We start from the raw sequence: 57,472 nt of genomic DNA, 5'->3' as shown, positions 1-57,472 counted from the left end.
CCGCCAGGCCAATCACCAGCACTTTGCTGGTGGCGGTCATCGCTTCGATGTCGCGCTCAACGACGCGAAACTGATCCAGCGACGACAGCTTCCACAACAGCAGCCCCATGAACAGGCCGTTCGCGCGGAACAGCCACTCGGGCGTGAACGGATTGGCGAAGCTGAACCAGAGCACGATGCCGATCACCGCCGGCCAGAACGCCCTGCCCAGTAGGAGCAGCAGCGGAAACAGCACGTAGAACTGCACTTCCAGGGCGATCGACCAGAAATAGCCGAAATCCGTCTCGTGCAGCCCGTTGAAGACATTGGCGAGAAAGAACGCGGCGCTCGCTGTCACGCCGAGCAGCGTATCCAGCGAGTAAGCCGGCGCCCCACGCGGCGGCTCGATGACGCTGAACAGCAATACCACTGCCGCCCAGAACCAGGTCGGCAGCAGCACACGGCGGATGCGCTTCTTGTAGAAGGCGTACACCGCAAGCGCATCGAAACGCTGCTGCTTGCGCAGAAAGGTCGCACCCATCAGGTAGCCGGAAATAAGAAAGAACAGATCGACCCCGACGCCTGGCAGGAAGCGCTGCAGCAAGCCGTCCCACCAGTCGGCCTCCGCGCCGACCAGCATCACCGAGGCATGGGCCAGCAGCACCATCACGATTGCCAGGCCACGAAGAAATTGAATATTGCGATTCTTGCCGTGCATCGCTCCGGCATCACTCATAAGCAGTCCGATATTCGCAAGCCACCGCGACTACCAGCCATTGCCTGGGTCATTCAGGATCGATTCCATTACCTCGGGGCTTTGTTCAACACCTGGCCAGCCTCCCGCTGCGCCCTCGCCTCAACCATGACCAGCCGATACCGGCGTCGTTCAATCCTGGCGCGCCTCACAACATGCAGCCATCGGCGGAGACGTCCGCTATGATCGCGCCCCTCGTCTGCAAGCCCGGTTGCACACCATGTCGTCTCTCGAACTGATCGCCTCGCTGCTTGGCGTAATCGCCGTATGGCTGACGGTGCGCCAGAACCCATGGTGCTGGCCGATCGGGCTGGGCATGGTGTCGCTGTACGCCTGGTTTTTCCTCGACGCCAGGCTGTATTCACAGGTGTTGCTGCATAGTGTTTTCGCCGCAATGCAGCTCTACGGCTGGTGGGCCTGGACGCGAGGTGCCGCAGGCGAACACGGTAGGCCCGTGACCGGCGCCAGCCCGCGTGAGGTGGCTATAGGCATTGCCTGTACAGCGCTCGGCAGCCTGCTGCTCGGCAGCGCCATGGCGAGTTTCACCGAGGCTGCGTTTCCCTGGATCGACGCCGCACTCACTGCATTCAGCCTGCTCGCACAGCTGTGGATGGCCCTCAAGCGCCTGCAGTGCTGGGTTCTGTGGATCGTCGTGGATGTGCTGTTCGTTGCCTTCTTCAGCTATCAGGGCTACTGGCTGACGGCCGGCCTCTACGCGCTGTTCACCGGACTTGCGGTCATGGGGCTGCGAGAGTGGCGCACTGCACTGGTGGCGACGCGATGAAGGTGCTGGTGCTCACCGGTCCGGAGTCCAGCGGCAAAAGCTGGCTTGCACAGCGGCTGCTGCGCACATTCGGCGGAGTGATGGTGGGCGAGTACGTACGCCATTACATCGAGCAGACGCAACGCGACACGACGCTTGTCGACATTCCTGCGATTGCCCGTGGCCAGCTGGACTGGGAAGACGCCGCGAGAATTCAGGCACCGCATCTGCTGATTCTCGACACCCATCTGCTAAGCAACATGCTCTGGAGCCGCACGCTCTTTGGCGACTGCCCGACCTGGCTCGAGGATGAACTGCTGGGGCGGGATTACCACCAACATCTGTTGCTCTCGCCCGAGGGAATCGAGTGGCATGGCGACGGTCAGCGCTGTCAGCCTGATCTCAGCGAACGGATGGACTTCTTCCAGGCATGTCGCAGCTGGTTGGTGCAGCGGGACCAGCCCTTCGTCGAGGTCAGCGGCTGCTGGACCGAGCGCGAGCGGCAGGCGATCGCCCACACCCGTGCTCTGCTAGGCGAATGACTGGCCGCAAGCCCTATGGCTGGCGGTCACGACGTAACAACAGGCCGATGGCAAGCACGACCAACAGGCTACCCGGCAACCAGTGCACACCCATGCGCGCCGGCTGATCGAAGAACAGCAGCAGCATCGAAACGAAGGGCACCAGGTAGCTGTAGGCCGTGACCGCACCGGGCGTGAGAACGGATGTCGCTCGCTGCTGCAGGAAGAAGGTCATGGCGCTGGAAAAAACGCCGAGGTAGGTCACCAGCAGCAGATCCAGCAGGTTCATGCGCAGCAGCGACGCCGGTTGCTCCCAGATAAAGCCCATCAGGCCGATCAGCAGCGCGCCGGCGATCAGGCTCCAGAAGGTGCGTAAACCCGCCTGCCGCGGCAACGTGCCGTTCGCCAGCCCCCATTTGCTGAGCACCGGGTACAACGCCGAAGCGACGCAGCCAAAGAAGAAGCCCAGCTCGCCCAGGCCGAGCTGCATGCCGGAGAAATCGCCGCCGTTCTCGGCCCATGCCAACCCAAGCGCCCCGCTCGCACCAAGCGCCAGGATAGCCAACAGACGGCCGGCTGGCTGCTCGACACCAAGCCCGCGGCCCAGGCAATACGCCAGTAGCGGCACGCTGACGAACAACGTCGCCATCGACAGCGCGCTGACCCGATGGGCCGCCCAGAACATGGTGCCGAAAAAGCCCGCCAGGCATAGCCCCATGGCGGCGTATAGCAACAGCGTGCGCCAACTCGGTCGCCCTTCGCTCTGGCTCCAGGCCAGCGGCGCCAGGACCAATGCCGCAATGCTGAAACGCATGGCTGTCAGCAGCAGAGGCGGCAAGCCGTCAGTGAGCAAACCCACCGCGGGGAACGACAACCCGACAAATAGCGCCCAGAGCAGCATGCCCAGATGCGCGCGGGTGGTTCCGCCACGGCTATCGCTCATGCGCGTCTCCGGCGTGTGGTTGTCAAGGCTGGTGTTGATGGCATGCGGATGGTGGCTGCGGTTCAAAAGCTCGCTCCCTGTGAATTGTCTCGCAGCCCATGGGACGATTACAGACGCGAGGGGGACCGTCGAATGACCCTGATCGAGTGACTGAGGTTCGGTTTGCGCGTCACGCTGATGGGGCGCCGGGTGACCGTATCGATGGTGATGTTCCAGAAGCCGGTACTCGGCACGACGATTTTCGCCGGGAATTTATCGAACGCCCCACCATGGTAGGTGTGCCGACCGCCGTTCTTGAAACTGCGGAAATTGGCATCGTTCATCAGGCGGATGTTGCAGGTCTGCGAGCATTCGATGACGACGATGTCGTCCTCGTTGAGATGCTCGCGCTGGTGTATGAACTTCATCGACTGCTCCGACAGCGCACGTGGCGGCAAAGCGGCCAACGATAGCATGCGCACCCGTCGAATCGGACCGGTTGTGAACCACGCGGGAGGCGCACCATCGTGCCAGGCCTGCGCGCGGGTTGTTCAGTAGCGCGGGTTGTGTATCCTCTGTGTACCTATCCAACAGCTACCCTCCTTCCATGTCCAGCACGTCACTCCCCTGCTCTTCATTCAAGCCTGCCCGCGGGAAGCCGACTGCTGTTTCTCTTCGATACCGGATTGCTGGCCCTGTGGTGAAACGCGGCTCGCCGCGCACTCAACCCATCGCCAACCCAGTTCATCGAGGAATGCCGCCCATGCTTGCGGTCCGTAACACCGTTCAGATCGACGCCCCTATCGTGCGCAACGCAACCCGCTGCGGTTTTTTCATGGCCGGCTTCGGCCTGTCCGTCTGGGCGCCGCTGGTGCCCTATGTACGCGAACGCATCGAGATGACCGATGCAGTGTTCGGCCTTTTGCTGCTCTGCATCGGCGTCGGCTCGCTGACCTGGATGCCACTGTCCGGCGTGCTGGTAAGCCGCTGGGGCATCCGCCCGGTGCAGCTGTGCAGCGTCGTGCTATTGGCGTTGGCGCTGTCCGGCATGGCCCTGACCGACTCGATGCTGTTGCTGGCCCTGTCACTGTTCTGCTTCGGCGGCAGCCTGGGCGTCATCGACGTGATCATGAACATTCAGGCGGTGCTGGTGGAGACCGCGGTCGGCCGCCGGCTGATGTCGAACTTCCACGGCATGTACAGCCTCGGCGCCATCAGCGGCGCACTGATGCTCACGGGCTTGCTGACCCTCGGTCTGGCACCGGAGATCGGCAGCTTTCTGATGATCGGGCTGATCGTTGCGGCGAATCTCGGCCTGGCTCGCGGCTTTCTGCCCAATCGTGCGCCGGGCGGCGGCTTCGCATTCGTGCGGCCCACAGGCGTGGTGCTGCTCGTAGGCCTGATGTGCTTTGTCGTCTATCTGGCCGAAGGCGCCGTGCTGGACTGGAGCGCGCTTTACCTGACCGGTGAGAAAGGCCTCGAAGTGGCCAAAGGCGGCCTGGGTTACGCAGCCTTCGCCCTCATGGTGACCATCGCGCGCTTCGCTGGCGGCCCGCTGGTAAATGCACTCGGCACGGCCCGCGTCATCGCCTTTGGCGGGTTGCTCGCTGCGTTCGGCATCGGCCTGAGCCTGGCCGCCGAGCACTGGGCCGTGGCGCTGATCGGCTACGGATTGTGCGGGCTGGGCTGCGCCAACGTCTCGCCGGTGCTGATTTCATCCCTGAGCCGGCAGGACGGCATGCCGGTGCAGCTGGCCGTTACCGTGGCGACCACCATCGGTTTCGCCGGAGTCCTCGCCGGCCCGGCCATGATGGGCGTGGTCGCGCATTTCAGCTCGCTGGGCATGGCCTTCGCGCTGCTCGCCGTCCTGCTGGTCGGCATCGTGCCGTTCTGCCGTCGCTTCACCGCGTGACCCCGGATAGAATGCGCGCCCTATGCGAATCCCAGACCTGCAGCAACGCCTCGCCGACATCGGCGCCAAGCCCCATCATATCGGGCGAATGACCCGTGCCTGGCTCAAGGGCCTGCCGCTCGATGTCGGCCGGCGCCAGCAACAGGCCGAGGACTTCCTGCCGCTGAGCGTGCGCGCAGGGCTGCCGGCGCTGAGCGCCGAGATCGACGGACTGGCGCGGCTGCGTTCCGAACACCCGGCGGCCGACGGTTCGGCGCGCCTGCTGGTGGAGCTGGCCGATGGGCAGATGGTGGAAAGCGTCCTGCTGCCGCGCGACGGGCTGTGCGTGTCCAGCCAGGTCGGCTGCGCGGTGGGCTGCGTGTTCTGCATGACCGGCAAGAGCGGACTGCTGCGTCAGCTGGGCAGTGCCGAAATCGTCGCCCAGGTTGCCCTCGCCCGACGCTTCCGCCCGGTGAAGAAGGTGGTGTTCATGGGCATGGGCGAGCCCGCGCACAATCTCGACAACGTCCTCGAGGCCATCGACCTGCTTGGCACGGACGGCGGCATCGGCCACAAGAATCTGGTGTTCTCCACCGTCGGCGACATGCGCGTGTTCGAGCGCCTGCCGCAGCAGCGGGTCAAGCCGGCGCTGGCCCTGTCCCTGCACAGCACCGATGCGGCGCTGCGTCAGGCCCTGCTGCCGCGGGCGCCACAGATCGCACCAGACGAACTGGTCGACCTCGGCGAAACCTACGCCCGCGCGACCGGATTCCCGATCCAGTACCAGTGGACACTGCTCAAGGGCATCAACGACAACCAGGATGAGATGGATGGCATCCTGCGCTTGCTCAAGGGCAAGTACGCGGTGATGAATCTGATCCCCTACAACAGTCTGGAAGATGACGAATATCAGCGTCCCGATGGCGAGCGCATCGTGCAGATCGTGCGTTATCTGCACAGCCGCGGCGTGTTGACCAAGGTACGCAACTCGGCCGGCCAGGACATCGATGGCGGTTGCGGCCAGCTCCGCGCCCGGGCCGAGCAGGTGCTCGATCGCAAGCGACGCGTTGATCGCGGGGCCTGAACCCGCAAGCAGCAGTCACTGTCCCAGCGCAATACGATTGATGGCCCGCCCGGCCTCATACAGCAAGGAAAGCGCAAGCCGCATGCATACATTGGAACAACTGGAACGTGGTGAACTGACAGGAATCCGCCGTCTCGATCTCTCGGTCGACCTGCAGCATTTTCCGGAGGCGATCTTCGCTCTCGCCGATACGCTGGAAGTACTGAATCTCTCCGGCAACCGACTCAACAGCCTGCCGTCCGACCTGTCCCGCCTGCGCAAGCTGCGCATTCTATTCTGCTCGGACAACCTCTTCACCGAGGTGCCGGGCTGCCTCGGCGACTGCGAGCAGCTGGAGATGATCGGCTTCAAGGCCAACCAGATCCGCCATCTGCCTGGCGCCGCGTTGCCGCCGGCGTTGCGCTGGCTGATCCTCACCGACAACCAGCTGCAGGCATTGCCTGACGAGATTGGCAATTGCCGCCACTTGCAGAAACTGATGCTCGCTGGCAACCAGCTGTCTTCGTTGCCGGATACGCTGGCCAATTGCGTCAACCTGGAATTGCTGCGCATCGCCGCCAACCGCCTGCCAGCGCTGCCCGACTGGCTGCTGACACTGCCGCGACTCAGCTGGCTGGCCGCTGCCGGCAACCCCTTCAGCGACACCAGCGAAGCGATGAGCCTCGCTCGTCATTCGCTACCGGCGATCCCGCGCGAACAGGTCGTCCTGCACGAGCAACTGGGCCAGGGTGCGTCGGGCATCATCTACCGTGCCGCATGGCAGCCGAGCGGACAGTCGCCCAAGCAAATGGCCGCCAAGCTGTTCAAGGGCCATGTCACCAGCGACGGCCTGCCCCACAGCGAGATGGCAGCCTGCGTATCCGCTGGCGCCCATCGGAACCTTATAGACGTTGCCGGGCCGCTGGCCGATCAGCCGGGCCAAACGCCGGGCCTGCTGATGGATCTGGTCGAGCCGGCCTTCCAGCCACTGGCTGGTCCGCCGTCGCTGGTCAGTTGCACACGCGATTGCTACGCCGAGGATCGAACCTTCACCGTGGAGCAGGCGCTGCGCATCGCCCGCGGCACCGCCTCGGCGGTCGCTCACCTGCATCAGCGCGGCATCCTGCATGGCGATCTGTACGCCCATAATCTGCTGGTCGACCCAACGGGCGAATGCCTGCTCAGCGATTTCGGAGCTGCCTCGTTCTTCGAGCCAGACAGTGCCACTGGCCAAGCGCTGCAACGCATCGAATCGCGCGCTTTCGGTTGTCTGCTGGAAGAGTTGCTGCAACGCTGCCCAGACCTCGAAAACGATTCGCATCGGCACACTCTGTTCGAGCTACAGAAGCAGTGCATGTCAGCGCAGCCAGAAGGCCGTCCAAACTTCAGTCAGTTGCACACCACTCTCGCCGCGCTCTGACGCGCTTTCCGGAGCGACCCCGCAATGAACTCACCCAAAGCAGACGAAGAACATACGCCCTACCCTAAACCCTACTCGGATGCGGCGGTCGATCAGGACCCGTTCATCCGTGGTTTGAAACAGCGCCTGCCCGAGCACTTGCGTGAATCCTTCAGCGAAGAGCAGCTCGATGCCCTGCGTGGGGTGTTCGGCGCACGGTCATGGGTCAAGCACCGCGTCGATCTGCGCGGTACGGTGAAGGTGTGGCGCGACCGCTATTACTTCGCGATCGTCGCCGGTCGCAACAAGCGAAACCTGACGCGTCCCCAGCAAAATCTCTCGCTGATGGCCAAGGCTGCATTGGCGACCTTGTTCCTGCTGTTTTCTGCATTGGTAGGGCTGGTGATCCTGTACGTGCTCAAGTCAGCGCTGGGGATCAATCTTTTCCCGGGCTTCTCGCTAGGGCTTTGGGATTGGCTGAAGGAGAGCATCTGAGTGTCTCCAAACGCTCCATCTGACCGTGCGCAGACCAGAGCCCTGCACTACTCTAAATGACGCACAGATAACGGGGTATTGGTTGATCCGCTTCAATCCGCAGTCCTGCAGCTGGCAGAGCAAAGTCCTTCTTTGAACTTCCCTAGCTAATGAGGAGCTTGCGAAATGAACGATACTTCGAAAAAGCCTTCAGTCAGTACGAACGAGAAAAACGTGCCTTCGGCGTCTCAGGAGCCCTGGCGACCCTTCGACACCCTGCGCCGACAGGTGGATCGGCTCTTCGACGACTTTGAACGTCCCTGGCATCTACCCTTCAGCCGCCATGGTCTGGAAACCTCGCCCCTGTGGCAGGGTGGCCCCAATCGGATGCCGGCGATGGACGTTGTAGAGAAGGAAAACTCGTTCGAGATCACAGCCGAACTGCCCGGACTGGATGAGAAGGATGTGGAGGTAAAGCTGGCTGGCAACAGCCTGATCATAAAGGGTGAAAAACGCCAGGATCATAAGGAGGAACGCGACGGCTACCACCTATCCGAAAGATCCTACGGCAGCTTCCAACGCAGTTTCGCGCTGCCCGAAGGCGTAGACCGTGACAAGATCGACGCCACGTTCGGCAAGGGTGTATTGCGTCTGTCATTGCCCAAGCAGCCGGGCACCGCCGACAACACGAAGAAAATCTCCATCAAGGCAGAGTAATGCGACGGACCGGTTTGTAGTACAGCCGGTCCTGTATTTCAAAAATAGCCTGTGCGCTCGCCTCGCTCGGCTCTCTTTACCGCATCAAGTCTTTGCGCTGGCAATGCCTTTGTACGACTAGACTCCGGAGAAGCCGCGATTGGAGGCAGTCATGTCCGAGACACCAATGAAAGACGATCAGGAAAAGACTCTGACGCTTCGCGAAATGCTGAGCAGCGTTCTGGCTGCGGCATTGGGCGTACAGAGCGGCAAGAACAGGGCCCGGGATTTCAGCCATGGAAAACCCAGCCACTTCATCATTCTCGGCGTGGGTTTCACCGTTCTGTTCGTGCTGGTGATCTTGGGGTTGGTGAAACTGGTGCTCTATCTGGTTGGGAGCTGAGCTTTTACTACTGATGGCTGACCCAGAAGATCGCGGTGCCCACCGCTAGCATGATCAGACTGAAGATAGCCGCGGCGTCCACCACACTGTCGCGCTGTTCGTTTCTCACGGAAGTTCTCCTCTAGCGGTTCGATGATATCGACAGCTTCTTTGAGGCAGTTAAGACCACTGTTGTGCGTTGCTCAAGGGCAGCGGGTTATAAGCCCATTTCGCTTGGTTTGGTTCTAAACATATTCCCAAACATCACTTTTGCGTATAACCACGAGCTGGTATCGTGCCGCCCTCCCTTAATGGGTGCGCGGCCGTGCGCGCGAATGCTGTAGACAGCCTGAAAACAGGACATTTATGTACGTTTACGATCAGTACGACCAACACATCATCGAGGATCGGGTCCGGCAGTTCCGCGACCAGACTCGCCGCTTCCTGGCTGGCGAACTCGCTGATGAAGAATTCCGCCCGCTGCGTCTGCAGAATGGCCTGTACATCCAGCGCTACGCGCCGATGCTGCGCGTAGCCGTGCCTTACGGGCTGCTGTCCTCCACCCAGGTACGCAAGCTGGCCGAGATCGCACGTCATTACGACAAGGGATACGCGCACATCAGTACCCGGACCAACGTGCAGTTCAATTGGCCCGAGCTGGAAGACGTGCCGGAAATTCTTGCCGAGCTGGCCACCGTGCAGATGCACGCCATCCAGACCAGCGGCAATTGCATCCGCAACACCACCACCGACCAGTTCGCCGGTGTCGCCAAGGACGAGCTGATCGATCCCCGCCCGTGGTGCGAGATCATTCGCCAGTGGTCGACCTTCCACCCCGAATTCGCCTTCCTGCCGCGCAAGTTCAAGATCGCCGTCAACGGCGCGGTCAGCGACCGGGCCGCCATCGAGGTGCACGATATCGGCCTGGAAGCGGTGAAGAACGAGGCCGGCGACCTGGGCTTCCGTGTTTCGGTCGGCGGCGGCCTCGGGCGGACCCCAATCGTCGGCAGCTTCATCAACGAATTTCTGCCTTGGCAGCACCTGTTGAGCTATCTCGACGCCATCCTGCGGGTCTATAACCGCTATGGCCGTCGTGACAACAAGTTCAAGGCACGCATCAAGATTCTGGTCAAGGCGCTCACGCCAGAAGTGTTTGCCGAGCGCGTCGATGCCGAATGGGCGCATCTCAAGGACGGCCCGACGACGCTGACCGAAGCTGAAGTTCAGCGTGTCAGCAAGTTTTTCGTCGATCCGGAGTACAAAGCCCTGGAAGACCAGAGCGCTGCGCTCGCCCAGCTGGACGCAGAGCATCCAGGCTTTGCCCGCTGGCGCCAGCGCAACGTGGTCGCACACAAGAAGCCCGGCTACGCGGCAGTCACCCTCTCGCTGAAGAGTACTGGCGTGGCGCCCGGCGACGTCACCGACAAGCAGCTCGATGCCATCGCCGATCTGGCCGATCGCTACAGCTTCGGCGAGGTGCGCAACTCCCACGAGCAGAACATGATTCTGGCCGATGTCGAGCAGGCCAAGCTGTTCGAGCTGTGGCATGAACTGCGCGAATTGGGTCTGGCCACGCCGAACATCGGCCTGCTGACCGACATCATCTGCTGCCCTGGCGGCGACTTCTGCTCGCTGGCCAACGCCAAGTCGATCCCAATCGCCGAATCCATCCAGCGTCGCTTCGATAACCTCGATTACCTGTTCGACCTGGGCAACATCGACCTGAACATCTCAGGCTGCATGAACGCCTGCGGTCACCACCATGTCGGCCATATTGGCATTCTGGGCGTGGACAAGAAGGGCGCGGAGTTCTACCAGGTTTCGCTGGGCGGCAGTTCCGGCCGTGACGCGAGCCTCGGCCAGATCCTCGGCCCATCCTTCGCCCAGGACTCGATGCCAGATGTGATCGAAAAGATCATCAACGTTTACGTGGAGCAGCGTACCGAAGATGAACAGTTCATCGACACTTACCGCCGCATCGGCATTGATCCCTTCAAGGAGCGCGTCTATGCAGCGAATCATTAAGAACGATCAACTGGTCGACGAGACCTGGCACCTGCTGCCCAAGGAACAGACGCTCGACGACCTGTGCAACAGCGACGATCTGATCGTGCCGCTGCATCTCTGGCTGGACCATGCCCATGCGCTGAAAGCCCGCGACGGCGGCCTCGGGGTCTGGCTCGATGCCAACGAGCAGGTCGAGGACATCGCAGACGACCTGGCGCACTTCCAGGTCATCGCGCTGAATTTCCCCAGCTTCACCGACGGCCGCCACTACTCCAGTGCCCGCCTTTTGCGCGAGCGCTACGGCTACAAAGGCGAGATCCGCGCCATCGGCGATGTGCTGCGGGACCAGCTGTTCTACATGCGTCGCTGCGGCTTCGATGCGTTCGCCATTCGCGCCGATCGGGACCCGGTCGACGCGCTGGAAGGCTTGAAGGACTTTTCGGTGACCTATCAGGCCGCTGCCGACGATGAGCGCCCGCTGTTCCGCCGTCGCCAGGGTTGATACCAGCCCGGTCGATTGCGACAAATGAAAAGCCCGCCTATTGGCGGGCTTTTCATTGCTTCATTGATACATCCAGAAGTTGGGGTGTTCGACCGGCGTGGTAACTACATCGGCCTTTTTTCCGGCTGCGATCTGTTTGATCTTTTCGGCAAGCTTCTTCATGAACCATTTCCTCGGTTGCGATCAGGAGTGGCGCTATATTCCGCCAATTAACCCTACCGAGGAAATTCATTGCCACTATCGCGGCGATAAGCCGGCACGTGGAATTCAGTCCACGCGGACCAGCACTCGACCCACCTGGCCGCCGGCCAGAATGCGCTCGATCGCCGTCGGTAACTCCTCCAGCCCGACCTCCTGCGAGAGGTCGTCCAGATTGGCCAGCTTCCACTGCAGCGATAGCTTGTCCCACATGGAAGCCTTGACTACCAGCGGGATCTCCACCGAATCAACACCCAGCAGATTCACGCCGCGAAGAATGAACGGCAGCACACTGGCCTGGAAATGCGTCCCGGCGGTAAGCCCGCAACAGGCCACGCTGGCACCTCGCTGTAGCGACTTCACCACGTTGAACAGGATGTCTCCGCCAACGGTGTCCACCGCCCCGCCCCATTGTTCCTTGAGCAACGCCTTCTCCACACCAGCCTGCAGTGCGGCGCGCTCGACGATCTGACTAGCCCCCAGGCGAGTAAGGAAGTCCGCCTGATCAGCCTTGCCCGTGACCGCCGCAACCTTGTAGCCAAGACTGGCCAATAGCGCCACAGCTATGCAGCCAACGCCACCCGTCGCGCCGGTGACCAGTACGGGCACTTCGCCTGGCTCAAGACCCGCCTGTTCCAGCTTGTCGACGCAGAGGGCCGCGGTCAGCCCGGCCGTGCCGAGGATCATTGCCTCGCGCAGCGAAAGCCCCTGCGGGCGTTTGATCACCCAGGCCGCCGGAACGCGGATGTACTGGCCGAAGCCACCGGCGGTGTTCATGCCCAGGTCGTAGCCCGTGACAATCACCTCATCGCCTTCGGCGAACTCACCGACGCTGGACGAAGCCACGACACCCGCGGCGTCGATGCCTGGCGTATGGGGAAATGAGCGGGTCACGCCGCGATTGCCGCTCGCCGATAGCGCATCCTTGAAGTTCAGCGAGGAGTAATGCACCCGAATGAGTACCTCACCGGCTGGCAGCTCGTCGGTAGTACGTTCGACGATACGGGTTTCGAAACGACCCTCGGTCGTCTCGCTGACTTGTAGTGCCTTGAAGCTGCTCATGCGGTTCCCCTTGTCATTGCCAAAAACGTTGTTCGTTCAGCCGGCTCCAGCCTTTCAGCAAGCCGTGCTCCATAACCGTACTGGCCGCCATGCCGAAGCGCTCGGGCAGGCTTTTCTTCTGTATGTAATGCAACTGGAACAGTTCCGCTTCCTGAGCGCGCTCGGCGAGATACTGATCGCTGGTCTTGAGTTCGTCCGCCAGATGCTTGCCCAACGCGGCAATGCCCAGCCACACCTCTCCTGTCGCCACGTCATCTATCGACAGGTTCTGCCGGTAACGCGCGACGAAGTTCTTGAACAGCTCGTGGGTCGTCTCCAGGTCTTCCTGGAACTTCTCGCGGCCCTTCTCGGTGTTCTCGCCGAACACGGTCAACGTGCGCTTGTACTCGCCAGCGGTCAGCACTTCGAAATCGACATCGTGCTTCTTCAGCAGTCGATGCACATTCGGCAGCTGTGCCACCACGCCAATGGAACCGAGGATGGCGAACGGTGCGGTGAGAATGCGATTGCCGATACAGGCCATCATGTAGCCGCCGCTGGCTGCGACCTTGTCGACACAGACGGTCAGAGGCACGCCGGCATCACGAATGCGCACCAGCTGCGAGGCAGCCAGGCCATAGCCATGGACCATGCCGCCACCACTTTCCAGGCGCAACACCACCTCATCCTGCGGCGTCGCCATGGTCAGCAATGCTGTGATCTCGTGGCGCAGGTTGTCTACTGCAGATGCGCGAATATCGCCATCGAAATCGAGAACGAAGACTCGAGCTGGAGACTCGGTCTTCCTGTTCTGCTTGGCCGCCTTCGCTTCGCGCTTGCGCAATGCCTTGAACGCGTCCTTCTCCATTACGGCCTGCTCCAGGCGCTCACGCATGGATTTGTAGAATTCGTTGAGCTTGTGCACCTCGAGGTGCCCACCACTCTGTTTGCTGCGTCCCCGCCGCATCGAAGCCAGCGCGATGAGCACGATCACGATCGCCACGACCAACGTGACGGTCTTTGCCAGGAAGCTGGCATAGTCGACAAGAAATTCCACGTATCCCCCTCGATGAGTTCCGGTCGCCGAAAAACTACCTTCGGCGGCATGCCGCCAGCATACCGGCGGGCCTGTGGCGGAGCCAGCGCGAGCGATTCAAACAAACGTTCGAATTATCGTTGACACTCCTGAACGATGTCCCTACCCTCGCGAAAAACAGTGCCGGCCGGAGCAGCAGCATGGGCAGTATCTACCTGATCAGGCATGGTCAGGCGTCTTTCGGCGCAGAAAACTACGACGTGCTGTCCCCGCTGGGATATCGCCAGTCCGAAGCCTTGGGTGACTACCTGGCGCAGCTCGATGTGTCTTTCGATAGATGCCTGAGCGGCGAGCTGGATCGCCAGCAGAATACCGCCCGCGCCACGCTGGCGAGGCTAGGCGCTCAGCCTGAGCTTGAAGTCGATGCTGCCTTCAATGAGTTTCACGCCGATGCGGTTATCCGCGCGCATCTTCCCGACCTGCTCCAGGTGGAGCCCAATGCGATGCACATCCTGCGCAACGCCGCCGATCATCGTGCCGACTTTCAGCGCCTGTTCACCCATGTAGTGCATCGCTGGATATCCGGTGAGCATGAGAAGGACGAACTGGAGAGCTGGCAGCACTTTCTCGACCGTGTACGTGGTGGCCTGGAGCGCGTTCTCGATCAAGCCGGCAAACGCGACCGTATCGCCATCTTCACCTCCGGTGGAACTATCACCGCGCTGCTGCAACTGATCATAGGCGTGCCGCCGATCAAGGCGTTCGAGATGAACTGGCAGATCGTCAACACCTCGCTCAGCCTGTTGAAATTTCGTGATCGGGATGTCGCACTGGCTTCGTTCAACAGCCATGCGCACCTGCAACTCCTGAAGAATCCGGAGCTCGTCACCCATAGATGAGCCCAGCCCCAAGCGGCCAAAAGCTGCGTGTACCCATAACGACCAAAAAGGAAACCCTCATGAGCAACGTCGCCGAGACTTTCAAAGGCATGCAGTCGAAGTTCAACCCCAGCGCCGCTGCCGGCCTGGATCTGGTCTTCCAGTTCAACATCACTGATGCCGAAAACTACTACCTGGTGGTCAAGGATGGCACCTGCGATCTGCAGCAGGGCGATTCCAGCGACGCCAACGTCACTCTGATCATGGACAGCGAAACCATGCAGGGCATCGTCAGCGGCGAAACCGACGGCATGCAGGCCTTCATGGCCGGCAAGCTGCGCGCCGAAGGCGACATGATGCTGGCCATGAAGCTCAGCGAACTGTTTCCAGCCTGAGGCGAAAGCTGATTGCTGAGATGCAAAGGAACCGAAGTCTCAGACTTCGGTTTTTTTATGGTGCGCCAGGCATGGCGCGTAGCGCCGTGACTGGCGCTGTCGGGTTCACTGTGGTGGTGAGCCTGGCGACTTGGAGGTGAAAGTCCTCTACACACCCGGCAAGGGGAAGTGTTAGCTGAAGGCAAGGGTGTCGCGGGCGACTGCGAATCTGAAGGAAGCCCGAGGCAAAATGCTGGCCTGACGAACAGGAAGCGGATGAGGCGGCGCAGCGGGGTGAGGTGGCCATAATCGCCAAAGCCCGATACTTGCACGGAACGCTGCGACGTAGATCCGACAGGCATAAGCAGGAAGGTCGCGCGAATTACCCTGGGAGATCTGTACGCTTGCCATTGTGCTACCGATTGTCGAGAGGCGACGGGATGGGCGTGCAGAAGTCAGCCGAGGCCGTAGTAAGTGGCGGTCAACCACGCCATCAAGGGCCGAACAGGTCATGCCGCCAGTAGGCGTCAGCGTCTCGTCGATAACCGAAATGCAGAAATTTCTCCAAGAGAAGACTGTCACCCCGAGTCCCGGCCAGAGGCCGAGGATGACGCCTGACAGCGCAGAGGTATCGGCGGCGTCGGTGACGTGGATGAACGCGGAGCCGGACACGCTGATGGAGCGGGTGCTTGCACCGGCGAATCTCAAGCGTGCGTATCAGCGCGTGGTCAGCAACAAGGGGGCGCCGGGTGCCGATGGCATGACGGTCGCCGACTTGGCAGGCTACGTGAAACAGTATTGGCCCATCCTGAAGGTCAGGCTGCTGGCAGGTGAATACCATCCCCAGGCAGTGCGGGCGGTCGAAATTCCCAAACCGCAGGGCGGTATGCGGCAACTGGGCATTCCCAGTGTCGTGGATCGCCTGATCCAGCAAGCCCTGCTGCAACAGCTCACGCCGATCTTCGATCCGCTGTTCTCGGACTATAGCTACGGCTTCCGTCCGGGCAGAAGCGCTCACCAGGCTGTCGAGATGGCCCGCACCCATGTGGCGGCGGGTCATAGGTGTTGCGTGGAACTCGATCTGGAGAAGTTCTTTGATCGGGTCAACCACGACATCCTGATGTTCTGTGTTGAGCGCCATGTCGAAGACAAACAGGTGCTCAGACTCATCCGCCGTTACCTCGAAGCGGGCGTCATGTCGGACGGGGTTGTCAGCCATCGGCAGGAGGGGGCGCCGCAAGGCGGCCCGCTTTCGCCGCTGCTGTCGAACATCCTGCTCGATGAACTCGACCGTGAGTTGGAGCGGCGAGGCCATCGCTTCGTGCGCTATGCCGATGACGCGAACATTTATGTCCGTAGTCCGCGTGCTGGCGAACGAGTGCTGGCCAGTGTCGAGCGGTTCCTGAATCACCGTCTGAAACTGAGACTGAATCGGGACAAGAGTCGCGTGGCTGGGTCGTGGAAATGCGACTACCTGGGGTATGGGATGAGTTGGCACTCGCTGCCTAGACTGCGAGTGGCAACCATGAGCCTGCGCCGTGTGCGCGACCGTCTCAGGGAACTGCTGCGAGGGGTGCGGGGCCACAAGATGGCGAATGTCATCGAGCGGGTAAACCCGGTGCTGCGAGGCTGGGCAGGCTACTTCAAGCTCAGCCAGAGCAAGCGTCCACTGGAAGAGCTGGATGGCTGGGTCAGGCACAAACTTCGCTGTGTCATCTGGCGGCAATGGAAGCAGCCCTCTACGAGGGCGCGCAACCTGATGCGCCTGGGATTGAGCGAGGAGCGTGCCTGCAAGTCGGCCTTCAATGGCCGAGGCCCGTGGTGGAACTCAGGAGCGCCGCATATGAATCAGGCGCTGCCGAAGAAGCTATGGGACAGACTTGGACTGGTCTCGATACTGGATACGATCAATCGGCTTAACCGCATGGCCTGAACCGCCGTGTACGGAACCGTACGCACGGTGGTGTGGGAGGACGGCGGCCGTGAGGCCGCCTCCTACCCGATCCAGCGATTCATACGCGGACGAATCAGGGAGCTTGATTAACCAGCAACACTCCGGCCAATAACAGCGCGCATCGCTTGGTCTACGCGACCTCGAGCATTAGATTACTGAATCATCTTGGGCACCGAACATAAGTAGAAGGGATAACAATGGCGCTTACAGATCAAACCACCCGCGTCCGTGCAGGCGAGGAATTGCCGGTCGATATCATCGACCAATACTTGAAGGCGCATATCCCTGGCCTGAACGGTACACCGCAGATTTCCCAGTTTCCCGGCGGCGCATCGAATCTGACCTACCTGCTGCAGTACCCCGATCGCGATCTGGTCTTGCGCCGCCCTCCCTTCGGACACAAAGCCAAATCAGCCCACGACATGGGCCGCGAATTTCGCATTCTCAATCAGCTCAACGAAGGCTTTCCCTACTGCCCGAAGGCGTACATGTACTGCACCGATGATTCAGTGATAGGCGCGGAGTTCTACGTGATGGAGCGCGTCAACGGCATCATCCTGCGCTCGGAGCTGCCGCCGGAACTGAGCCTCGATGAAGGCCAGACCCGTGCCCTTTGCGAGAGCTTCATCGACAAGTTCGTCGACTTGCACAATGTCGACTATCAGGCCTGCGGCCTCGGCGACCTGGGCAAGCCGGAAGGCTACGTGAAGCGCCAGATCGAGGGTTGGAGCGAGCGCTACGAACGCGCCATCACTCCCGATGCGCCCGCCTGGGAGGCGGTGAAGGCCTGGCTGAAGGACAAGATGCCGGCGGATCACCCTAAGCCGGGAATCATTCACAACGACTACCGTTTCGACAACGTCATCCTCAACCCGGATAACCCGATGGAGATCATCGGCGTACTGGACTGGGAAATGACCACCATCGGCGATCCGCTGATGGATCTGGGCAATACGCTGGCCTACTGGATCGAAGCCGCTGATCCCCAGCCAATGCAGGCAATGCGTCGCCAACCGAGTCATCTGCCCGGCATGCATACCCGGCAGGGCTTCGTCGATTACTACGCGCAACGAGCCGGGATCGAGATTCCCTGCATCGATTTCTACTACACCTATGGCCTATTTCGCCTGGCTGGAATCGTTCAGCAGATCTACTACCGCTTCTATCACGGTCAGACCCAGGACCAGCGTTTCGCCTCATTCATCCACATGAACAAGTTGCTCGAACACAAGGCGCTGCAAGTGATCGGGCAATCGACGCTCTGAAGCTATCCAAACCCTGTGGCACGCCACAGGACCGAACAAGAAAAGAGGAACGACCATGTCCAAGACAACCCTGTTCGACCTAGACGGCAAGATCGCCTTCGTTTCCGGCGCCAGCCGCGGTATCGGCGAAGCCATCGCCAAACTGCTCGCGCAGCAAGGCGCCCATGTGATCGTATCCAGCCGCAAGATCGAAGGCTGCCAGGCGGTAGCCGACGCGATCATCGCTGAAGGCGGCAAGGCCACCCCGGTCGCCTGTCACATCGGCGAGATGGAACAGATCCAGTCAGTGTTTGCCCAGATCCGCGAACAGTTCGGCCGCCTCGATATTCTGGTCAACAATGCGGCGACCAATCCCCAGTTCTGCCACGTGCTGGATACCGATGTTTCGGCCTTCCAGAAAACCGTCGACGTGAATATCCGCGGCTACTTCTACATGTCCATCGAAGCCGGCAAGCTGATGCGCGAACACGGCGGCGGCAGCATCATCAACGTCGCTTCCATCAACGGTGTGACACCCGGCAACTTCCAGGGCATCTACTCGATCACCAAGGGCGCCGTGATAAACATGACCAAGGCCTTCGCCAAGGAATGCGCGCAGTTCGGTATTCGCTGCAATGCGCTGCTCCCAGGCCTGACCGATACCAAATTCGCCTCAGCGCTGGTCAAGAACGAGTCCATCCTGGAGATGGCACTGCAGCACATCCCGTTGAGCAGGGTCGCCCAGCCGAGCGAAATGGCCGGTGCGGTGCTCTACTTGGCCAGCGACGCGTCCAGCTACACCACCGGTGTGTCACTGAACGTCGACGGTGGCTATCTGGCCTGATCGTTCGCCGCACAAAAAAGGGAGCCAAGCGGCTCCCTTTTTTGTTTGCCCACGCTTACCAGTTCTTCAGTGCCTCGGTCGCAGCGGCATTCACCGGTTTCGCTAGTAGCCCCGTAGGCGCCAGTTCCACGGCATAGACGGCCCCATCGGCGATTGGCATGTACTCGACACGAAGCACTTGCGGTTCAAGGAAGTGCAGATCGCGGCGCTCGAGCTGAAGCGCATCCCATATATCCACGCCCAGAAGGTTCTCGCTCAGTACAACGCGACCATGGCGGGCGAGGTTCTGTTGCTCCACGGCGAGATATCGCCCGGAAAGCCGCTCCAGTCGATACCCTGACTCCAGACCTATCAGCTCAGCCAGGCTCTTCCAGCGAAGCAGATGGAGATCGAGCTGCCATAGATCGCCTTCCAGCATCACCGTTCGCGTCTCGTTGCCCTGTTCCAGGCTGACTTCGTAACGCTGCGGACCCTGGGCATGGAAACTCACAGTGACCAGCGGCTTCTTGTCAGGCAGCGCAGCGTAGGTGCTGACGTCGTAGCCAATCAGGCCAATCAATCCGGCGAACAGCAGGACCAAAAAGCCGCAAGTCCCGCGCAACCATCCCATCAGCCAGTGCCCCCCCAGTAGCAAGCGCAGCGCGACCAGCAATACGATCACAGCCAGCAGTGCGATCACGATCGCAAGCCCGAGATATTGCATAACCATGCGTCCTTTCAATTGGGTGCGACATTATCCGCAGGAGCAGTCAGAGCAGCCAGCATCTGCATGGGACGGCCATCACGCGCTGACACACTTGTCTATCAGGACGTGGATCTCGGTCATACGAGCAAGCTCTTTCGCCGACGTGGCCAGTCGCATTATCCTCCGCTGCCGTTCTGCCTATTGAGGCCTGCATGCCCTTCGCACTTGAGCTCGCGCTCGATCCTGCCACCTTGGTGATTCTGTTCGCCGTAGCTTTCACTGCCGGGTTCATCGACGCCATCGCTGGCGGCGGCGGACTGCTGACTATCCCCGCGTTGCTGACTGCGGGGCTGCCGCCACATCTTGTGCTGGGTACCAACAAGCTGTGCGCTACCTTCGGCTCGGCGACGGCCAGCTACACCTTCTATCGCCGCCGACTATTCGAGCCGGTCCTGTGGCGACGAGCGCTCACGGGCACGGCGATCGGCGCCGCAGTTGGCGCAGTAGTCGCGCAATTCATGCCGGCAAGCTGGCTTAACCAGCTGTTGCCGCTGGTGGTTTCTGCCTGCGGGATCTATCTGCTCTTCAGCCATATGCCGGCCAAATCAGCCAGCGATGCAGTGGCCATCGGCCGCAGACGCCAATGGCCACAGAGCCTTTCACTGGGCTTTTACGACGGCGTAGCCGGCCCGGGAACCGGCGCCTTCTGGACGGTCAGCAGCATGCTGCTCTACCCACTCGACCTGCTGAGAGCGAGCGGCGTGGCGCGGACGATGAATTTCGTCAGCAATGCCATGGCGCTTGCAGTATTCATAATCGGCGGTCACGTCGCCTGGGTGCTGGGCATTGGGATGGGGCTGGCCTTGATGGCAGGGGCCTACTTCGGCGCGCGCACGGCGATCCGCGGTGGCTCGCGGTTCATCCGTCCGGTATTCATTCTGGTAGTACTGGCGATGAGTCTGCGGCTAGCCTGGCAACACTGGTTCGGGGTGGCCTAGCCGACGGGCCAGATAAAGCTCGATCAGATAGCGCGCGATGGATTGGCGCGCGGGCAACGCCGGCAGGTTGTCGATGGCGAACCAACGGGCATCCTCGATTTCCTCGGGCTGCAGCACGATATCGCCACCGGCATATTCCGCGTGGAACCCGAGCATGAGGGAATGGGGAAACGGCCAGCCCTGGCTGGCGATGTACTGCGGCGCATGAATGGCCACACCGACTTCTTCTCTTACCTCGCGTGCGACGCACTGCTCCACCGACTCACCCGGCTCAACATAACCGGCCAGCGTGCTGTAGACACCAGCCGCGAAACGCGGTGAGCGCGCCAGCAACAGTTCATCTCCACGGGTGACCAGGACGATCATGCTCGGTGAAAGCCGCGGGTAGTGCTGAACTCCACAGGCTGGACAGTACATGGCACGCTCACCGGCTCGCGCCTGCATGGGCGAGCCACAGCTGCCACAGAAACGATGCTGGCTGACCCAGGTACCGATCTGCGTGGCATAGCCGAGGAGCCGGAACAGATCGCGATCGTCCTCCTGCATGAACTGGCGCAGGCCCTGCCAGCGCGCGCCTGGCACATCGGCCGGAAAGTCCAGTTCGAAAAGAAACACCGGCTCTCCGTCGAAGTGCCCCAGACCCTGTTCGCTGAGCAGCGGCAAATCCAGGCGCTTGAGCCAGTCCCGCGGAAAGAGCGCACCGTTGCCATCGAGCAGAAACTGCTGTCGACAATGCACCACCGCCCAGCCTCCTGCCATCGAGGGATCGAGCAGCGCCGCCTGCCAGCGCAAGCTCATCAGGCGGCTACCGGCATGCCCAGCGCGCGCACGCTCTCGCTGGCCAGATCAAGCACGCTCACGCGAGAGTCGTCACGTCGCAATACCGCACCACCTTCAAGGTAGTACTCCAGGCTGGTCAGCGCATCGGCCAGAGTTTCCAGCAGTTGCTCAGGAGGCATCTGGTTCGATTCGAGCATGTGCTTTTGAATGAAATCAGCGCAGGCGCCGATCAGATCCGCCGCGCGCTCCTGCTCGAGGAAACGCAGACCGCCGCGCACGGCCTGCAGGCTGAACGGCACGTTGGCCAGGTGCAATTTCTCCCCGTTGGACTCGAGATAAGCGGTGATCGCACGCTTGGCCAGCGCCAGGCCTGCGGTCGCCTCATCGATTACCACGATGCACGCTTCGGTGAGCTGGTGATTGGCAAAGGCTTCCGCTTCCATTCCGGGTCGGGCGACCTGAGGCTTGGTATCGCGTCGATCGCCACGCTCGAGGCTGGCGACCATGCTCTCGACATACAGCACGGCATCGGCGAGACGCTGGATGACATGCGGTTCCGGCGCATGCTCCAGGCTCCAGCCAGACACGTCGCCCAGCTGCGCCTGCAGCGTGCTGGCCGCAGATGAAAGGCCAACCATGCCGAGGGTCTTGGCCATCTTCCCGAGCAGGTTATGCAGGTTCGAGTAGGCTTCCGCCTGGGCGGTACCTCGCTCGATCAGATCCAGCAGATCCTTCAAGCTCGCCAGTTCCTCACGGATCGCCGAGGACAGCGAACGCATGACGGCTTGGCCCGGGCCGGCCAGGCGCTGGGATTCATCTTCCAGCAGGTGGTCGGTGAACGGCAGCGAACCCAGCGAGAACACCTGACGGACCTGGCTGGCGATAGGCCCATGGGTGTCCGCCAGCGCGACCACGTATAGCAGCTCTTTGAGCAGGCTGCGTGGCGCCTCGTATGCAGGGTTGCCAATGACCTGCTTGAGTTCCCGGTCCAGACGAGAAAACAGCTGCTTGCGCGACTTGCGCGGCAATAGCTGGCCGTCCAGTTGCGATTCGACAGCGGCGCTACCGATCCAGCACAGCCGACCGGCTGGCGACTCGACGAAGAGATGATCCAGCCGCGTCAAAGCGCGGCCCATGAGTTTCAGGCTGGCTGGCAGATTCTCTTCACGAATGAAGCCGAGCAACCCGACCTGATACATCTGACGCAGCCGTCGGGCCTCGGCAACTGGCGCGGCTCCCGAACGAACCGGCACGTCCAACGCAGGACGGGCATGGTCGAGCCGGACGCTGAAAAAGAAACTTTCCGGCAACGGCGGCTGCGCGCACGCCTGGCGCAGCGCGTTGATGGCTGGAAGCAGCAGCTCGGGGATTTCCTGGCGGCTGGCATCGACGCTTTCCAGATAACGCCGCAGCACGTAGAGCGCGTTGCTCAGCGCGGCGAGTTGCACGTCGCGGTCCTCGCCGGCGCCGACCGGGATGTCGGTAGCCAGCTGCAGTATTTCTTGCGCGAGCAACTCGGCGCCGGTCAGCTCGATGAGGTTGAGCGTGCCGCGCACCTGCTTGAGGTTCTCCACGGCCTGCTGCAACAGGCCGCCGTTGTTGCGGTCGATGATGAAATGCTCGAGGCTCTGCTCGGCTTCTTCCATGGTGGCGAACAGCTCGTCACGTACCAGACCGAGTGAAGTAGCTCCAGTAACCATGCCTAGTGCGCCTCCCGCGCAAACGTGTGGTGACGCATCAGTCGGCAAAGTCCGGCTTCTGTTTGCTCATATGAGCGGCGATGGCGACCTTGATGTCGGCCGACTGCAGCATGGCCGCATTCCAGGTGGCGATGTACTCGAGACCATCGTCGACCCGGTGATCGCGCATGTAACGGATCATCTCCTTGGTGCCGCGAATGGCGAGCGGTGATTTGCTGGCGATGTCACGGGCCAGCTCCAGCACGGCGTCCATCAGCATCTGCTGATCGGCATAGGTGCGATTGACCAGCCCGATGCTGCGCGCTTCCTCGCCGCTGATGGTGCGGCCGGTAAAGGCCAGTTCGCGCATCATGCCATCGCCGATGATGCGAGGCAGGCGCTGCAAGGTGCCGACATCGGCCGCCATGCCCATGTCGATTTCCTTGATCGAGAATTTCGCGTCGGCCGTGCTGTAACGCATGTCGCAAGCGGAGATCAGATCGATGGCGCCGCCCAGACAGTAACCCTGAATTGCGGCTATGACCGGCTTGCGGCAGTTGTCAACGGCATTGAACGATGCCTGCAAAAAGAGGATCTTGCGCCGCAGCTGCTCGGCATTGCGGCCGACGTCGTTGCCAAGCTGGCTGCCGACCGAAGCCAGCATCTGCAGGTCTATACCGGAAGAGAAGTGGTCACCGGCGCCACTGAGGACGACTACGCGCACTTCGTCGGTTGCATCGATCCAGTTGAAGATATCGATGATTTCCGACCAGAACGCAGCGTCCATCGCATTGATCTTTTCAGGCCGATTGATCACGACGCGGGCAATCTTGTCTGCCAACTCTACACGGAAGGCATTGTATTCGGTCACGCTATCATCCTCGACAGCAAGGGCGCATGGGGAGCGCCGTGGCGGGCAAACCCGTACGACGGCGGGCAACTATAACAACTGCCACCACGACGAGTGAATGTCGATGCAGACGATGTGATACAGACCACGCCGCCAGACGACCTGTTCATGCCGTTGTAGACGGTGGCGAGCATCGACGCATCATTCTTCGCGGATACAGTCGACGGTGTACACACATCCATCCGCGCCTGCCTCATGTTGCAGGCCATGAACGTCGGCATCGAACCCGGGGAAACGCTCGGCGAAATCACGGGCGAAACGAAGGTAATCGAGAATCGAGCGAGTCTCTTCGGTAAAGCGCTCGCCCGGCATGATCAACGGGATACCCGGCGGATACGGCACCAGCATGACCGCCGCGATTCGGCCCTGCAGTGCCTCGATCGGCACCGCTTCGACCTCGCCGCGAACCAGCTTGTCATAGGCTTGGGCCGGAGTCATCGCAGGCTCCGGCAACGCCGTGTACATCCTGCGCATGGCCCGCGCCGTGGCGTTTTCGCAATAACAGGCATGCAGCGCATCGCAGAGATCACGCAGCCCCATACCCGCATAGGCCGCTGCACCGGCGCGCGCAATCGATGGCAGGGCCTCGACCAGCGGGATATTGGCGTCGTAGTGACGCTTGAACTCCAGCAACTCGGTCAGCAGGGTGCTCCACTTGCCCTTGGTGATGCCCATGGAGAAAAGCACCAGCATCGAATACAGCCCGGTTTTTTCCACCACCAGACCACGTTCCCAGAGAAACTTGCTGACCAGCGCCGCCGGTATGCCACTTTCACCCAGTGCGCCGGATGCGGTAAGGCCCGGAGTGACGAGCGTGACCTTGATTGGGTCGAGCAATACGTAATCGTCGGCGATATCGCCGAAGCCATGCCAGTCAGCCGTTGGCTCGAGAAGCCAGTCCGGGGTCACCAGCGCCTCGGCGCCGTCGACCAGTGGCGGCTGCCAGATGCTGAACCACCAGTCGTCGGCATCGATGTGCTGGCGCAGGTTGGCCAGCGCCCGGCGAAAGCTCAGCGCCTCATCGAAGGTTTCCTGAATCAACGAGCGTCCCGCCGGGCCTTCCATCATGGCCGACGCCACGTCCAGCGATGCGAGGATGCCGTACTGCGGCGAGGTGGAGATGTGCATCATGAAGGCTTCGTTGAAGCGATCGCGGTCGAGCTGCCGTGTCTGGCTGTCGAGCACATGGATCATCGAGGCCTGGCTGAACGCTGCCAGCAGCTTGTGGGTTGAATGGGTGGTGAACACCAGCGGGCCCTGCTCCCGCGTATCCATGCCGTAGCGGCCGTCATAGAATTCGTGGAATGCCGCGTAGGCGTACCACGCCTCGTCGAAGTGCAGCACTTCTACGTTGTCAGCCAGGGTGCGCTTGATCAGGTTGGCGTTGTAGCAGAGCCCGTCGTAGGTCGAGTTCGTCACCACCGCCAGCTTGACCTTCGGCGGCCGGCCACGCGCCAGCGGGTTGGCGGCGATCTTCGCCTGGATGGACTCGCGGGTGAATTCTTCCAGCGGAATCGGGCCGATGATGCCCAGCTCGTTGCGCGTCGGGCTCATGTACAGCGGTATCGCGCCCGTCATGATGATGGCGTGCAGAATCGATTTGTGGCAGTTGCGATCCACCAGCACCAGATCGTCCCGCGCGACCATCGAATGCCAGACGATCTTGTTCGCCGTCGAAGTGCCATTGATCACGAAGAACGTGTGATCAGCGCCGAAGTTGCGTGCGGCGCGGGCTTCCGCCGCCGCTACCGGCCCGGTGTGATCGAGCAACGAGCCAAGCTCGGGTACCGAAACCGACAGGTCCGAGCGCAAGGTGTTTTCACCGAAGAACTGGTGGAACGCCTGGCCGACCGGACTCTTGCGGTAGGCCACGCCCCCACCGTGTCCCGGCGTATGCCAGGAATAGTTCGACTCGCCGGTATGGCGTACCAGCGCGCTGAAAAACGGTGGCAGCAGATCCTCTAGATAACCGCGTGCGGCCCGGGCGACCTGGCGCGCCAGAAACGGCACGGTGTCTTCGTACAGGTAAAGCAGGCCACGCAACTCGTTGAGATCGGCCATTGCCTCGGCAGGCGCATTCTCGATGGTGATCTGCTCGCCCAGTGCAAAGATCGGCAGACGCGGCGCGCGGCGACGAGCGACGCGGATCAGTTCCACCACGTCGTGCAGCAGGCGCTGATTGTCACCGGCGCCTTCTGCCGCAACCAGGATGCAGGCCAGCCCATGGTGCGTGGAGGCGACGATTCGTCCCTCGTTGGAGCTTGCTGTAGGCAGGATATTGAAGCCGTCGCGCTCCAGTTCGGAAGCGATGCCACGCACTCGCTCACCGGCAACGGTATCGGCCTTTATGTCACGGTGAACGATGAGGATGGGGAATTTCAGGTCTTTGTACATGCGCACTCTCTGCGAACGATCCACCTACAGGGTAGAAGCGTCCGCAGCAAAGGAACAGCGCATTGAAACGAGCGGTTGTGAGGCAGCGTCGCAAGTTGGCGGCAATGCCGAGCCATTCAGACTTCGAGCTGAGCCCAGAGCGGAGCTGCGCCGGCGGCTTTCTCGATCGCGGCCATTCGCGCCATGTGCGCGGCAACCTCTTCTTCGGTAGCGCGCAGCACCGCAGTGCGCGGCCGATCGGCGGGTAGCCGGCGGATCGGCGTGGGCTGGGGGCGACCGCCGTCGGAACTTTCACCATCACCCGCGAGGGACAGATTGGTCTGCCCGCCGGTCATGGTCAGCCAGACGTCGGCGAGAATCTCGGCATCGAGCAGAGCGCCGTGCAGATCGCGGCCCGAGTTGTCCACGCCGTAGCGTTTGCACAAGGCGTCGAGGCTGTTGCGCTGGCCCGGGTGACGCTCCCGAGCCATCAGCAGGGTATCGAGCACCGAGCAGTGGTCGGTGATCTCGGCACGCTCCTGCTGACCGAGCAGCGCGAACTCGTTATTGATGAAGCCAAGGTCGAACGCGGCGTTGTGGATGACCAGCTGCGCGTCCTTGATGAACTCGAAGAACTCGTCGGCGATGTCGCGGAAACGCGGCTTGTCGACAAGAAACTCGTTGGTGATGCCGTGAACGGCAATCGCGCCCTCGTCCACTTCACGATCAGGTTGCAGATAGACGTGGTAGTGCCGCCCGGTCAGGCGGCGGCCGATGACTTCGACACAGCCAATCTCGATGATCCGGTGGCCATCGGTCACCGGCATGCCGGTCGTTTCGGTATCCAGCACTACGCTGCGCATATCGTTTAGCTCACTTACACAATCGGTTGTCGTTTGGCCTGTACTACGCCGCGATTCGCAAGCAGGTCGGCATGCTCGTTACCGGGATGGCCGGTATGACCGCGAACCCACTCCCAGCTCACCTGATGGCGGTTGACCTGCTCGTCGAGCTGCTGCCAAAGGTCTGCATTCTTCACCGGCTGCTTGCTCGCCGTTTTCCAGCCGCGCTTCTTCCAGTTGGGCATCCAGTCGTTGATGCCCTGCATGACGTACTGCGAGTCGGTCACCAAACGAACCTTGCACGAGCGCTTCAGCTCCGCCAACCCGCAGATTGCCGCCATGAGCTCCATGCGGTTGTTGGTGGTGTCGGGCTCGCCGCCCCAGAGCTCACGCTTGACGCCCTTATAAATAAGTAGCGCCCCCCAGCCGCCCGGGCCGGGATTGCCCTTGCAGGCACCGTCGGTGTAGATCTCGACCCAATCGTCGCTCATGTGGATTGCTTACTCTGTTTGCCGACAGGCTCGGGGCGTCAAGGGAGTCGGTGTTGTTCGGCTTCGCGGCGGCTGACTTTGGCGACGGGCATCGGCAATAGCTTGCCCATGCGTTCGCGGCGCTCCTGGCGCAAGGGCCGCAGGCCGATCATCAACTTGCGCGCGACCAGCAGATAGAAACCGCCAGTTGGCGCCTGCAACTGCTGCCCGACGGACTCCAGACGAGACAACCGCGCCTGCCAGTCGCTCGAAGAAAGCGGCGGACAATAGCATCCGAAGCGACGTTTCTCCAGCGCGAATCCCAGCAGGTTCAGCCAGTCCCCTACCCTTGACGGACGAATGCAACGCGCCTGCCGAAACGCCTCGCGAGAGACCAGATGACGCAGGCCCCAGGCACTCCAAGGGTTGATACCGACGATCAGCAGATGCCCGCCCGGACGAACGCCACGCGCCGCTTCACGCAACAACCCATGGGGCGACAGGCTGAAATCCAATGCATGCTGCAGCACCACGACATCAGCAGCATGCTCGCCGAGCGGCCAGGCCTGCTCCTCGCAATGAATCTCTACACCAGGCAGTGGCGCACCGAGGCGAACGCTGCGTTTGATGTTCTGTGGTTGCACCGGCTCGCCGCTGAACGGACCGTTGTGCACCAGATAGCTGCCGAAACAACGCGCCAGCTCTTCGGTCAGGACTTGCTTCTCCTGAACCAGCAGCTGCTGGCCCAGCGGCCCCTCGAACCAGGCGGACGCCTCATTGATCATGGACAGCCAATGGTCGCTGCCTTGGGTGGACGGTCGATCGTTCATCGCTCGGCTCCGTTCGCCGCGCGATCTGCGCGGCGCTGAGTTCGCTCGGGTTCAACTTTCCCATGGGACTGCTAGGATGCGCCTTTGTCACTCAATTGGCGACCCGCCCATGTTGAAGATCGAAGCCCTGCCCGCCTTCACCGACAACTACATCTGGTTGCTTCTGGACGAGGCCACTCAACGCTGCGCTGCCGTCGATCCCGGTGATGCCACGCCAGTCCTGAACTGGCTGCGCGACCACTCGGACTGGCAGCTCAGTGACATCCTGATTACCCACCACCATCACGACCACGTCGGCGGCGTCGAACAGCTCAAGACACAGACCGGCGCGCGCGTTTATGGACCGGCGGCCGAGAACATTCCCGCGCGCGACGAGGCGCTGAGCGACGGCCAGCACCTCGAGGTACTCGGGACGGACTTGCAGGTCATCGCCGTCCCTGGCCACACGCTTGGCCATATCGCTTATTTCCATGCCGACCCCGTGCAGCCCTGGCTGCTCTGTGGCGATACGCTGTTCGCCGCCGGCTGCGGGCGTCTGTTCGAAGGCACGCCCGAGCAGATGTTCCGCTCGCTGCAGCGCCTGGCCGATACACCGGATAGCACCCTCGTCTACTGCACCCACGAATACACGCTGAGCAATCTGCGCTTTGCCCGGGCAGTGGAACCGGACAACCCGGTCATTGGAAAACGCATACGCGAGGTGACCGAACTGCGCGAATCGAACCGCTTCAGCCTGCCAAGCAGAATGGATATCGAGCGCGCGACCAACCCTTTTCTGCGTTGTGGTGTCGCCGCCGTTCAGCATGCGGCAAGCGAGCGCAGCGGCGGCCAGTTAGACGGCGATGTGGCGGTTTTCGCGGCTTTGCGCGCCTGGAAGGACGCCTTCTGACAAGGTCGACAGGTTCCCGAAACGCGGCATGCAGCCTTGACCCCATCAGGGGGCGTTCCTAGAATCCCCCGAATTTTGTTTCCGGGGAAGATTCCAGCCAATGCCGCCAGCTCCCAAGAAACGCCTCGAACCGGACGCCTTGGCAGCCTCTGGTCGGGCGTTGGCTCTAGCCGTTTGCGTCGCCCTAGCGGGCTGTCAGAGCAACGCCGTGCGTGATGATGCACGCGATCAGGCAAGCCGCACCACGGCGCCTGTGGCACAAGAGCCCATCTGGCTGAACGACACCCCCGTCATCACCGAACACCAGGACATCTGGGAGCGAATCCGCGAGGGTTACAAGCTTCAAGAGCATCTGGACAGCAACCCCCGCATCGAGCAACAGCGCCTGCTGTTCTCCAGTCGCCCAAGATCCATCGAAATCGCCAGCGAGCGCGGCAGCCCCTATATCCACTACATTGTCGAGCGCCTAGAAGAGCGCGACATGCCGCTGGAACTGGCTTTGCTGCCGATCATCGAAAGCTCCTACGATCCCTTCGCCTATTCGCCCGCCCATGCCGTCGGGCTCTGGCAGTTCATTCCCGCCACCGGCCGGCACTTCAATCTTCGGCAGACAAGCTGGTACGACGGCCGCCGTGACATCACCGCCTCGACCAATGCAGCCCTGCGTTATCTGAGCTACCTGCACGGCCTGTTCAACGGTGACTGGCTGCTGGCACTGGCTGCCTACAACTCGGGTGAAGGCACCGTGAGCCGGGCCATCGAACGCAACCAGAAGCTAGGCCTGCCGACCGACTACTGGAACCTGCCATTGCCGCAGGAAACCCGCGACTACGTGCCGAAGCTGCTGGCCCTGTCGCAATTGATCCAGGCCCCCGAGGCCTATGGCATTAATCTCAATCCGATCGCCAACGAGCCCTACTTCGAAGTCATCGCGCTCAAGCAGCGCATGGATCTGGCGCGGGTCGCCAAACTAGCCGACCTGGACGAGGACGAGCTCTACCAGCTGAATCCTGCCTTCACCCGCCGAATTACCCTGGATGGTCCGCAGCAGCTGCTGGTGCCAATGGAAAAGGCTGAAATGCTGGCAGCCAACCTGGCGCTGATGAAGCCGCAGGACCTGGTCGACTGGCAGCAGTATCAGGTGCGCGCAGGAGACACCCTGGGCGTCATCGCTAACCGTCATCATCTGACCGTCAACATCATCCGCGACGTGAACCGGTTGAAGAGCGACACGTTGCGGATCGGGCAGGTCCTCAGCCTCCCAACCAGCGGTGATGCCGGCGCTTCGCGGGAGTTGCTGCACGCTGTAGCGCGTCAGCCGGCCGCCACGCCGCGCAGCTACCGGGTCAAATCTGGCGACAATCTCTGGGACATCGCCAAGGCTCAGCGCGTCTCGGTACGCGACCTGCAGCGCTGGAACAAGCTCTCCGGCAGCCAGCTCAAAGTGGGCCAGGCGCTGTTCCTGCAGGGCCCGGCAGTAGCCAAAGCGCAGAGCAAGGGAAATTCGCCTACCTATTACAAAGTGCAGAAAGGCGACTCGCTGTACCAGATCGCCAAGCGCTTCAACGTACAGCTGAACAACCTGAAGACCTGGAACCCGAAAGGCACCAGCGTGCTGCGCCCCGGCCAGCTGCTGACGCTATACCTCGCCAACTAGCCCTCCGCCATTCACCCAGCCGGACGCTTGCTCAGGGACTCCAGACAGCGTCCAGTCAGCTGGGTAAAGCGCTGAAACGCGACGAACTGTTCGTGTTTCAGCGCCCGTCCCGAAAGCCGGCAATCGCCGTAGATCACACCTATTTCACGCGTCCCCGCCATCAGCGGTGCGATGAAGAACATGCCATTGCCAAACCACTGTCGCAGCGGCTGGGTCACCAGGTCGGCCAAGTTATAACTTGCCGGCACGCCCATCCAGAGCGACTGCCGATGGCGCAGTGCGTAACTGAACACGTTCGGCTGCTCGGGTTGGTCAGCGGGAAGCACGAAGCCCTGAATCCAGGTCTCGGTCCCTTCACCGACGGCGCAACGCACCTTGAAACGCGTCTGCTGATCGGCCAGCACCGCCACCATCACACGTTCCAGGCCAACCCCGCGGTGCAGCCCCTTCAGCAGCGTATCCAGAATCAACTTGGCATCGCCGCCGCCCGAGGCCATGAGCCCCAGGTCCTGCAGCGCCTGTTGCATCAGCAACAGATCCGGTTGCAGCAAGGCTGCCTGACGCTGGGCCTGCTGCAGGCGGATCTGCTCGGGATCGGTACTGGGAATGAGCCGGCCCAGGCGACTGGCGCCGAATGTGGTCGCCACCTGCACGGTTTCATCGGCGCTGGCGAGTATCTGCTGCAACGCATCAGCTTCGTCCACGCCGGTGAACTCGGCCACGGCCCTGGTCAGTGACGTCATCCGCTCGCACTCCCAGCCTCCGAGTGCGGCTTCGCTGATCTGCACGCCCAGCGCGACCGCGCGAGCGGCCGGATCGCTGCTGGCCACCTGAGTGTGCGCAAGACTGGTCAACTCTCCCAGGTTCCAGCTTCTGACCAGACCCAGGCTGAGCTGCCGGAAGCTGGTGCCCAACACGCTCTGCACTGCATCGTCAGGCTTGATGCCCGGCTGCGTCAGCTGCAGGGCCAGCTCATCTGCCTGCTCTCCACCGCAGCCCCAGAACGCCAGCTCGCCCACGTTGTAGAGCAGCGCGGCAATGAATACTTCTTCCTCGTGACGCGAAAGCACATAGCCGGCGATGTTGCGGGCTTGCACCGCGGCGTGAAACGAACGAGCCAGCAGTTCCAGCAGCTGCTCCCTCGGGGCGCGCTCAAGCAGGCTGTCGATCAGCGTGACCGACAGACTGATCAGGCGCACGTTCTCGAAGCCGATCATTACGATGGCTCGAGAAATCGTCTTGATGGTCTCCTGGGAGGGGTTGTAATAGCTGCTGTTGCCGACCCTCAGCACCTTGGAAGTCAGCGAGGCATCACGAAGCAGTACATCGGCCAGTTGCTGCACCGAAGCATGTTCATGCACGGCAAGGCGCTGCAGATCCTTGACCACGGACGCCAACGCAGGCAGCTCCGATTGATTCAGGCGGTCTATCCATGCCTGAAGACCCTGGGCACGTACATCCAAGAGGTCACCTCTGCACAATGCCATTACGGGAAATGACCGGCAGTTTGCCCGAGTTGCCCGGCCTTTTTCCAGCGCATACAAGCTGTTACTGTACCGGCCCGAGAAGCCCCTAAGCGCCAAGGATCGGATTCCCCGTCTGATGCGAGCCCTGCTACCGTTACTGACCTGCCTGGCCTTGAGCTTTCCCGCCTTCGCCACCATCAGCGAAAGCCATGGTTATGCGCAGTTCGGCACTCTTAAGTATCCGGCCAACTTCACCCACTTCGATTGGGTGAATCCGCGCGCGCCGAAGGGTGGCCAGATCAAACTGATGGCCTCCGGGACGTTCGACACCCTGAACCCCTACACTTTCAAGGGCACCAGCCTGAGTTCGGCGCCCGGCTTTCTGCAATACGGCATCAGCGAGCTGAACGAGCCGCTGATGGTCGGCACCGGCATCTACGACCCGTCCGGCGACGAGCCTGCCTCCAGCTACGGTCTGATTGCCGAGTCAGTGGAGCACAGCGATAACTACAGCTGGGTGGTTTTCAACCTGCGCAAGGAAGCCCGCTTTCATGACGGTAAGCCGATTACCGCCTATGACGTCGCCTTCTCCTATCGCACCCTGATAAAGGATGGGCACCCCCAGTACCGCTCCAACCTGCAGGGGGTGAAGCGGGTCGACATCCTCAACCGACATCGCATTCGTTTCGTATTCGAGCAACCGAAAAATCCGCTGCTGATCATGCGGCTCGGCGAACTGCCTGTGCTGCCACAGCACTACTGGAAGAATCGAGACTTCAGCGCGACCACCTTCGAACCCCCACTGGGCAGCGGCCCCTACCGCATCACGCATGTGCAGCCAGGCCGGCAGGTAGTCTTCGAGCGAGTGCGAGACTGGTGGGGCGCCAAGCTGCCGGCCAATCAGGGGAAATACAATTTCAACCGAGTCTCGGTCGAGTTCTATCGCGATAGCGTGGTGGCCTTCGAAGCCTTCAAGGTCGGCGAGTTCGACTTCTTCATCGAGCACCAGGCGAAGAACTGGGCCAATGGCTACCAGTTTCCGGCGGTGATGCGCGGCGACATCATTCGCGCTGAAATTCCCCACCAGATTCCGACCCAGACCCAGGCGCTGTTCATGAACGGGCGCCGCGCAACCTTCGCCGACAATCGTGTGCGCGAAGCGCTCGGCCTGATGTTCGACTTCGAATGGACCAATCGTGCCCTGTTCTACGGCGCCTACCGCCGCAGCGAAAGCTACTACCCCAACAGCGACTTCACGGCGACAGGCAAGCCCGAAGGTGGCGAGTGGCTGTTGCTCTCGCCGTACCGCAAGCAGCTCCCGCCCGAACTGTTCACCGAGCCATTCCAGCTACCGAAGACCGAAGGCCGTGGAATTCCGCGGGAAACCCTGCGCCATGCGCTGAAGCTGCTCGCCGAGGCGGGCTGGAAAGCCTCGGATGCCGGCCTGTTGAACAGCGCCGGACAGCCGCTGCGCTTCGAAATCCTGCTGGTCAACCCGAGGCTCGAGCGCATCCTTCAGCCCTACGTCGAGAATCTGGCACGCATCGGCATTCAGGCCAACCTGCGTACCGTCGATAGCGCGCAGTACAAGCAGCGCCTCGATCACTACGACTACGACATGATTCTGATGACGCTGGCGCAGAGCCTCAGCCCCGGGATCGAGCAGTATCTGTACTTTCATTCCAGTCAGGTCGACGTCAAGGGCGGTCGCAACTACGCCGGCATCGCCAATCCGATCGTCGACGAACTGATTGACAAGCTGCTCGCCGCGCAGACCCGCGACGAGCAAGTCGCCGCCGCCCGCGCAATCGACCGCGTGCTGCTGTGGAACCACTACACCATTCCGAACTGGTTCATCAGTAACCACCGCCTGGCGTACCGCAATCGGTTCGCCCACGTCACCACGCCACCCTATACGCTGGGTTTGCGCGCCTGGTGGCTGAAGAGCCTGGAGAAGACCAAATGAATGATCGCGCGCGCCATCCGCTGCTCCGCGCCGGGCTGCTGGGGCTGCTCTGCCTCGCTGCTATCGCCGAAGCCGCTCCTCGCCATGCCCTGACGCTGTATGACGAGAAGCCGAAGTACCCGGCCAATTTCCAGCATTTCGAATATGCCAACCCAGACGCTCCCAAGGGTGGGACGTTGCGACAGGCTGGTTTCGGCGGCTTCGACTCGCTCAACCCCTTCATCAACAAGGGCGTTGCAGCCGACGATATCGGTCTGATCTACGACACCCTCACCACCAACAGCCTGGACGAACCCTTCACCGTCTACGGCCTGCTGGCGGAAAAGATAGAAAAGGGACCGAACAACAGCTGGGTGCGCTTCCACTTGCGCCCGCAGGCACGCTTCCATGACGGCGAGCCGGTAGAGGCCGAGGATGTGGTGTTCACCTTCGAAACCCTGATGAGCCAGGGTGCCCCGCAATACCGCGCCTACTACGCCGATGTGGAGAAAGTGACAGCGGAAAGCCCGAGGCGGGTGCGCTTCGATTTCAAGCACGCTGGCAATCGCGAACTGCCGATGATCCTCGGGCAGATGCCGGTGTTGCCGAAGCATTGGTGGGAAGGAAAGGAATTCACTTCGGGCAGCCTCGAACCGCCTCTGGGCAGTGGCCCATACCGCGTCGAGAAGGTCCAGGCCGGCCGCTCGATCCGCTATGAGCGCGTAGAGGACTACTGGGGCAAGGACCTCCCGGTGAATCGCGGTTTCTACAACTTCGATCACATCAATTTCGATTACTACCGCGACAACACCGTGGCCTTGCAAGCGTTCAAGGCCGGTCATTTCGACTACTGGTTCGAAACCAGTGCGAAGAACTGGGCGACCGCCTACGACATCGATGCGGTCAGGGACGGCCGCATCATCAAGGAAGAGATCCGCAACCATAATCCGACCGGCATGCAGGGCTTCATCTTCAATATCCGTCGACCACAGCTGGAAGACCGCCGCGTCCGTGAAGCCCTCGGGTTGCTGTTCGACTTCGAATGGACCAATCGCCAGCTGTTCAATGGCGCGTATACCCGTACTCGCAGCTATTTCGACAATTCCGAGCTCGCCTCCTCCGATTTGCCAGATCAGGACGAACTCAAGATCCTTGAGCCATTGCGCGGCAAGATACCGGACGAGGTATTCGACAAGTCTTTCGCTTTGCCTCGTACTGAAGGCAACGGCGTGATTCGCGAGCAACAGCGCCAGGCGTACCGATTGCTGACCGAGGCGGGATGGAAGGTCGAGAACGACCAAATGGTGGATGCCGAGGGTAAACCGGTAAAGCTGGAGTTCCTGTTGGTGCAGGCCGAGTTCGAACGCGTGCTATTGCCCTACAAGCGCAATCTCGCTGACCTCGGCATCGATCTGGAAATTCGCCGGGTCGACGTATCGCAGTACATCAACCGGCTGCGTTCGCGCGATTACGACATGATCGTAAGCGGCTTCGGCCAATCCAACTCGCCCGGCAACGAGCAACGCGAGTTCTGGCACTCGGCAAGCGCCGACAACCCGGGCAGCCGTAACTTCATCGGTCTCAAGGACCCGGCAGTCGACAGCCTTGTGGAAGGTTTGATAGGGGCCGATTCGCGCAAGGAATTGATCACCTACACCCGCGCGCTCGATCGTGTGCTGCTCTGGGGGCATTATGTAGTGCCGAACTGGCACATAAAGACCTGGCGAGTGGCGTACTGGAATCACCTCGCGCATCCAGAGGTGACGCCCCGGCAGGACATCGGCCTGATGACCTGGTGGCGCAAACCCGACGCCAAGCTACCGGTTGCCGATCCCGTCGAAGCAAAGAAGGCCGAGGAAGCTGGCGCTGCCGCTCCGGCTGGTGATGGCGAGGCGGAGCGCTAAGCATGCTGGCTTACATCGTTCGCCGACTGCTGCTGATCATCCCCACGCTGTTCGGCATCCTGCTGATCAACTTCATCATCATCCAAGCCGCCCCCGGCGGCCCGGTGGAGCAGGCAATCGCCAAGCTGGAAGGCTTCGAAGGCGCCACCAGCCGGATCGCCGGCGGTGGCTCGGAAGTCGCGGTCGCCGGCACCAGCTACCGGGGTGGCCAGGGTCTGGACCCCGAGCTGATCGCCGAGATCGAGCGCCTGTATGGCTTCGACAAACCGCCCGCAGAGCGCTTCTGGATCATGCTCAGCAACTATCTGCGGCTGGATTTCGGCGAGAGCTTCTTCCGTGACGCCAAGGTGACCGACCTGATCATCGAGAAGATGCCGGTTTCCATCTCGCTGGGTCTGTGGAGCACGTTGATCATGTACCTGGCCTCGATCCCGCTGGGCATCGCCAAGGCGACGCGTCACGGCAGCAAGTTCGACGTCTGGACCAGCTCGGCGATCATCGTCGGCTACGCCATACCGGCTTTCCTGTTCGCCATTCTGCTGATCGTGCTGTTCGCTGGCGGCAGTTACTGGAACTGGTTCCCGTTGCGCGGACTGACGTCGGCCAACTTCGATGATCTGACCCTGGCCGGCAAGATCATCGACTACTTCTGGCACCTGGCCCTGCCCGTCACCGCGCTGGTGATCGGCAACTTCGCGACGCTGACGCTGCTGACCAAGAACAGCTTTCTCGACGAGATCAACAAGCAGTACGTGATCACGGCGCGAGCCAAGGGCCTGAGCAAGAATCGCGTGCTCTACGGCCACGTGTTCCGCAATGCCATGTTGATCATCATCGCCGGCTTTCCGTCTGCCTTCATCGGCATGTTCTTCACCGGCTCGCTGCTGATCGAGGTGATCTTCTCCCTTGACGGGCTCGGCCTGCTCAGCTTCGAGGCGGCGATCAACCGCGACTATCCGGTGGTGTTCGGCACCCTCTTCCTCTTCACCCTGCTCGGACTGGTGGTGAAGCTGATCGGCGACCTGACCTACACCCTGGTCGACCCGCGCATCGATTTCGAAAGCAGGGAGGCCTGAGATGCAGTTGTCCCCCCTCAACCAGCGCCGGCTGGCGCTGTTCAAGGCACACAAGCGTGGCTGGTGGTCGCTGTGGATCTTCCTCGCGCTGTTCGTACTCAGCCTTGGCGCGGAGATCATCGCCAACGACAAGCCGATCGTGGTGCGCTACGACGGCGAATGGTTCTTCCCGGTGTTCAAGCGTTATCCGGAAACGGCCTTCGGCGGCGAGTTTCCGCTGCAGGCGAACTATAAGAGCCCGTACATTCAGGAACTGATTGCCGAGAAGGACGGCTGGATGGTCTGGCCGGTCATCCCCTTCAATTACTCGAGCATCAACTACGAACTGCAGGTACCCGCGCCCGCGCCGCCGTCACTGGAGAACTGGCTGGGCACCGATGACCAGGGCCGCGATGTACTCGCCCGGGTGATCTACGGCTTTCGCATCTCGGTCCTGTTCGCCCTGACCCTGACCCTGATCAGCTCGGTCATCGGCGTCATCGCCGGCGCCCTGCAGGGCTTCTATGGCGGCTGGGTCGACCTGGTTGGTCAGCGCCTGCTGGAAATCTGGTCCGGGCTGCCGGTGCTCTATCTGCTGATCATTCTGGCCAGCTTCGTGCAGCCGAACTTCTGGTGGCTGCTGGGCATCATGCTGCTGTTCTCCTGGATGAGCCTGGTGGACGTGGTACGTGCCGAATTCCTCCGTGGGCGCAACCTTGAGTACGTGCGCGCCGCTCGTGCGCTGGGCATGCAGAACGGCGCCATCATGTTCCGCCACATCCTGCCGAACGCCATGGTTTCCACTATGACCTTCATGCCGTTCATCCTCACCGGCGCCATCGGCACGCTCACCGCGCTGGACTTTCTCGGTTTCGGTCTGCCGGCCGGTTCGCCGTCGCTCGGTGAACTGGTCGCCCAGGGCAAGGCCAATCTGCAGGCGCCCTGGCTGGGCATCAGCGCCTTCATGGTGCTTGCAATCATGCTGACCTTGCTGGTGTTTATCGGGGAGGCGGCGCGCGATGCCTTCGACCCAAGGAAATAACATGGCCGAACAACCGATAGCTGAGAATCTGGTCGAGGTCCACGACCTGGCCGTCGAGTTCGTCACCGGCGAGCAGGTCCAGCGTGTCGTCGAAGGCGTGACATTCGACATTCGCAAGGGCGAAACCCTGGCCCTGGTCGGCGAAAGCGGCTCGGGCAAGTCCGTGACGGCTCATTCCATCCTGCGACTGCTGCCCTACCCGCTCGCTCGCCATCCGCAAGGGCAGATCCTCTTCCACGGGCAGGACTTGCTCAAGGCCGACGAAAAGGCCATGCGTAAAATCCGTGGCAATCGCATCGCCATGGTCTTCCAGGAGCCGATGACCTCGCTCAACCCGCTGCACACCGTCGGCAAGCAGATCAACGAGGTGCTGGAGATTCACAAGGGCCTGCGCGGTAAGGCCGCAACCGCTCGCACCCTGGAGTTGCTGGAACTGGTCGGTATCCCTGAGCCGCGCAAGCGCATCCGCGCCTACCCGCACGAGCTGTCGGGCGGCCAGCGGCAACGGGTGGTCATCGCCATGGCGCTGGCCAACGAGCCTGAACTGCTGATCGCCGACGAGCCGACCACGGCCCTCGACGTCACCGTGCAGCTGAAAATCCTCGAACTGCTAAAGGAGTTGCAGGCACGCCTGGGCATGGCACTGCTGCTGATCAGCCACGACCTCAACCTGGTTCGGCGCATTGCCCATCGCGTATGTGTCATGCAGCGCGGTCGCGTCGTCGAACAGGCGTTGTGTGAAGATCTGTTCCGCGCACCTCAGCATCCGTATACCCAGGAACTGCTCGCGGCCGAGCCCAGTGGCGGTCCGGTGGCGGTCGAAGAAGCGGCGCCATTGCTGGAAGTGGACGACCTGCGGGTGTGGTTCCCGATCAAGAAGGGCTTGCTGCGTCGCACCGTCGACCACATCAAGGCAGTCGACGGCGTCAACTTCAGCCTGCCCAAGGGGCAGACACTGGGTATCGTCGGCGAGAGCGGCTCCGGCAAGTCCACGCTTGGTTTGGCTATTCTTCGCTTGCTGGGTAGTCGCGGTGAAATCCGTTTCCAGGGTCAGCAGCTGCAAAGCATGTCGCAGCGCCAGGTACGACCGTTGCGGCGGCAGATGCAGGTGGTCTTTCAGGACCCCTTCGGTAGCCTGAGCCCGCGTATGTCGGTCGGGCAGATCATTGGCGAAGGGTTGCACATCCACCGGATGGGCAATGCCAAGGAGCAGGAACAGGCAATCATTGACGCGCTTGTGGAGGTTGGCCTCGATCCGGAAACCCGGCATCGCTATCCCCATGAGTTTTCCGGCGGACAACGGCAGCGCATTGCCATTGCCCGAGCTCTGGTGTTGAAGCCGGCGCTGATACTGCTCGACGAGCCGACCTCGGCGCTCGATCGCACGGTACAGCGCCAGGTGGTAGAGCTTCTGCGCTCGTTGCAGGCCAAGTACAACCTGACCTACCTGTTCATCAGCCATGACCTGGCGGTGGTCAGGGCGCTGAGCCACCAGATGATGGTGGTCAAGCAGGGCCAGGTGGTGGAACAAGGTGCGGCCGCTGACATTTTTGCGGCACCACAACATCCGTATACACAGCAGCTGCTGGAATCCGCCTTCATGGCGCCCGGCACTGCCGAACAACCAGAAGAGGGACAAGCACATGGGTTTTCTCACCGGTAAGCGCGTACTGATCGTCGGCGTTGCCAGCAAACTTTCGATTGCCTCCGGCATCGCCGCCGCCATGCATCGCGAAGGTGCAGAACTGGCTTTCACCTACCAGGGCGACAAGCTCAAGGGTCGCGTCGAGGAATTCGCTTCCGGTTGGGGCTCGAGCCCTGAGCTGTGCTTCCCCTGCGACGTCGCCAACGATGAAGAGATCGCGCGCGTATTCGAAGAACTGAGCAAGAAGTGGGACGGCCTGGACTGCATCGTGCACTCGGTCGGCTTTGCTCCGGGCGACCAGCTCAACGGCGACTTCACCGAAGTCACCACCCGTGAAGGCTTCAAGATCGCCCACGACATCAGCGCCTACAGCTTCGTCGCCCTGGCCAAGGCCGGTCGCGAGATGATGAAGGGCCGCAACGGCAGCCTGCTGACCCTCTCCTACCTGGGTGCCGAGCGCACCATGCCGAACTACAACGTCATGGGCATGGCCAAGGCCAGCCTGGAAGCCGGCGTTCGCTACCTGGCCGGCAGCCTCGGCCCGGAAGGCACCCGCGTGAACTGCATCTCTGCCGGCCCGATCCGTACCCTGGCCGCCTCCGGCATCGCCAGCTTCCGCAAGATGCTGGCTGCCAACGAGAAGCAGACCCCTATGCGTCGCAACGTCACCATCGACGAAGTCGGCAACGCCGGCGCCTTCCTCTGCTCGGACCTGGCTTCCGGCATCAGCGGTGAGATCCTCTACGTCGACGGCGGCTTCAACACCACCGCGATGGGCTCGCTGGAAGACTGATCCCGCGCCCGTCTACGTAAGCACCGAACCCCGCCTGCTGGCGGGGTTCGTTTTTCTGCGCAGCGGCTCAGCCGGCCGTAACCGTCATGCCGCCATCAGCCATGACCACCGAGCCCACCATGAAGCTGGCCCGCTCCGAGGCGAGAAAGGCGACGATCTCGGCGATCTCCTCCGGTTGCGCCGCGCGCCCGATGGGTGCGGCTTCGCCATGCTGGGCAAGAAAGCCCGGGCCGTCCTCGACCACGTCGTTGAGGATGTTGGTCACCACATCGCCTACGCCGATGGCGTTGACCCGGATGCCATGCTCGATCGCCTCCAGCGCCAGTGTGCGGGTCAGCTGGGCCAGCGCGCCTTTCGAGGCCGTGTACGCGGCGATGGTCGGGAAGGCGAAATAGGACGCGTAGGAAGCGATGTTGACGATCGCCCCTGAGCGGTTGGGCATCATCGCCTTGACCGCTTCGCGACAATGCAGGAACGCCGCCGTGGCATTGACCGCCTGGATGCGCTCCCAATCCTCGCGGCTCATGTCCACCACCTGCTTGTTGATGATGATGCCGGCGTTGTTGACCAGGATATCCAGCCGGCCGAAATGCTCGATGGCCAGGCCGACCGCACGTTCGGCTGCGCCATCCTTGGTAATGTCCGCCAGCAGCGGCACAAGTCCCGGACGAGCGAGCTCCTCGACAGCCGGATTGATGTCTTCGGCGATGACCTTGGCGCCCCGATCGTGCAACAACAAGGCGATCGCCCTGCCGATGCCGCTTGCGGCGCCGGTGACCAGCGCGACCTTGCCTGCAACTTCCTGAACGACGGTGTGGTTCGAATCAGTCATGGTGCTCTCCTTTCTTTCGGGCTGCGCCACGAGGCGCGATGGGTTAACTGTCTCCCATCGCCGGAGGCCGGGCTTTCGCACGCTTGCGCTGGCTGTTGCGGTTTTGCGCGCAGCAGTGATCTGCCGGCGCGCAGGGTCCTGCGCTAACCTTCGGCGCTGAACGCTTTCAAATTCTTCCCAGGAGCACGCCATGCCGCGGCCATCACAAGCCCCGCCACGGCCCCATGCGGGGCAAACCAGCCCGCAGTCGATGAGCCATTACCTGCCTGGTGAAGCGCGCGCGACCGCACAGCAGCCACCGATGCAGGACGTGGTGGTGCAGCTGTTCAGCCATCGCACGATCGTCGAGCCGATACAGGTACCGGCAGTGTTGGAGCCGCTGCTGGTGCTGGTACTGGGCGGTGCGGCACGAGTCGAGGAACGTGCACTGGCTGGGCAATGGAACGCGGCCACCGTCAGGGCCGGCGATTTCTTCCTGACCGATACCCACGAGCCCTACGAGATGCGCTGGCAGACGCTGGAAGGTGAGCGCTTCGAGGTGATGCACCTGTATCTCGGCCTGCCGCTCATCGACCAGGCCGCCCGGGAACTGCTTGGGCCGCAGAGCACAGCGGTTGCCTTGCGGGATGTCTCCGGCGCTCAGGACGACACGGTTCGCTGGTTGATGGAGAAGCTGCACCACGAGCTGATCGACCAGCGCCACCCCAGCCTGCTATACGTTCGCGGCCTGGCCCAGGCACTTGCCGTGCATCTCGTGCGTCACTATCGGGATCGGCAAGAGGTCGTCCGCCGCAGCAACGCCTTGCCGGCTTACAAGCTGCGCCGGGTCATCGAGGCGATGGATGCGCAGTTGGCCGACGATTTCAGCCTTGCGCAGCTGGCCCGAGCCGCCGAGCTGAGCGAGTACCACTTCAGCCGGATGTTCAAGCGCGCGACCGGGCTTTCGCCGTCGCAGTATTTCATCGGCCTGCGCATGGCGCGGGCGCGTCGGCTGCTGATCGAAACGCAGCGCAGCGTCATCGATATCGGGCTGGAAGTGGGTTATTCGAGCCCGAGCCACTTCTCCCAGGTATTCCGCCGCGAGGTGGGCGTTACCCCCAGCGCCTATCGCCAGGCATGAGCTGCCTTTGCATGGCGCCAGAACGACAAAACCCCGACCATGACGACCGGGGTTCTGTTTGCACAAACCCGACGGTCGCCGGGTTTGCGTCACGCAGGCTGATCAGCGCTTGGCGACCAGATCCTTCGGCAGCTTGAAGGTCCAGACCATACCGCCCTGGTTGAAGTCCTTCACGCGCTTGGCGACCTCGCCGCCCCACAGCGGTACCGCACCACCCCAGCCGGAGAGAACGGAAACGTACTGCTCGCCATCCATTTCCCAGGTGACCGGAGAACCGATGACGCCCGAGCCGGTGTTGAACTCGTAGACCTTCTTGCCGGTCTTGGCGTCGAAGGCCATCAGGTAGCCCTCAGGGTTGCCGGTGAACACCAGATTGCCCTTGGTGGCCAACACGCCGCCCCACAGCGGAGCGTAGTTGTTGTAGCGCCACACTTCCTTGCCGGTCTTCGGATCGATTGCGCGCAGCACTCCGATGAAGTCGTCGTTGAGCGGCTTGATGGTGAAGCCGGCACCCAGGTAGGCGGCACCCTTCTTGTAGGATACGCCTTCGTTCCAGATGTCCATGCCCCACTCGTTGGACGGCACGTAGAACAGGCCGGTGTCCTGGCTGTAGGCCATTGGCATCCAGTTCTTGCCACCGAGGAAGGACGGTGCGACGAACACCGACTTGCCCTTGTCCGCGTCGGCAGGGTTGCCCGGGCGGTGGGCTTCGTCATAGATCGGACGGCCAGCCTTGTCCAGGCCCTTGGCCCAGGTGATCTTGTCAACGAACGGGAAGCCACGGATGAACTTGCCGTTGGTGCGATCGAGCACGTAGAAGAAGCCGTTACGGTCTGCGGTGCCGGCAGCCTTGATGGTCTTGCCGCCGTCCTTGTAGTCGAAGGAGATCAGCTCGTTGACACCGTCGAAGTCCCAGCCGTCATGCGGGGTGGACTGGAAGTGCCACTTGATCGAGCCGTCATTCGGGTCCAGCGCCAGACGCGAGGACGAGTACAGGTTGTCGCCAGGGCGCAGGTGCGAGTTCCACGGCGCCGGGTTACCGGTACCGAACAGCAGCGAGTCGGTGTCCGGATCGTAGTAGCCGCCCAGCCATGGAGCTGCACCGCCGGTCTTCCACAGGTCGCCCGGCCAGGTCTTGCCGGCTTCGCCGCCGGAGATGCCGCTCTCGACCTTCTTGCCGTCCTTCCAGACGTAACCCATGTGGCCTTCCACGGTCGGACGGGTCCACAGCAGTTCACCGTTCTTCGCGTCGTAGGCTTCGATCTTGCCGACCACGCCGAATTCACCACCGGAAACACCGGTGATCAGCTTGCCGTTGACTACCAGCGGTGCGGCGGTCAGCGAGTAACCGGCCTTGTAGTCGGCGACAGTCTTCTTCCAGACCACCTTGCCGGTGTCCTTGTTCAGGGCGACCAGCTTGGCATCCAGGGTGCCGAAGATCACCAGATCGCCATACAGCGCGACACCACGGTTGATCACGTCACAGCACGGCATGATGCCGTCGGGCAGGCGGGCATCGTACTGCCAAAGTTCCTTGCCGGTACGGGCGTCCAGTGCATATACACGCGAGTAGGAGCCGGTGATGTACATCACGCCGTCCTTGATCAGCGGCTGCGCTTCCTGACCGCGCTGCTTTTCACCGCCCAGAGAGAAGCCCCAAACCGGTCGCAACTGATTGATGTTATTGGTGTTCAACGTGTCCAGCGTGCTGTAGCGCTGGCCCTGCAAACCCAGACCGTTGGTGACGATCTGATCGGTGGATTTGGCGTCGTTGAGGATTTCCTGGTCGGTTACGGCCCAGGCGTGCAGGCTGGACATCGCCACCGCGGCGCATAGCGCCGTCAAGGCGAAGGGCTTGCGAAGACCGGTGTGCTTCATTGCGGCTACCTCTGCGGGTTCATTGTTATGCCGGGAAATTTTCCCGGTCTGTGGGTGATTCTTGGTTTGCACCGCCTCGCCAACAATTGCCCGCAGTGCCGATTTTCCTCCTCCCTTGGTAGCAATACGCCGCCGCAGGCCACGAAAGACGCGTGATTCCGCCCGCTTCCAATGCCGGGCGGCACCGAAAGTCGCACCTATTCGGCCGGAAAAGACAATTCCGCCGGGCCCACCCTACCCCCTAAAACGGATGCCCCCTCGCTCAGAAGGATAAGAGCTATGCTTCGCCCTACCCTGATCATCGCCTTCCTCGTCTTCACACTACAAAGCGCCCACGCGGCCGAACCGATCCGTCTGGGTCTCAACTACCCGAGCACCGGCAACTACAAGTCCGAAGGTCTGGAGCTACGCCGTGGCGCCCTGCTTGCCGTCGACCAGATCAACCAGGGTGGTGGTTTGTTGGGCCGACGCCTGGAGCTGGTCAGCCTGAATTCGGCCGCGCGCGCGGAAAAGGCGCGTGCCAACGTCGACCGTTTCGCCAAACAGGGCGCAGCGATGATCTTCGGCGGCGCCAACAGCGAAGAGGCGATGAGCGCCGGCCAGCGCGCACGCGAACTCGGACTGCTGTACTTCCCCACCCTCGGCTACGCCAACGAGATCACCGGACGAGACGGCCATCGGCATCTATTCCGCGAATCCAACAGTGCCTGGATGAGCGCCCGGGTACTCGGCGAATACCTGAGCTGGCACATGCCCAACCGCCGCTACCACTACATCAGCCTCGACGATGCCTGGGGCCACAGCATGGAGCAGGCCCTGCGTGAAGCGACCAAGAGCCGCGACCGCGCACGCCACGGCTACTCGAAGATCGCCGCGCGAGGTGCCCGCCGAGATGACTACCTGAGCGCACTGCAGAAGGCTGCCGCCAGTGATGCGGATGTGCTGGTGATCGTTCTGCTCGGCCAGGATCTGGTGCAGACCATGCGCCTGGCGCACACCCTGGAGCTGGGCAAGCGCATGCAGATCATCGCGCCCAACCTCAACCAGAGCATCGTCGAGCAAGCCGGACCGCTGGTGATGGAAAACGTGATCGGCACCGAAGCCTGGACCTGGCGGGTACCGCAGCGAGAAAAAAGCGAAACCGGTCAGGCGTTCGTCGAGCGCTATATTGCCTTGCATCAGGCCTACCCCGGCAGCACCGCGGCGTCGGCCTACGGCATCGTCCAGCAATGGGCCGATGCCGTGCGGCGGGCGGGCCGACTGGATAGCGAAGCCGTTATCACCGCGCTGGAGAACCATCGCTACAGCCTGTTGAAGGACGAGCAGTACTGGCGCGACTTCGACCACCAGAACGTCCAGAGCATCTACGCGGTTCGGGTGCGCGATCGCAGCGAGATCATGCAGGATCGCTTCAAGCAGGACTACTTCACCATTATCCATCGCATGGATGGCGAGGAAGCCGCGCCTAGCCTGGACGACTGGCAGCAGGAGCGCGGTGATCAGCTACAGCTGCAGTGACCGGATGCAGCGACTGGAGTGGAACACCAATAGGCGCGCCGCGGGCGCGCCTTCACTCGTCGACGCGCTGCAGCGCCATCGCTTCGTAACGCGGATACAGATGGCTGACGCTCCGGATCAGCTCGTAGCGGGTCAAACTGATGCCGGCGAAGCGCTCGGGGATCGGGCTCTGGATCACCTCGTTCATGTCCGCTCCGCCACTGGCGGCTTCACGCAGCAGGCCGTCCAGCCAGCCGAGGTAGTCGCGCATCTGCACGAACGGCGCGGCATCATCGGCCACCGGGCCGTGGCCGGCGACCAAGCGCTTCCAGGGCAATGCCTCGAGCGTATCCAGATCCTCCAGCCAGACATCCAGGCCTGGACTGTTGGGCGTGGTCAGCGCGCGCTGGTAGAACAGGATGTCGCCGGCGAAGAGCACGCCGCTGCGTTCGTCGAGAATGGCCAGATCGGCCCCGGTATGACCACGCAACGCCAGCAGACGCAGGGAACGCCCGCCGATTTCCAGCGTGCCGGGCGCCAGGGTCTCGGATGGCAGCACCACTTCCGTACCGCGCATCCAGTCACCAACCAGGCGGTACATGTTCTCGGCCATGGCGTTGCCCTGCTCGCGCAACAGATCGGTCGTGCCAGCGAGCGCAGCGATGGGCACGTCGGCAAAGGCCTGGTTGCCCAGTACATGGTCGGGGTGATGATGGGTCAGCAGCAGCTTGATGACCGGGCGATCGGTAACGCTAGCGATGGCCGCGCGCATCGCCTCGCCATAACGCCGCGACGGGCCGCTGTCGATCACCACCACACCGGCCGCGGTGACGATGAAGCCGGTGTTGACGATATTGCCGCCGTTGGCCTTGTCGAAGTTGTCCGTCGAGCCTTCCAGCAGCCACACGTCATCGGCAATCTGCCGCGGCTGCAGCGTGTAACGCAGCTCGGCGTATGCGGGCAGGGTCAGACAGAACGCGAACATCAGGAGCAACAGGCGCATGACGCCTCCTTGGCTTGGTTGCTGGCTCTCGGAGAAAACGCGGGCTGGTCAGCTCAGAGCGCGGCTTCGAACTCGTTGCCGTTGTTGTCACGCAGCCACAGGCGGGGGTCCTGCGCGCCCTTCACTTCCAGGCTCAGACTCGGGTTTTCGGCGACCGCCGGATACAGTTCCAGCTTCGCCAGGACCTGACCGTCGGCATCGCGCAACTCGGCCTGGTTGAGAAAGAATTCGGGAATGCCGCCGACCAGGCCGTTATCCATCGGATGGGAGACCTGCAGGCGCAAACGACTGAAATCGCCGCGGGCGAAGCGCCCACCGATGACCTCACCGAGGCGGTCTTCCCAGCCTGGCTGGGCACGCACCACGCTCGGCGCCGTACAGCCGCCACCGGCAGCATCGACCTTGGCCGAACCGATGTGCCAGACGCCATCACGGGTCAGCACCGCCGCACGGATCGGTGTTGCCTGTTCCACGCGTATGCGGATGGCGACCAGCGGCACGACCTGCTCGCCGGGCGTGAAGGTGAAAATACGTGGAATGGGATTGAGGTCGGCCCAGGCCTCGATACGCACCACCTCGTCACCGAGGGCTCTGGCATCGATGTGCACCGGCACCTGTCGCGAGTCCTCGGCGAATGGCGGTACCTGGACCTTTACGCGCTCGTCGAACACATAGGGCTCGCTGTTGAGCAAGCCCTTGTGGTGGTATTCCCACATTACCGACTGCAGTGGGTCGGCCTCGGCCGCCAGGGCGCCCGAGGCGTGAAAGACCATCAGCAGCAGCAAGACTTGGACGCTCATGTCGACTCCTCGAACAGCGATCCGCAGCGGGATCGGCATGGCGCGACCGGTCAGCGCCCGGCCACGTCGCTCTCCACATCCTGGTACAACCCGGGCAGCTCGTAGCTCAAGCCGTAGCTGGCGTAGAGCTTTTCCAGCTCGCCTTCGAGAATCAGCGGCTCCAGCACTTCTTCCAGCGCGTAGGCCAGCTGCCGGTTGGATTCATGCACCGCCATGCCAAGATCCCATACCTGCTTGCCCATGTTCGGGTAAGCGTTCTCGGCGAGTTTCAGGTGCTTGTCGTCGGCCTGCTCGAGCAGCCACTCGATCTCCGCGCGCATGGCCATGGTGGCGTCCACCTCGCCCTGCTGCAGCGCAGCGAATGCCTCGCGGATGCTCGGGTAGTGGTGGGTGTGCTTCGCCAGTCGACCCTCGAATACCGAAGACAGGTAGAACGATGGCACGCTGTCCACTTCGACGCCGATCGGGTGATATTGAAAGACCGCCACGCTCGGCACCTCGTCGATGCGGCGGTCGTCATACGCGGTCTGCCAGCGCTCGCGCTGGTAGGGCGCGAACATCACCACCAGCTCGTTGATCACTTCACCCAGCTCGTTGCGCTTGTAGGCGAACTCGCGGTCGTAGGGCACACGCAGCATCACGTCTGCCAGCACGCCAGGCCGCAGGTAGTGGCCCTTCCAGATGAAGTTGCGCAGGTCGTCGTCGAGGGTTTCGTCCGGCGTTACCCACAGCACTTCCAGTTTCAGGTCCAGCCCTTCGGCGAGCTTGCGCGCCAGTTCCACATCGACACCGCGCGGCTGGCCATCCTGCTGGTAGCTGTACGGCGGGAAATTCTCGTACATCGCCACCTTGAGCACGCCGGATTCGATGATGTCATCGAAGGCGCGCACCTTGACCACGTCCGCCTGCGCCAGTGCGCAGCACAGGGCCAGCCACAGCGACAGAACCAGCCGGACGGCGTTCATCACTGCTTGGCCGCTTCGCTTTCGATATAGGTCCGGATCGCCCACAGCGCTTCCTGACTGAGGGTGTCGGCCATGCGCGGCATGTACACGGCACCGTCACGGACCGCGCCATTGATCACGCGCTCCTTGTACCACTCGTCGCCGTCGTAGCTGGCTTCCAGCTCACGCAGGTCGGGGGCGATACCGCCGGAAATGGCTTCCAGACCGTGGCAACGCGCGCAGTTCTGGTTGTAGGCGGAGGAACCGATCTCGACCGCCAGGTCGTGGTGCTCGTTGGGCGCACGATAGGGGTTCTCGTCCAGCCATTCTTCACCGAGTTGCGGCAGGCCCTTGGTGTTGACCGCTTGCGGCGTCACGTCGCCATGCGCCAGAACCAGGCCGGACATACCGAGAACACCCGCTGCCAGCAGTGAGCGCAAAAAGATCTTGTTATTCATGACTACCACCCTCTATTCGAGAACCTGTGCAAGGCAGCCCCATCGGAGCGCATGGTGGTCATGTTGGCCGTGTCGGTGCATCGGCAGAATCCTGCTTTGGATGCCTGCATCTCCTCCCTTGGTACTGGGTTTTGCTACCGCCTCCCGCCCCCCAGAGGTAGCAAGGCTAAATCAGCAGGGTTCGGGAAGGATTCCCGGCATCGGCGGGAGCTTTTCCGTGTCGGCGCCCATGGCGCGCTCCCAATAATCGAATCGCCAGGCCACCGGCATACGGCGGCCTCGTCCGAATCGACCAAGGGAATCGCAACCATGACAACAAGATCGCACCCCGGCAGCAAACGCCCCCTCGCCATTGCCGTGCAATGCCTGGCGCTGACCGGCAGCCTCGCGTTGGCCGCAGCCGCCCAGGCCAAGCCGGTCAGCTGGGAAGACATCGCCAACGATCACCTGTCCACCGAGAACGTCCTGCAATACGGCATGGGCACCAGTGCGCAACGCTGGAGCCCGCTGGCACAGGTCAATGAAGACAACGTATTCAAGCTGACCCCGGCCTGGTCGTTCTCCTTCGGTGACGAGAAACAGCGCGGCCAGGAATCCCAGGCCATCGTCCATGACGGCGTGATCTACGTGACCGGCTCCTATTCGCGCGTCTTCGCCCTCGATGCCAAGACCGGCAAGCGCCTGTGGAGTTACGCCCATCGCCTGCCCGACGATATCCGCCCGTGCTGCGACGTGGTCAACCGCGGTGCCGCCATCTATGGTGACAAGATCTACTTCGGCACCCTCGACGCCCGTGTCGTGGCACTGAACAAGGACACCGGCAAGGTCGTCTGGAACAAGAAGTTCGGCGATCACGGCGCCGGCTACACCATGACCGGCGCTCCGACGCTGGTCAAAGACGCCAAGACCGGCAAGGTGCTGCTGGTTCACGGCAGCTCGGGTGACGAGTTCGGCATCGTCGGCAAACTGTTCGCCCGCGACCCTGATACCGGCGAAGAAGTCTGGATGCGCCCCTTCGTCGAGGGCCACATGGGGCGCCTCAACGGCAAGGACAGCACGCCGACCGGCGACATCAAGGCGCCGTCCTGGCCGGACGATCCCAACCACCCGACCGGCAAGAAGGAAGCCTGGAGCCAGGGCGGCGGCGCGCCGTGGCAGAGTGCGAGCTTCGACCCGGAGACCAACACCATCATCGTCGGTGCCGGCAACCCCGCCCCGTGGAACGGCTGGGAGCGCACCAGCGATGGCGGCGACCCGAAGGATTACGACAGCCTCTACACCTCCGGGCAGGTCGGCGTGGATCCGAGCACCGGCGAGGTGAAGTGGTTCTACCAGCACACCCCGAACGATGCCTGGGACTTCTCCGGCAACAACGAGCTGGTGCTGTTCGATTACAAGGACAAGAACGGCAAGACCGTCAAGGCCACGGCCCACGCCGACCGCAACGGCTTCTTCTATGTGGTCGACCGCAAGGACGGCAAGCTGCAGAACGCCTTCCCCTTCGTCGACGGCATCACCTGGGCCAGCCATATCGATCTGAAAACCGGTCGACCAGTGGAGAACGAGGGCCAGCGCCCACCCAAACCGGAGCCGGGCGAGAAGCACGGCAAATCGGTTGAAGTATCCCCACCCTTCCTCGGCGGCAAGAACTGGAACCCCATGGCCTACAGCCAGGACACCGGCCTGTTCTACGTACCGGCCAACCACTGGAAAGAGGACTACTGGACCGAGGAAGTCAGCTACAAGAAGGGCTCGGCCTATCTCGGCCAGGGCTTCCGCATCAAGCGCATGTACGACGACCACGTCGGTATCCTGCGCGCCATGGACCCGACCACCGGCAAGGTGGCCTGGGAACACAAGGAAAAACTGCCATTGTGGGCCGGCGTGCTGGCAACCAAGGGCAACCTGGTATTCACCGGCACCAGCGACGGCTACTTCAAGGCCTTCAACGCCAAAACCGGCGACGAGCTGTGGAAATTCCAGACTGGCAGCGGCGTGATTTCCCCGCCTGTGACCTGGGAGCAGGACGGCGAGCAGTACATCGGCGTGACGGTCGGTTACGGCGGTGCCGTGCCGCTGTGGGGCGGCGACATGGCCGTACTGACCAAGCCGGTCGCCCAAGGCGGGTCGTTCTGGGTATTCAAGCTGCCGGATTGGGAGAGGAAGACCGCCAAGCGATGAGTCGAGCCGTGCCCGCCATCGCGCGGGCACGCCTCATGTTCTCAAGGTACAGCGGTTCGCGCGGTGCGCCTGACCTGGCCGACTCCGGGTTGGCGCTCTCGTCGACAGGCCCAGGAACGCCGCGCGACCGTTTTCTCCCCTACACTGCCCAGGTGACTTCCCATGAACACCGCTAACCGCTTGCTTCTGCCACTGGTCCTGTTGGCCAGCGCGTCCACCATCGCAGCAGACGACGGTCCTCTGACGATCAACGGCTGCGTGCTCCAGCCGGAGAGCCAGTGTGCCAACGCCGATCTGCGTGGCGCCGACCTCAGCAATCAGGACCTGCGCCGCATCAACCTCGCTGGTGCCAACCTGTCCGGCGCCAACCTGCGCCACGCCAACCTCGACCTGGCCAATCTGGAAAAAGCCGACCTCAGCGGCGCCACGCTTAACCGCGCCAGCCTGCAACAGGCCAACCTGCGTCTGGCCAATTTCACCGATGCCCGGCTGATCGCCATCCAGGGCTGGGGCCTGTTCGCCCAGGCCGCCCAGTTCGAGAGGGCCGACCTCACCGGCGCCTACCTCGAGTTCGCCCGCATGAGCGGCGCCCGGATGCACAACAGCACGCTGCACGCCGCCGACCTGGAAATGACCTGGCTGAGCAAGGCCGACCTTCTGGGCGCCGATCTCACCGATGCCAACTTGCAGGAAGCCAAGCTCAACGACGCCAATCTGGGCAACGCCGTTCTGACCGGCGCGCGCCGGCATTACGCGACCTTCCAGGGCACCAACATGGAAGGCTGCAAGGACTGCCCGGTCGATTGGGAGAAATGAAGCGCCGGCGATAGGCCAGTTCAATCGCCGGTATAGAACAAACCATTCACTGTCGACCTCACGAAAATGAGTCCTGCGCCGATCAAGTGACTGGGCGGTCTTGCCCTCCACTGGATGCCAATAATGTTCAACAAGAACCTGAAACGGGAACTGGCTGAATTGCGCGAGGAAGCCGCAATCAATCAGCAGATCAAGAACTCGTTGTACAGGGAGATGATGGTCCTGGAACTGGACCCGCAAGGACGCATTCAGCACGCCAACGAGCTGTTCCTCAGCGAAATGGGTTATCGCCGCGACGATCTCATCGGGCGCTCCGTCGACGACTTTTTCAGCCAGCAGTTTCGTACCGAACCGAACTACGCACGCCTCAAGACCGCCATGCAGCGCGCCGAGCATCTCAGCGGCGCCTACCGATTGCTGCGGGTCGACGGCAAGGAAGCCTGGTTGCGCTCGATCTGGCAGCCGATCAAGGGCTCGGATGGCACGTTGCACCACTACACCCTGTGCGCCACCAACCTGACACGAACCATCGAAACCTCGCGCGAGCACGAGAGCGTGATCAATGCGCTGCTGCGCTCCACCGCGGTGATCGAGTTCGACCTCGGCGGGCATGTCATCACCGCCAACCAGCGCTTCCTCGACGGCATGGGCTACCGCCTCGAGCAAATCAGGGGCAAGCACCACCGCATGTTCTGTGAGCGTGAGGAAAGCGAGTCGCCGGCCTATCGCGAATTCTGGGCTAGCCTCAACCGTGGCGAGTACATCGCCGAACGCTTCAAGCGTATCGATGCCCACGGCCAGACCGTCTGGCTCGAGGCATCTTACAACCCGGTGCTCGATGCCTACGGCAAGCTGTACAAGGTGATCAAGTTCGCCACCGTCATCACCGATCAGGTCAACCGGGAGATGGCCGTAGCCGACGCCGCCACGGTTGCCTACGACACCTCCCAGCACACCGACCTCAGTGCCCAGCGCGGCGCGCAAGTGGTCCAGCAGACGGTCGAAGTGATGCATCGCATCGCCCAGCAGATGCAGGAAGCCTCCGACGGTATCGAGGCGCTGGACAAGCAATCGCAGCTGATCGGCGCGATCCTCAAGACCATCAGCGGCATTGCCGACCAGACCAACCTGCTGGCCCTCAACGCCGCCATCGAAGCCGCACGGGCCGGTGATCAGGGCCGTGGCTTCGCGGTGGTGGCCGACGAGGTTCGCCAGCTGGCGGCCCGCACCAGCAAGGCCGCCGAGGAGATCGTCGGCGTGGTGCAGAAGAACCAGGACCTGGCGCAAGCCGCCGTGCACAGCATGAGCGCGAGCCGTGACCAGGCCGAGCAGGGACTGGAATTCGCCAACCAGGCCGGCGCGGTGATCGTCGAGATCCAGGACGGCGCGCAGCGCGTGGTCAGCGCGGTCGGGCAGTTCGCCAGCCAGTTGAAGAACTGATGGCGAGCCTGTCCACAGCAGATCGACACATGAAGGATGGCCGCGCTACAGCCGAGTCGGCACCGCTGCCTCAGGCTGACTCGATCATCAGCGTTCGGAGGACGCCAGCTTGACGCAGAAGCTGATCATTCATATCCGCCAGCATCCGAACGTCGACGGGCTGCCGCGCTTCGACGGGCTGACGTCGGCGAGCATCGTCACCCCCGCGACGGCGGACGAGTTGCGCGCGGCGGTGGAGGAAATCATGGGCTTTGGCTGCATCGGTTTCGATACCGAATCCAAACCGACCTTCAAGGTGGGCGAAGTCTCCAGCGGTCCGCACCTGATCCAGTTCGCCACCCCGGCAAAGGCCTACCTGTTCAGGATCGGCGTGCCCGGCTGCATCGAAGCGGCCAGCGCAATCCTGCAATCGCCCGCGCTGGCGAAGATCGGTTTCGGGCTGAAGTCGGATCGTTCCAGGCTGCACGGCAAGCTCGGCATCCGGCCGACCAGTCTGCTGGACCTGGGCTCGGTGCTTCGCTATCAGGGCAAGAAGGGTCAGGTCGGCCTGCGCGGTGCGGTGGCCGCGGTGCTCGACGCACGGATCGAAAAATCCCGCAGCGTGGCCACCTCGAACTGGGCGAATCCCGCGCTGACCGAGGCACAGCAGGCCTACGCGGCCAACGACGCCTACGCCGCGCTGTGCGTGTTCCTCGGCCTGAGCGCAGAGCAGCAGGCGATGCTGCTCGCGGCGCTACCCCGCTGACAGGGCTTCGGCGGCAGTCAACAGGAGTCAGGCCAGCCCATGCGCCCGGCGTTGCAGGAAGGTCAGCGCTGCATACGCCATGACGCCCAGCGCCGCCGACAGCCACAGCGCCCGCGTACCGAAGTCGTCGATCAGCAGCGCGAACACCAGCGGCGAAAATGCTTGGGCGAAACGTGCCGGCACCATCAGCAGCCCCTGGCGCAGGCCATAGCCATGGGGGCCGAATATCGCCAGCGGCAAGGTCCCTTTGGCGATGGTCAGAATGCCGTTGCCGCCGCCATGCAGAAGCACGAATGCGGTGGTCGCAGGTGCACCCACCAGCATCACGCCAGCCGCGCCGATGGGATGGGCGATAGCGGCGAGACGGGCCGAGATCAGTGGATGGAAGCGCTGCAGCAGGACGAACTCCAGGCAGCGCGCCCCGACCTGGGCCGGCCCGACCAGCGCCGCGATTCCGATGGCCGCGGCCGCTGACAGCCCGGACTCCTGCAACAGACGTGGCAGGTGCGCCGCCATCGCCGTGCTGGTGAACCAGGTGGCGGCGAAGACGAAGGCCAGCAACGCCATGGTCAATCCTGCACCCGAGCGGTCGTCTGTCTGCGCTTGCTCTGCCGCGGTCGGAGCCGGCTGCACGCCAACCGGGATCAGCAACCGGTTCAACGGCAGCCCGAGCAGCAGATGCGCTCCGGCCCATGTGAGGCAGGTGGCGCGCCAGCCGAATTCGGCGTTCAACCAGCCGCTGATCGGCCAGCACACCGTACTGGCGAAGCCGGCGAGCAAGGTGATGCCGGTGATCGCGCCACGCGCATCGCGACCGTAGATGCCGGCAAGCGTGGTGAAGGCCGACTCGTAAAGGCCCAGCGCCATGCCGATGCCGATCACCAACCAGCCGGCCCAGAGCATCAGCGGTCCGTTGGCCAGGCCGAGCATGGCCAGGCCAACGGCAAAAACGATGCTGGAAAGCGCCAGCACATCGCGCCCGCCATAATGGTCTATGCGCTTGCCCGACAGCGGTCCGAGGACGGCTGTGACGATCAGTGCCAGGGAAAATGCAGCGAATACATTGCCTGTGGAAATGCCCAGCTCGCTCGCCATCGGTTCGGCGAGAATGGCCGGCAGGTAGTAGGTCGAGCCCCAGGCCAGGGTCTGTGCACTGCCGAGTGCAAGAACGATGCGCAGACGTGACGGCATGCTCAGCGGCACCCGCCAGCGGCACGTTGCGAGACGAGGGGGTAATGATGGACGCGGTTCATCCGTGCTCCTGTGCTGCCGTCAACCAATCGGCCAAGCTCGCCAGGATACGCAATCGCCCGTGACGATTTCACGTCAGAACCTTGAACCGCGAGCACACCGAACACCGCAGCCAGGCCGGACGCGACATGCCGGGCGCAAAGGCCCGGCATGCTCGGTGCTACTGCGACTGATCGGTTATAGCGCATCCCAGCGATAACGCACGCCCACCCAGCCCGCCCGGGGCGCGCCTGGGGCGATGAACTGCTCGTGGCGCCATTCATCCGGGTCCGACTCGAAAGCGTTGCCAGCACCGACGAAGGAATTCTCGGCCAATGCACCGCCGGTGGCGTACCGCTTGTCGAAGAGGTTGTCGACCCGGCCGAACAGCGTCCAGTCACGGGCGAAGCGGTAATCGGCAGTGAGGTTGACCACCGCGTAACCTGGCAGCTTGCCGCTGCCCTCTACCTCGTCGTTGGGCTGATGACGGTTGTTCTCGTTGCCGCGCACGTACTGCGACGAGTACGCCAGGACGCTGGTGCCGACTCGCAGGCGCTCATTGAGATTCCAGTTCAGCCCCAGCTTGAGGTTGTGCTTCGGCAGGCCTGGCAGATAGTCACCGCTGGACACGCGAATCTCGTCGTCCGGGCAGCCGCCCTCGCCTTCGGTGCTGTTGTTCTCGGCGAGAATGCAGGCCCCGGAGCGGAAGGTGGCGTGCAGGAAGGTGTAGTCCACCCGCCAGTCGAATGGCCCCAGCTCGCCAGCCAGACCCAGTTCGATGCCCTGACGACGGGTGCGGCCAAAGTTGGTGAAGTAGCCCATGCTACCGCCGGTGCCGACGAACAGCAGGTCATCATGGTTCATGCTGCGAAAGGCCCCGAGGTTCCAGCGGGTGCCGCCAGCCAGTTCGCCGCGTACACCGACCTCCAGCGTGCGGGTGACAACCTGCTCGAGGAAGGGGTCGGCCGCCATGGCGTTTGGTAGGCTGCATGGGTTTGCAGGGTCCGCGCAGCCCAGCTCGATTGGTGTCGGGGCACGGTTACCCTGGGAAAAGCCGCCGTAGACTGTGACCGCCGGTCGCAGCTGCCAGGCAAAGCCCAGCGCGGGATTGAGTTTGCGATAGGTGAAGTCGCCATTTAGTGCATCGCCCATGCGATCGGTGTTCACCACGCGGGTGCGGTTGTAGCGCAGCGAGCCGGTCAGCTGCAGCGCGTCGGTCAGCGCCCAGGTGTCGGTGGCATAGAGGCTGGAAGTACGGGTGCGCCCCAGCAGGCTGTTGGCCTGTTCCTCCTCTTCGCTGGCGGCGATTCCGCGCTCGTCGGTCAGCTCGCCGCCCTGCTCGCTCTGGTGGAAGCTGGCGCGGGTGTTGTCGTGGGACAGTCCGAAGGCGAACTGATGCGCACCTACATGCCGCGCCCACTGCAGCGCCAGACCGTAGGCACGTTGCGCGGTGCGGGTACGGTTCAGCACGCCGCTTTCCGGCCCTACGCCGATAAAGCCGCCGTCTTCCCACGCCTCGTATTCGTCCTCGTACTCATCGTTGCCGTCGCCATTGAGCGTCGCGGTACGTGTGCGGCGCAGATAGATCGTGCCGGAAAGGCGATCGTTGTCGTTGAGCCAGTGGCTGGGGGGCAGGGGCATCA

52 protein-coding genes (1 of these 52 cut by a window edge) are annotated in these 57,472 nt (G+C 62.3%); 30 read left to right on the top strand and 22 right to left on the bottom strand.

Annotated elements, in window-relative coordinates; genetic code table 11:
- Window positions 1-715: the 5' portion of an acyltransferase family protein gene (locus F753_RS36170; RefSeq protein ID WP_031297652.1), read on the bottom strand. Its footprint begins 398 nt before the window's first position; 715 of the gene's 1,113 nt are visible here — the first part of the coding sequence; the start codon lies at window positions 713-715; its stop codon lies off the left edge, out of view.
- Between the two features lie 238 nt (window positions 716-953).
- Between F753_RS36170 and pnuC the strand changes: the two genes are divergently transcribed.
- The gene (gene pnuC, locus F753_RS36165) at window positions 954-1,517 is read left to right on the top strand and encodes a nicotinamide riboside transporter PnuC (protein ID WP_023445308.1); all 564 of its coding nucleotides are present in this window, start codon (window positions 954-956) and stop codon (window positions 1,515-1,517) included.
- Window positions 1,514-2,038 (top strand): AAA family ATPase, encoded by a 525-nt coding sequence (locus F753_RS36160; protein ID WP_023445307.1) that lies wholly within the window; start codon window positions 1,514-1,516, stop codon window positions 2,036-2,038. Before pnuC ends, F753_RS36160 begins: the two co-directional genes overlap by 4 nt.
- A 13-nt stretch (window positions 2,039-2,051) precedes the next feature.
- Here the strand turns inward: F753_RS36160 and F753_RS36155 are convergent, their stop codons facing one another.
- Together F753_RS36155 and F753_RS36150 are read right to left on the bottom strand one after the other, a co-directional pair.
- The gene (locus tag F753_RS36155) at window positions 2,052-3,026 is read right to left on the bottom strand and encodes a DMT family transporter (protein WP_023445306.1); all 975 of its coding nucleotides are present in this window, start codon (window positions 3,024-3,026) and stop codon (window positions 2,052-2,054) included.
- Window positions 3,027-3,067: 41 nt separating this feature from the next.
- On the bottom strand, window positions 3,068-3,367 hold the full coding sequence (locus F753_RS36150; RefSeq protein ID WP_003279791.1) for a DUF1883 domain-containing protein: 300 nt from the start codon (window positions 3,365-3,367) through the stop codon (window positions 3,068-3,070).
- 335 nt (window positions 3,368-3,702) lie between these two features.
- On the opposite strand from F753_RS36150, the gene F753_RS36145 reads away from it, so the two are divergent.
- The 8 genes from F753_RS36145 (at window position 3,703) to F753_RS36110 (ending at window position 11,353) form a co-directional block, all read left to right on the top strand.
- On the top strand, window positions 3,703-4,851 hold the full coding sequence (locus F753_RS36145) for an MFS transporter (RefSeq protein WP_023445305.1): 1,149 nt from the start codon (window positions 3,703-3,705) through the stop codon (window positions 4,849-4,851).
- Window positions 4,852-4,873: 22 nt separating this feature from the next.
- The gene (locus F753_RS36140; RefSeq protein ID WP_023445304.1) at window positions 4,874-5,914 is read left to right on the top strand and encodes an RNA methyltransferase; all 1,041 of its coding nucleotides are present in this window, start codon (window positions 4,874-4,876) and stop codon (window positions 5,912-5,914) included.
- 82 nt (window positions 5,915-5,996) lie between these two features.
- On the top strand, window positions 5,997-7,313 hold the full coding sequence (locus F753_RS36135; RefSeq protein WP_023445303.1) for a leucine-rich repeat-containing protein kinase family protein: 1,317 nt from the start codon (window positions 5,997-5,999) through the stop codon (window positions 7,311-7,313).
- A 24-nt stretch (window positions 7,314-7,337) separates the two neighbouring features.
- Window positions 7,338-7,787, top strand: a complete 450-nt coding sequence (locus tag F753_RS36130; protein ID WP_014820139.1) for a hypothetical protein — start codon at window positions 7,338-7,340, stop codon at window positions 7,785-7,787.
- Window positions 7,788-7,952: 165 nt separating this feature from the next.
- Window positions 7,953-8,483, top strand: coding sequence for an Hsp20/alpha crystallin family protein (locus F753_RS36125; protein ID WP_023445302.1), 531 nt, complete (start codon window positions 7,953-7,955; stop codon window positions 8,481-8,483).
- A 166-nt stretch (window positions 8,484-8,649) separates the two neighbouring features.
- Entirely contained in the window at window positions 8,650-8,865 is a 216-nt protein-coding gene (locus F753_RS36120) for a DUF2970 domain-containing protein (RefSeq protein ID WP_023445301.1), read from the top strand.
- A 345-nt stretch (window positions 8,866-9,210) separates the two neighbouring features.
- Entirely contained in the window at window positions 9,211-10,869 is a 1,659-nt protein-coding gene (locus F753_RS36115; protein ID WP_023445300.1) for a nitrite/sulfite reductase, read from the top strand.
- A complete protein-coding gene (locus F753_RS36110; RefSeq protein ID WP_003279803.1) occupies window positions 10,853-11,353 on the top strand; it encodes a DUF934 domain-containing protein in 501 nt (166 codons plus the stop codon). The genes F753_RS36115 and F753_RS36110 overlap by 17 nt, the downstream gene beginning before the upstream one ends.
- A 267-nt stretch (window positions 11,354-11,620) precedes the next feature.
- On the opposite strand, the gene F753_RS36105 is transcribed toward F753_RS36110, so the two are convergent.
- Both F753_RS36105 and sohB read right to left on the bottom strand, forming a co-directional pair.
- Window positions 11,621-12,613 (bottom strand): YhdH/YhfP family quinone oxidoreductase, encoded by a 993-nt coding sequence (locus tag F753_RS36105; protein ID WP_023445299.1) that lies wholly within the window; start codon window positions 12,611-12,613, stop codon window positions 11,621-11,623.
- 13 nt (window positions 12,614-12,626) lie between these two features.
- Window positions 12,627-13,649 (bottom strand): protease SohB, encoded by a 1,023-nt coding sequence (gene sohB / locus F753_RS36100; protein ID WP_023445298.1) that lies wholly within the window; start codon window positions 13,647-13,649, stop codon window positions 12,627-12,629.
- Window positions 13,650-13,828: 179 nt separating this feature from the next.
- Here sohB and F753_RS36095 point away from each other — a divergent pair, with 179 nt between their 5' ends.
- The 5 genes from F753_RS36095 to F753_RS36075 all read left to right on the top strand — a co-directional run bounded on the left by F753_RS36095 (window position 13,829) and on the right by F753_RS36075 (window position 18,922).
- Entirely contained in the window at window positions 13,829-14,527 is a 699-nt protein-coding gene (locus tag F753_RS36095; RefSeq protein ID WP_023445297.1) for a histidine phosphatase family protein, read from the top strand.
- Between the two features lie 59 nt (window positions 14,528-14,586).
- The gene (locus F753_RS36090; protein WP_014820131.1) at window positions 14,587-14,901 is read left to right on the top strand and encodes an SCP2 sterol-binding domain-containing protein; all 315 of its coding nucleotides are present in this window, start codon (window positions 14,587-14,589) and stop codon (window positions 14,899-14,901) included.
- Between the two features lie 490 nt (window positions 14,902-15,391).
- Window positions 15,392-16,813 (top strand): group II intron reverse transcriptase/maturase, encoded by a 1,422-nt coding sequence (gene ltrA, locus F753_RS36085; RefSeq protein ID WP_017517123.1) that lies wholly within the window; start codon window positions 15,392-15,394, stop codon window positions 16,811-16,813.
- 218 nt (window positions 16,814-17,031) lie between these two features.
- On the top strand, window positions 17,032-18,099 hold the full coding sequence (locus F753_RS36080; protein ID WP_023445296.1) for a phosphotransferase family protein: 1,068 nt from the start codon (window positions 17,032-17,034) through the stop codon (window positions 18,097-18,099).
- 55 nt (window positions 18,100-18,154) lie between these two features.
- Window positions 18,155-18,922 carry an SDR family oxidoreductase gene (locus F753_RS36075; protein ID WP_023445295.1) on the top strand — a complete coding sequence of 256 codons (768 nt, stop codon included), beginning with the start codon at window positions 18,155-18,157 and terminating at the stop codon, window positions 18,920-18,922.
- Window positions 18,923-18,977: 55 nt separating this feature from the next.
- On the opposite strand, the gene F753_RS36070 is transcribed toward F753_RS36075, so the two are convergent.
- Complete coding sequence (locus tag F753_RS36070; protein ID WP_023445294.1) at window positions 18,978-19,625, bottom strand: hypothetical protein; 648 nt, start codon at window positions 19,623-19,625, stop codon at window positions 18,978-18,980.
- A gap of 194 nt (window positions 19,626-19,819) precedes the next feature.
- On the opposite strand from F753_RS36070, the gene F753_RS36065 reads away from it, so the two are divergent.
- Window positions 19,820-20,605 (top strand): TSUP family transporter, encoded by a 786-nt coding sequence (locus tag F753_RS36065; protein ID WP_023445293.1) that lies wholly within the window; start codon window positions 19,820-19,822, stop codon window positions 20,603-20,605.
- On the opposite strand, the gene nudC is transcribed toward F753_RS36065, so the two are convergent.
- The 7 genes from nudC to F753_RS36030 all read right to left on the bottom strand — a co-directional run bounded on the left by nudC (window position 20,573) and on the right by F753_RS36030 (window position 28,489).
- Window positions 20,573-21,403, bottom strand: a complete 831-nt coding sequence (gene nudC / locus F753_RS36060) for an NAD(+) diphosphatase (RefSeq protein ID WP_023445292.1) — start codon at window positions 21,401-21,403, stop codon at window positions 20,573-20,575. The two genes, F753_RS36065 and nudC, sit on opposite strands and share 33 nt — an antisense overlap.
- The gene (locus F753_RS36055) at window positions 21,403-23,085 is read right to left on the bottom strand and encodes a FimL-related protein (protein ID WP_023445291.1); all 1,683 of its coding nucleotides are present in this window, start codon (window positions 23,083-23,085) and stop codon (window positions 21,403-21,405) included. The genes nudC and F753_RS36055 overlap by 1 nt, the downstream gene beginning before the upstream one ends.
- A gap of 37 nt (window positions 23,086-23,122) precedes the next feature.
- A complete protein-coding gene (locus F753_RS36050) occupies window positions 23,123-23,935 on the bottom strand; it encodes a crotonase/enoyl-CoA hydratase family protein (protein WP_023445290.1) in 813 nt (270 codons plus the stop codon).
- A gap of 180 nt (window positions 23,936-24,115) precedes the next feature.
- On the bottom strand, window positions 24,116-26,368 hold the full coding sequence (locus F753_RS36045; RefSeq protein WP_023445289.1) for an Orn/Lys/Arg family decarboxylase: 2,253 nt from the start codon (window positions 26,366-26,368) through the stop codon (window positions 24,116-24,118).
- Window positions 26,369-26,484: 116 nt separating this feature from the next.
- Window positions 26,485-27,210, bottom strand: coding sequence for a DNA polymerase III subunit epsilon (gene dnaQ / locus F753_RS36040; protein ID WP_023445288.1), 726 nt, complete (start codon window positions 27,208-27,210; stop codon window positions 26,485-26,487).
- Between the two features lie 14 nt (window positions 27,211-27,224).
- Window positions 27,225-27,680 carry a ribonuclease HI gene (rnhA, locus tag F753_RS36035; RefSeq protein ID WP_023445287.1) on the bottom strand — a complete coding sequence of 152 codons (456 nt, stop codon included), beginning with the start codon at window positions 27,678-27,680 and terminating at the stop codon, window positions 27,225-27,227.
- Between the two features lie 38 nt (window positions 27,681-27,718).
- Window positions 27,719-28,489, bottom strand: coding sequence for a class I SAM-dependent methyltransferase (locus F753_RS36030; protein ID WP_023445286.1), 771 nt, complete (start codon window positions 28,487-28,489; stop codon window positions 27,719-27,721).
- 109 nt (window positions 28,490-28,598) lie between these two features.
- Between F753_RS36030 and gloB the strand changes: the two genes are divergently transcribed.
- A complete protein-coding gene (gloB, locus tag F753_RS36025) occupies window positions 28,599-29,378 on the top strand; it encodes a hydroxyacylglutathione hydrolase (RefSeq protein ID WP_023445285.1) in 780 nt (259 codons plus the stop codon).
- 100 nt (window positions 29,379-29,478) lie between these two features.
- Complete coding sequence (locus F753_RS36020; RefSeq protein ID WP_180982699.1) at window positions 29,479-31,035, top strand: lytic transglycosylase domain-containing protein; 1,557 nt, start codon at window positions 29,479-29,481, stop codon at window positions 31,033-31,035.
- Between the two features lie 11 nt (window positions 31,036-31,046).
- Here the strand turns inward: F753_RS36020 and F753_RS36015 are convergent, their stop codons facing one another.
- Complete coding sequence (locus F753_RS36015; RefSeq protein ID WP_031297648.1) at window positions 31,047-32,498, bottom strand: HDOD domain-containing protein; 1,452 nt, start codon at window positions 32,496-32,498, stop codon at window positions 31,047-31,049.
- 139 nt (window positions 32,499-32,637) lie between these two features.
- Here F753_RS36015 and F753_RS36010 point away from each other — a divergent pair, with 139 nt between their 5' ends.
- The 6 genes from F753_RS36010 to fabI are packed head-to-tail and all read left to right on the top strand — an operon-like array spanning window position 32,638 to window position 40,885.
- Entirely contained in the window at window positions 32,638-34,467 is a 1,830-nt protein-coding gene (locus F753_RS36010; RefSeq protein ID WP_023445283.1) for an extracellular solute-binding protein, read from the top strand.
- Window positions 34,464-36,350 (top strand): extracellular solute-binding protein, encoded by a 1,887-nt coding sequence (locus F753_RS36005; RefSeq protein WP_023445282.1) that lies wholly within the window; start codon window positions 34,464-34,466, stop codon window positions 36,348-36,350. Before F753_RS36010 ends, F753_RS36005 begins: the two co-directional genes overlap by 4 nt.
- 2 nt (window positions 36,351-36,352) lie before the next feature.
- On the top strand, window positions 36,353-37,426 hold the full coding sequence (locus F753_RS36000; protein ID WP_023445281.1) for a microcin C ABC transporter permease YejB: 1,074 nt from the start codon (window positions 36,353-36,355) through the stop codon (window positions 37,424-37,426).
- A 1-nt stretch (window position 37,427) separates the two neighbouring features.
- The gene (locus tag F753_RS35995) at window positions 37,428-38,447 is read left to right on the top strand and encodes an ABC transporter permease (protein WP_014820114.1); all 1,020 of its coding nucleotides are present in this window, start codon (window positions 37,428-37,430) and stop codon (window positions 38,445-38,447) included.
- 1 nt (window position 38,448) lies between these two features.
- Entirely contained in the window at window positions 38,449-40,110 is a 1,662-nt protein-coding gene (locus tag F753_RS35990; RefSeq protein WP_023445280.1) for an ABC transporter ATP-binding protein, read from the top strand.
- On the top strand, window positions 40,091-40,885 hold the full coding sequence (fabI, locus tag F753_RS35985; protein WP_003282073.1) for an enoyl-ACP reductase FabI: 795 nt from the start codon (window positions 40,091-40,093) through the stop codon (window positions 40,883-40,885). Before F753_RS35990 ends, fabI begins: the two co-directional genes overlap by 20 nt.
- Window positions 40,886-40,952: 67 nt before the next feature.
- Here the strand turns inward: fabI and F753_RS35980 are convergent, their stop codons facing one another.
- Window positions 40,953-41,717 (bottom strand): SDR family NAD(P)-dependent oxidoreductase, encoded by a 765-nt coding sequence (locus tag F753_RS35980; protein ID WP_023445279.1) that lies wholly within the window; start codon window positions 41,715-41,717, stop codon window positions 40,953-40,955.
- Between the two features lie 190 nt (window positions 41,718-41,907).
- On the opposite strand from F753_RS35980, the gene F753_RS35975 reads away from it, so the two are divergent.
- Window positions 41,908-42,837 (top strand): helix-turn-helix domain-containing protein, encoded by a 930-nt coding sequence (locus F753_RS35975; protein ID WP_483316529.1) that lies wholly within the window; start codon window positions 41,908-41,910, stop codon window positions 42,835-42,837.
- A 102-nt stretch (window positions 42,838-42,939) separates the two neighbouring features.
- Here F753_RS35975 and F753_RS35970 read toward each other — a convergent pair whose 3' ends face one another.
- Complete coding sequence (locus F753_RS35970) at window positions 42,940-44,715, bottom strand: PQQ-dependent methanol/ethanol family dehydrogenase (RefSeq protein WP_023445277.1); 1,776 nt, start codon at window positions 44,713-44,715, stop codon at window positions 42,940-42,942.
- A 279-nt stretch (window positions 44,716-44,994) separates the two neighbouring features.
- Between F753_RS35970 and F753_RS35965 the strand changes: the two genes are divergently transcribed.
- Window positions 44,995-46,233, top strand: coding sequence for a substrate-binding protein (locus F753_RS35965; protein ID WP_023445276.1), 1,239 nt, complete (start codon window positions 44,995-44,997; stop codon window positions 46,231-46,233).
- A 52-nt stretch (window positions 46,234-46,285) separates the two neighbouring features.
- Here F753_RS35965 and F753_RS35960 read toward each other — a convergent pair whose 3' ends face one another.
- From F753_RS35960 to pedF, 4 genes are read right to left on the bottom strand one after another with little or no spacing between them, the layout of a single operon-like run.
- Window positions 46,286-47,215, bottom strand: coding sequence for a quinoprotein relay system zinc metallohydrolase 1 (locus F753_RS35960; RefSeq protein ID WP_023445275.1), 930 nt, complete (start codon window positions 47,213-47,215; stop codon window positions 46,286-46,288).
- Window positions 47,216-47,268: 53 nt separating this feature from the next.
- On the bottom strand, window positions 47,269-48,015 hold the full coding sequence (locus F753_RS35955; RefSeq protein ID WP_023445274.1) for a quinoprotein dehydrogenase-associated SoxYZ-like carrier: 747 nt from the start codon (window positions 48,013-48,015) through the stop codon (window positions 47,269-47,271).
- Between the two features lie 50 nt (window positions 48,016-48,065).
- A complete protein-coding gene (locus F753_RS35950; protein WP_014820105.1) occupies window positions 48,066-48,980 on the bottom strand; it encodes a substrate-binding periplasmic protein in 915 nt (304 codons plus the stop codon).
- Window positions 48,980-49,417 (bottom strand): cytochrome c-550 PedF, encoded by a 438-nt coding sequence (gene pedF, locus F753_RS35945; protein WP_023445273.1) that lies wholly within the window; start codon window positions 49,415-49,417, stop codon window positions 48,980-48,982. The genes F753_RS35950 and pedF overlap by 1 nt, the downstream gene beginning before the upstream one ends.
- Window positions 49,418-49,726: 309 nt before the next feature.
- On the opposite strand from pedF, the gene exaA reads away from it, so the two are divergent.
- The 4 genes from exaA to F753_RS35925 all read left to right on the top strand — a co-directional run bounded on the left by exaA (window position 49,727) and on the right by F753_RS35925 (window position 54,599).
- Window positions 49,727-51,598 (top strand): quinoprotein ethanol dehydrogenase, encoded by a 1,872-nt coding sequence (exaA, locus tag F753_RS35940; protein ID WP_023445272.1) that lies wholly within the window; start codon window positions 49,727-49,729, stop codon window positions 51,596-51,598.
- Between the two features lie 162 nt (window positions 51,599-51,760).
- Entirely contained in the window at window positions 51,761-52,414 is a 654-nt protein-coding gene (locus F753_RS35935) for a pentapeptide repeat-containing protein (protein ID WP_023445271.1), read from the top strand.
- Between the two features lie 123 nt (window positions 52,415-52,537).
- The gene (locus tag F753_RS35930) at window positions 52,538-53,854 is read left to right on the top strand and encodes a methyl-accepting chemotaxis protein (RefSeq protein ID WP_023445270.1); all 1,317 of its coding nucleotides are present in this window, start codon (window positions 52,538-52,540) and stop codon (window positions 53,852-53,854) included.
- A gap of 109 nt (window positions 53,855-53,963) precedes the next feature.
- A complete protein-coding gene (locus F753_RS35925) occupies window positions 53,964-54,599 on the top strand; it encodes a 3'-5' exonuclease (RefSeq protein WP_023445269.1) in 636 nt (211 codons plus the stop codon).
- 27 nt (window positions 54,600-54,626) lie between these two features.
- Here F753_RS35925 and F753_RS35920 read toward each other — a convergent pair whose 3' ends face one another.
- Window positions 54,627-55,790, bottom strand: a complete 1,164-nt coding sequence (locus F753_RS35920) for an MFS transporter (RefSeq protein WP_023445268.1) — start codon at window positions 55,788-55,790, stop codon at window positions 54,627-54,629.
- A 237-nt stretch (window positions 55,791-56,027) separates the two neighbouring features.
- The coding region (locus tag F753_RS35915; protein WP_023445267.1) for a TonB-dependent receptor domain-containing protein at window positions 56,028-57,472 on the bottom strand (1,445 nt) is incomplete at its 5' end.

This window comes from Stutzerimonas chloritidismutans AW-1 (genome assembly GCF_000495915.1).
Classification (GTDB): Bacteria; Pseudomonadota; Gammaproteobacteria; order Pseudomonadales; family Pseudomonadaceae; genus Stutzerimonas; species Stutzerimonas chloritidismutans.
Note: the sequence above shows the minus strand (reverse complement) of the source record. Positions and strands in the feature narration are given on the sequence as shown.

Bases quoted from the DNA above. Each gene is read 5' to 3' on its own strand.
- F753_RS36070 (WP_023445294.1), bottom strand. From the start codon at position 19,625: ATGCAATATCTCGGGCTTGCGATCGTGATCGCACTGCTGGCTGTGATC.
- F753_RS36160 (WP_023445307.1), top strand. From the start codon at position 1,514: ATGAAGGTGCTGGTGCTCACCGGTCCGGAGTCCAGCGGCAAAAGCTGG.
- F753_RS35975 (WP_483316529.1), top strand. From the start codon at position 41,908: ATGCCGCGGCCATCACAAGCCCCGCCACGGCCCCATGCGGGGCAAACC.
- fabI (WP_003282073.1), top strand. From the start codon at position 40,091: ATGGGTTTTCTCACCGGTAAGCGCGTACTGATCGTCGGCGTTGCCAGC.
- dnaQ (WP_023445288.1), bottom strand. From the start codon at position 27,210: ATGCGCAGCGTAGTGCTGGATACCGAAACGACCGGCATGCCGGTGACC.
- F753_RS35980 (WP_023445279.1), bottom strand. From the start codon at position 41,717: ATGACTGATTCGAACCACACCGTCGTTCAGGAAGTTGCAGGCAAGGTC.
- F753_RS36000 (WP_023445281.1), top strand. From the start codon at position 36,353: ATGCTGGCTTACATCGTTCGCCGACTGCTGCTGATCATCCCCACGCTG.
- F753_RS36045 (WP_023445289.1), bottom strand. From the start codon at position 26,368: ATGTACAAAGACCTGAAATTCCCCATCCTCATCGTTCACCGTGACATA.
- F753_RS35950 (WP_014820105.1), bottom strand. From the start codon at position 48,980: ATGAACGCCGTCCGGCTGGTTCTGTCGCTGTGGCTGGCCCTGTGCTGC.
- F753_RS36020 (WP_180982699.1), top strand. From the start codon at position 29,479: ATGCCGCCAGCTCCCAAGAAACGCCTCGAACCGGACGCCTTGGCAGCC.
- F753_RS36055 (WP_023445291.1), bottom strand. From the start codon at position 23,085: ATGGTTACTGGAGCTACTTCACTCGGTCTGGTACGTGACGAGCTGTTC.
- F753_RS36140 (WP_023445304.1), top strand. From the start codon at position 4,874: ATGCGAATCCCAGACCTGCAGCAACGCCTCGCCGACATCGGCGCCAAG.
- ltrA (WP_017517123.1), top strand. From the start codon at position 15,392: ATGCCGCCAGTAGGCGTCAGCGTCTCGTCGATAACCGAAATGCAGAAA.
- F753_RS36105 (WP_023445299.1), bottom strand. From the start codon at position 12,613: ATGAGCAGCTTCAAGGCACTACAAGTCAGCGAGACGACCGAGGGTCGT.
- F753_RS36135 (WP_023445303.1), top strand. From the start codon at position 5,997: ATGCATACATTGGAACAACTGGAACGTGGTGAACTGACAGGAATCCGC.
- F753_RS36030 (WP_023445286.1), bottom strand. From the start codon at position 28,489: ATGAACGATCGACCGTCCACCCAAGGCAGCGACCATTGGCTGTCCATG.
- F753_RS36145 (WP_023445305.1), top strand. From the start codon at position 3,703: ATGCTTGCGGTCCGTAACACCGTTCAGATCGACGCCCCTATCGTGCGC.
- F753_RS36125 (WP_023445302.1), top strand. From the start codon at position 7,953: ATGAACGATACTTCGAAAAAGCCTTCAGTCAGTACGAACGAGAAAAAC.
- F753_RS35965 (WP_023445276.1), top strand. From the start codon at position 44,995: ATGCTTCGCCCTACCCTGATCATCGCCTTCCTCGTCTTCACACTACAA.
- pedF (WP_023445273.1), bottom strand. From the start codon at position 49,417: ATGAATAACAAGATCTTTTTGCGCTCACTGCTGGCAGCGGGTGTTCTC.
- nudC (WP_023445292.1), bottom strand. From the start codon at position 21,403: ATGAGCTTGCGCTGGCAGGCGGCGCTGCTCGATCCCTCGATGGCAGGA.
- F753_RS35960 (WP_023445275.1), bottom strand. From the start codon at position 47,215: ATGCGCCTGTTGCTCCTGATGTTCGCGTTCTGTCTGACCCTGCCCGCA.
- F753_RS35995 (WP_014820114.1), top strand. From the start codon at position 37,428: ATGCAGTTGTCCCCCCTCAACCAGCGCCGGCTGGCGCTGTTCAAGGCA.
- F753_RS36115 (WP_023445300.1), top strand. From the start codon at position 9,211: ATGTACGTTTACGATCAGTACGACCAACACATCATCGAGGATCGGGTC.
- F753_RS36150 (WP_003279791.1), bottom strand. From the start codon at position 3,367: ATGAAGTTCATACACCAGCGCGAGCATCTCAACGAGGACGACATCGTC.
- F753_RS35920 (WP_023445268.1), bottom strand. From the start codon at position 55,790: ATGCCGTCACGTCTGCGCATCGTTCTTGCACTCGGCAGTGCACAGACC.
- rnhA (WP_023445287.1), bottom strand. From the start codon at position 27,680: ATGAGCGACGATTGGGTCGAGATCTACACCGACGGTGCCTGCAAGGGC.
- F753_RS36010 (WP_023445283.1), top strand. From the start codon at position 32,638: ATGCGAGCCCTGCTACCGTTACTGACCTGCCTGGCCTTGAGCTTTCCC.
- F753_RS35930 (WP_023445270.1), top strand. From the start codon at position 52,538: ATGTTCAACAAGAACCTGAAACGGGAACTGGCTGAATTGCGCGAGGAA.
- gloB (WP_023445285.1), top strand. From the start codon at position 28,599: ATGTTGAAGATCGAAGCCCTGCCCGCCTTCACCGACAACTACATCTGG.
- F753_RS36075 (WP_023445295.1), top strand. From the start codon at position 18,155: ATGTCCAAGACAACCCTGTTCGACCTAGACGGCAAGATCGCCTTCGTT.
- F753_RS36130 (WP_014820139.1), top strand. From the start codon at position 7,338: ATGAACTCACCCAAAGCAGACGAAGAACATACGCCCTACCCTAAACCC.
- F753_RS36120 (WP_023445301.1), top strand. From the start codon at position 8,650: ATGAAAGACGATCAGGAAAAGACTCTGACGCTTCGCGAAATGCTGAGC.
- F753_RS36110 (WP_003279803.1), top strand. From the start codon at position 10,853: ATGCAGCGAATCATTAAGAACGATCAACTGGTCGACGAGACCTGGCAC.
- F753_RS36065 (WP_023445293.1), top strand. From the start codon at position 19,820: ATGCCCTTCGCACTTGAGCTCGCGCTCGATCCTGCCACCTTGGTGATT.
- F753_RS35990 (WP_023445280.1), top strand. From the start codon at position 38,449: ATGGCCGAACAACCGATAGCTGAGAATCTGGTCGAGGTCCACGACCTG.
- pnuC (WP_023445308.1), top strand. From the start codon at position 954: ATGTCGTCTCTCGAACTGATCGCCTCGCTGCTTGGCGTAATCGCCGTA.
- F753_RS36095 (WP_023445297.1), top strand. From the start codon at position 13,829: ATGGGCAGTATCTACCTGATCAGGCATGGTCAGGCGTCTTTCGGCGCA.
- F753_RS36005 (WP_023445282.1), top strand. From the start codon at position 34,464: ATGAATGATCGCGCGCGCCATCCGCTGCTCCGCGCCGGGCTGCTGGGG.
- F753_RS35935 (WP_023445271.1), top strand. From the start codon at position 51,761: ATGAACACCGCTAACCGCTTGCTTCTGCCACTGGTCCTGTTGGCCAGC.
- F753_RS36090 (WP_014820131.1), top strand. From the start codon at position 14,587: ATGAGCAACGTCGCCGAGACTTTCAAAGGCATGCAGTCGAAGTTCAAC.
- F753_RS35970 (WP_023445277.1), bottom strand. From the start codon at position 44,715: ATGAAGCACACCGGTCTTCGCAAGCCCTTCGCCTTGACGGCGCTATGC.
- F753_RS35955 (WP_023445274.1), bottom strand. From the start codon at position 48,015: ATGAGCGTCCAAGTCTTGCTGCTGCTGATGGTCTTTCACGCCTCGGGC.
- exaA (WP_023445272.1), top strand. From the start codon at position 49,727: ATGACAACAAGATCGCACCCCGGCAGCAAACGCCCCCTCGCCATTGCC.
- F753_RS36080 (WP_023445296.1), top strand. From the start codon at position 17,032: ATGGCGCTTACAGATCAAACCACCCGCGTCCGTGCAGGCGAGGAATTG.